The sequence below is a fragment of the Moorena sp. SIO3B2 genome (genome assembly GCF_010692525.1).
Lineage (GTDB): Bacteria > Cyanobacteriota > Cyanobacteriia > Cyanobacteriales > Coleofasciculaceae > Moorena > Moorena producens.
This window is the reverse complement of record NZ_JAAHHE010000010.1, coordinates 41,978-99,648: the sequence shown is the minus strand read 5'-3', so window position 1 is coordinate 99,648 and position 57,671 is coordinate 41,978. Positions and strand designations below refer to the sequence as shown.

Genomic DNA, 57,671 nt, shown 5'->3' with positions numbered 1-57,671 from the left:
TTTCATTGAAGAAGCGAAAGAACACCTGGAAACCATTGAACAGGGACTGTTAAATCTGGGCTCAGTGGTCAATGAACCAGAGACGGTTAATGAATTGTTTCGCGCTGCTCATTCTGTTAAAGGCGGGGCGGCCATGTTGGGGTTTACAAGTATTCAAAAGACTGCCCATCGTTTAGAAGATTCTTTCAAAGTACTTCAAGAGAATAAGATTCAGGTTGATCAACAGCTGGAGACTCTGTTTTTAAAGAGTTATGATACCCTCAAAGCTTTGATTGATCTGTTGGAAGGACCGTTTGGGTTTGAGCAAAGTGAAGCAGAAAAAACTCTAAAAGCAGCTCAGCCAGGCTTTGAACAATTACAGAATTATCTCAAAACTTTGGTCAGTGGTGAGAGTCAATTACCAGCGGCAATGGCTTCTAGCTCTGCTGCTGAAAAAGCAATTCGTTCTGATCAAGTTTCGACTAGCAAAGCTTCTTCTTCAGCAAAAGGAAAATTTCCCCCAGACTTTGGGCCGAAGGTGATTAGCCTGCTTAAAGATATGCTAGAGCTGTTTAAACAATCTTCCACACCAACCAATCGCCAACAACTTCAAAAGCTTTGTAAGCGTCTGGCTAAACTGGGGGCTGGGATTGGTAGTTGGCATAAATTAGTGGGAGTTTGCCATAAAGCGATCGCAAATCCTAAAAACTCCTATATCCAGTTAGCACCATTAGTAATCAAAGAACTCAAGGAAGCTAGTGACCAGTTGCAAGCAGCACAGGGTAATCTAGAGGAGTTACGAAAGGCAGCGGCTGCGATCGCTCCAAGTTCAGGACTCCAAAAACTAGCAGCTGTAGGAGCTACTGGGCGAAGCCGAACCACTAAGGGTAAGGAAATTACGATTGTGCTAGAACCAAAAGCCGCTGCCAAGGTACTCATCCAAGCCTTTGATAAACCCCAGCTGTCAAAACTGGTTAAGTTACTGATTCCAGCAACTCGTGCTTCTTCCTAGAGCCAACAAGCTGGGTTTTTTGGTTATCTTCCTAAGTGCCGTGATGCCAGCTGCATGGCATCATAAATATCCACATCCCCATCCCCATCAGCATCTAGAAAGCCACTGAGTACAGAATTAGAACCAAGGGGATTCTCAATATTGGTGCCAGTCTTGAGGAAATTCAATACCACGGGGACTAGGGTGGGTAGCATAGCTTGGATGATACCAGCATTAATGCCTGTCTTGCTAGTAATTTCTCCAACAAGCTCCTGGATCTGAGGCGCACTAAAGAGCATATTGACCACTTGAGAACTAGCACCAATGCCACCAAATTGATTAACTAGTGCTTGTACCTGCTCATCTCCTTCACTTGTGCGCTTTTGTTGGAGGGCTGAACGCACATACTTACCTACAATTGAGGTAGCAGATTGCACGGCTGAGGGATTGGTGTGATGGTTACCACTCAACTGCTGTACCGTGTCCAGAATATCCCCTAGCTGACTAGAACTAGCTTGTTGTGTAGGACTATTAATGGCACTGAGAATAGTATTGAATAAGCTCATTGTTTTTTTTACAGATTTAAACAGTCAGATTTATTCAGATTTAAACAGTTATTTCCAAAATCAATTATAAATTACTGATTTAGTTTCCCACTATAGCTGATAGCTGACTACTTAATGTGAAGTCTCCTCCACTACACCCTTCGAGTTAGCTAGGGCTTTCTGTCTCCTGCACTGTTGCCTCAATCCACACTTATTACAGGTCTTATACACAGAGGTGATTAGACAGCGGATCGGGCTGATGGAGATCGGGGAATTCTTGTCGGATATTCTAACATTAATAATTAAAACCTCTCGTATCTTCCATGCCCCTGCCACGCTTACTAACCCTAATTATTGGTCTCATTATTATTCTGGGGCTAATGCTTTGGTTGATTAATGGTCTGTACCAACTGTATATCCAAATTTCCTTTACTGCTCCCCTACTGGCTAATTTACTGCTCCTGTTGGTGATTACCTTGCTAGGGCTACTAATATGGGCCTTAATCTACACCATGGGGTTATTTGGTAAATCCCGGAAACGGCCAGGTAAGGGTCGTCTGGAACCTAAAGCCCCCGAGGTGAAAACCGAAGCAGCAGAAGAAACCCTTAAAGCAGTAAGGCAACAGGTCAAACAGATTCAGGATGAAGTGTCACGGCAAGCGATGCTGCGCCGCTCTGAAGAAATTGAAGCTATCCTCTCCCGTGGGGAACTGTTAGTGGTAGTGTTTGGTACTGGTTCAGCGGGCAAAACCTCTCTAGTGAATGCTTTGATTGGTCGGATGGTGGGTCAAGTGGGTGCGCCCATGGGAACGACGGAGGTTGGGGAAACCTACAAACTAAAGCTGAAGGGATTAGAACGCCCGATTCTGATTACTGATACACCAGGAATTTTAGAATCTGGTGTGGTTGGCACTCAGCGAGAGCAATGGGCACGACATTTGGCAACGGAAGCGGATTTGTTGTTGTTTGTGGTGGATAACGATTTACGACACTCAGAGTATGATCCATTCGAAAAATTGGCACAGATTGGGAAGCGATCGCTTCTTGTCTTCAATAAAATTGACCTGTACACGGAACAAGACTCAGAAAGGGTTCTAGCACGATTGCGCCAGCGAGTAAGGGGCTTTATTCCTGCTTCAGATGTAGTTGCGATCGCAGCCAATCCCCAGCCTGTTACCCTAGAAAATGGTCAACTTTGCCAACCTGAACCGGAAATTTTGCCCTTAATCCGTCGCTTAGCTGCTGTATTAAGAGCAGAGGGAGAAGAGTTGATTGCTGATAACATTCTGTTACAATCCCAGCGCTTAGGCCAAGAAGCTCGACACATCCTCGACAAGCAGCGCAGGCGAGAAGCAGAGAAAGTGGTGGAACGGTTCCAGTGGATTGGGGCCAGTGTAATTTCTCTGACTCCCTTACCTGTGGTGGATTTATTAGCAACTGCAGCAGTAAATGCCCAAATGGTAGTCGAAATTGGCAAAATCTACGGCTGTGAACTGAATATGGAACGGGGTAGGGAATTAGCCCTATCCTTGGGAAAAACTTTAGCTAGTTTGGGTATTGTCAAGGGAGCGATTCAAATCCTTAGCACTACACTAAGACTGAATCTTGCCACCTATGTTGTCGGCAAAGCCATTCAGGGGGTAACTGCTGCTTATCTGATCCGAATTGCTGGGAAAAGCTTTATTGAATACTTCCGCAATGACCAAGACTGGGGAGATGGAGGGATGAGTGAAGTAGTCCAAAAGCAGTTTCAGTTAAACCAGCGGGATGAGTTTATTAAAGCTTTTGTCAGTGAAGCGATCGCAAAAGTGGTCCAACCTCTGACCGGAAAATCAGAAGCCCAATCACCAATCGATGAAAGGGACGAAATCAAGGACAAAGGCAGGAAATCCTAAACTACAGCCAGAATGCCTATCAAATCGACTCAAATTCTTGTTTAATGAAATAGAGTAGATTCAATGTTTTCTCCAGCCCCCCATGCCCCTCACATCAATGGGGGATTTCTTTTTATCTATTGTTTTCTATATCGTTTTCTTAAGTAGACGCATCTACTACCTATAGTATATGCACTAGGTAGCAAGTTTCACCCTGCCCCGATGTACAGCGTGGAGCAATCTGTCGATGGAGTCTCTCTCTTCGGAGGTGAGTGAATCCTCCAATAGTGCTGCCATCAATCCATATCGATCAGCAAGAGTAATTTTTCCAGAGCTGCTAACTTTAGCAAATAGTTCTGGTATAGCACCGGGAATAAGACGAACTGGAGCCAACATTATACTATAGGGTAATGGCTGTTGTTTATATTTTTAACCTTTTTCCGGAGCTTGGGGATGTGGGGCTATACCCCCTGTAATATCAAATCTGCTTGGGCACCCACTTTCTACTTCCACTAAGCGTGGGTCTTTTCTTCTGCTGAATGCTTCTAAGGAGACCCTACTTCTGAGCTAAGAGTGCTTTAGCCTTTTGCCACAGAGCATCCAACTCATCCAAGGTGTAATCAGACAGTGGGCGCTCAGCCAATGCTTCGACTTGCGCTAACCTTTCAATAAACCTTCCCTGGGTTCCCTGCAAAGCAGCTGAAGGGTCAAGGTCATACCAACGCGCAATATTAATCAGAGTAAACAATACGTCTCCCAATTCTGCTTCCTGGTGGGCTTTATCGTCCTGTTCAAGTGCTTGTTGAAACTCAGCCAATTCTTCGTGAAACTTATCCCAAACTCCCTCAACATTATCCCACTCAAACCCACCACTAGCGGCCTTTTTCGATATCTTCATCCCAGCCATTAGAGGGGGAAGGGTTTTACTATAGCGACTCAGTTTACGACTCAATAATTGCTTATCCGCAATGGTTTCTCCTTTCTCTGCTGCCTTAATGTTTTCCCAGTTTTGACGAACCTCCTCGACATTATCAACCTCGACATCACCGAAAACATGGGGATGACGGCGGATTAGCTTTTGAGTAATCCCCTGAGCTACCTCGGTCAAGCTAAACTGACCTTGCTCACTACTAATTTGAGCTTGCAGAACTACCTGCAATAACAAATCACCCAACTCCTCTGCGATCGCATTTTGCTCCTCACTGCGAATTGCATCCACTACTTCATAAGCTTCTTCAATTACATAAGGAATTAGGGATTGAGGGGTCTGAGCCAAATCCCAAGGACAACCACCCTCAGGCGATCGCAATCTGGCTACTACATCAATCAACTCTTGCAAAGCGGCCAACATCGACACCTGATTAACTGGCTGAGCTTGTTGAGGGGAACTACACATAAAACCGAAAAGCGAAACGCAACTTAATTATTCTTAACGAAATCCAGCACCAATGCCAAATTTTATGTAAGCATTCAGCTATCAGCGTGTCGCGTATCAGCTATCAGCTATTAGCTATCAGCTTATGCCCACGCTACTTGAAGTGCTATCAGCTTTCAGGCGCTTTAACTGTACGGGGTCGGATTAGTAAAGCGAGCAGGGATTTTCAACCAGCCGTACCAGCACCCCCCACCTTGTTTACTACCGACCGTTGATTAGCTGAGGGCTGACAGCTGATAGCTGTTGGCGTAGCCTGCGCGTAGCGCATATGCTTACCTCTTGCTTTTGCGTGCTTTGGGTCTTTGTGGTTTTGTCTTACCCGCACCCCTGGCCTTGCTCCTCCCTTGCTTGCCAGACCATAACCCCGTGATCCCCCCTTTTTTAAACTGCTTATAAGCCGAACTTCCCCAATCACTGACAAAATGCGCGATCGCACCCAACTCCAATCCGACCACACAGGCCATCAACCAGGTACGATATTCCCACACCCTACCCCCCAGCCCTTGAATCAGCTCCAGCCAACGATCCGGTTCATCTTGGAATAGCTGAAACACCAGCAATCCCACACCCCCAAACAAGACAATCCAATTGGCTAGATAAAGCAGTCGCAAAATTGTCCCAATCACTGGTCCATGAGAAAAAATAGAACGGTGAGGCACCATCCTCTGATAAGGGATCCAAATCCAGCGCAACCAGCCCCAACGCTTAAAGGGTCGAGAGTATAGGTCTAAGTCAGGGCTAAACATCAAGCCACCGAACAGGAAGCCTCCAGCTACAATCAAGGTCAAATCACTACTCCGGGTTACTACCAGGCTCAAAACCGTGACTACTGGCAAACTCCACAAGGTTATGCGATCATGTATATAGCCAGAGGACATATTATTTTTTATAGTTGTTGTCGTCTTTGGAAAAATATGCTATAGTAAGTAAGTATTGCATACGGGCGGTTAGCTCAGCGGTAGAGCGCCTGCCTTACAAGCAGGACGTCACTGGTTCGAATCCAGTACTGCCCATGTCCGTCAAATTCCAAGGTTAGTAAACAGCTAGAAAAAATGTCGCAGAGTCTACCAAAAACTCTTATTATTTGTTAGACTTAAATTAGGGTAACACCGACAGGGATTATTATGTAACTTAAATTAAAGCCGAAAACCAAGGGTTTAATAGTTGCGCTGTAATCCCGGTGGAACCAACTTTGTTGACATTTTTATGGCGCTCGCGGGATATTCCGTCAGAGAAGCGCGGAGATACCCCCTGGATGCTATTGCATCTTGCATTGGCGGGCCTTGGTCTATCTTGGTAGACTTTGGTAGCTAAAAAGTATCGGTTTACGAATTTATTCCTCAATGGATATTTTTTTTCTTCTGTTGTCGGGAATCCCTATCTTGATGCAGTCGCTCATGAGGAGGGGCGGCATCAAGACAATGAAAAGCCATTTTTACACAAATGGCTTGTAGGGATCGTAAGCATTCAGCTATCAGCATTCAGCTATCACTTATTAGCTATTACCATTCAGTTAATGCCCTACGGCCACGCTGTCTTGATGCAAAGCGCGAGTGGGGGAAACCCGCTTTGGTGGCGCTGCATCGCTACTTCAGGTGCTTTTGAAGAAAACAGGTAACCATTTGTTTAATCTGAGTTACGTAACCCCCAAAGCTGAAAGCCCCGTGTTTTTAAACCGGGTCAGAAGTTACCGCAAGAATAGTGCAGCCTTTATAGTTGGTAGGCTATGCATTAAAGGTGACAGGTTTTGTTGTAAGGCTGCACTATTCTAAGGTTTCGTCTCCGGGATGAAAGCTAGTAGCGACTTTAGTCGCCGTGAAAAAGGTTTGACTATAACTTGACAGTTTTCCTCAAACGTACTAGCGTAATAATATAACAGAATAGGTCGAGTTCTGATGATCATAATAGAGTTTAAGGCATACGGGAAACCTATCCAATATCAAGCTATAGAAGAAGCAATTCGGACAGTCAAATTTATCCGTAATAGCTGCATCCGTCTATGGATGGACAATAAAGGGACGGGGAAATATGACCTTAGCAAATATTGCAAGATACTTGCTAAAGAATTCTCATTTGCCAATGAATTAAACTCTACTGCTCGGCAAGCTGCGGCTGAAAGGGCATGGTTAGAAGTTACCGTAAGAAGAGTGGAGCCTTTATAGGCGACAGGCTATGCAAAAAAGGGTTAAAACTCATGAAATAAGGCTCCACTCTTCTAAGGTTTCATCTCCGGTCATCAATTTCTCGCTTCTTTGAAAACTGCAAGAAAAAGGTACCAGGAAAGAAAGGTTTTCCTAGCTTTCAAAAACACTGTAGGTCGGTTGAGTATAAGCAATCAGGATGGAAGTTATCCCCTGACAAGAAATCAATCACTTTCAGTGACAAGAAGGGAATTGGAAAGCTAAAGCTCAAGGGTACCTGGGACTTGTGGCGCTTGGACAAGAAGCAAATTAAACGGGTTCGCATTGTAAAAAGGGCTGATGGGTATTATGTTCAATTTTGCATCTCTGCTGAGATAAATGAACAATTGGATCCAGTTGACGCTACTGTAGGATTAGATGTAGGGCTAAAAGATTTATACACCGATTCTAGAGGTAACACAGAACCCAATCCCCGATTTTATAGAACTGGGGAAAAGCGTCTGAAATTTTATCAGCGTCGAGTATCTCGAAAAAAGAAAGGCTCATCTAACCGTAAGAAGGCCGTTAATAGACTAGGCAGACAACATCTCAAAATAAGTAGGCAGCGTGAAGAACATGCCAAGAGACTGGTTAGAAGTTACCGCAAGAAGAGTGCAGCCTTTATAGTTGATAGGCTATGCATCAAAGGTGGCAGGTTTTGTTGTAAGGCTGCACTCTTCTAAGGTTTCGTCTCCGGCACGTTGCGTAATCCGGTCTAACGACCTGGTCGCCTATGAAGATTTGAGAGTGAAAAACCTGGTTAAAAACCATTGTCTAGCTAAATCTATTAACGATGCAGGTTGGTATCAATTCAGAAAATGGTTAGAGCACTTTGGCCAAAAATTTGGTAGAGTCACCGTTGCGGTAAATCCTGCCTATACAAGCCAGAATTGTTCAGATTGTGGCGAAGCGGTTAAAAAGTCACTGTCAACTAGGACTCATGTCTGTAAGTGTGGGTGCCAGTTAAACCGAGACCACAACGCTGCAATCAATATCCTGAAAAGAGCCTTGGGTACGGTGGGGCACACCGGAACCTGGATCATTGATCCAAACTCTTGTGGAGAATCGACCTCTACTCTTCCTGATTCCGGTCTGGTTGAGCAAGTTGGCTCTATGAAGCAAGAATCCCCGCGTCTAATGACCGGGGAGTGTCAAGTCAGCTAATCGAGACGACTGACCGCTGACCGCTGACCGCTGAATGCTTACTAGCGATCGCTATAAGTGTTGGTTAGTAAGCTTTGTAGGGATTATTTTCTAAAAATTTATCATAGCCACACTGGCAGAGCCATTTTCCTTCACCTGTTTGTAGTCTTGAAGTTGCTTTTCCAGCTCAACATGCAGGTGATCAATCTCCTCTTTTTCCAGGATTTCTAATATAGCTAGATTCAAGTTTTGCTGGGCAGCAATGTATAGGTTTGTATCAATCACAAATACCCTAACTATAATCACACGAGCATTCTCTTCAATGTGGGAAAATAAAACTAACATGTTCTGCTTATGCAAGCCATCGATAGACGGAATTTTATCTTCAATAGCCTGACAAATGCGGCTAGTTTGCTTAGCCGAAATTCCATCAACTTTTAGAGTTAAATTTATGCCCCACTCAAAGGTATCGCCAGTCTTCTGGGACCAATTTTCCACAACGCCAGCAATCATTTTAGAATTGGGAACTTTTTTGATAGAACCCCACTCAGTCAGACGAAGCTGTGTACTTCTTAGACCAATACTGACGATCTGAACAAAACCATTGACTCCGTCCACTGCTACCCAGTCACCGGGTTTATAGAGACCATCAGCGTAGATAATCACCGTACAAAACCAGTCATAGATAATATCTTTCATTAACAAACCTAAGGCGACACCTGCACCACCGACTAGACCGATCAGTGCACCGGCCGATGTCCCCAACAAAATCTCACTGGCTTTAATCACAGCAATCAGGATTGCTGCTGTCTGAAAAAGCCTTGGGAAGTAGGGGACGAACAAATCGTCCAGTTCAGTTTCAGTGTGTGCCGCCAATCCCGCTAGCAGCTCCCCCAGTAGTGGAGCAGCACGGTAAAGAATATAGGTGGCAATGAACAGAGCGCTCACAAAGAGCATCTCGGGGATTTTCTGATTCTGTTCAGGACTAAGATGGGTTGCCGCAACACTATGTACTAGCCATAATCCAGCCAGCCAAATTAGCCAGCCTAATGGTGCCCTAAGAATCTTAATAAACTCATCGTCTAGGGTAGTTTCTGTAGCGCTAGTCAGACGCTCGATTCTGTCAATGATTATGGCAGTGAACAAACCTCGACATATCTGGGTAAGGAGGAGGATGATCACCATAATAACTATCGTGGAAAGAGGGATGTTGCCGAACTGGAAGTCGGAATCAAATATCCTTTCTTTGATTAAGTTGATAAGGTTTTCCATAGTTTTGACTAAAAAAGAACAGCAGAGAGCTCCATCTACCTAGTTGGCACTGGTTTTTAAACTTAGATATTGCACTAGGACAAAACTACTTAATAATAGGTAAAATTGGCTCAAATCGCATGGTATTTAAAGACTAGTTATTAGTTACTATTTTTCTATAATAACTAGTCAGAGTTTTATCAATGTAGATAATAACTTGTGTTCCATGAATCCTAACTAAGAGGTTGTCTGAGAAGTCTCATTTGCTACATCAAAGCCCCCTAAATCCCCCGAGCAATCCCTCGCTCGGGGGACTTTTAGCCGCAAATTGATTCTTGTTCCCCCCAGAATTGGGGGGCTAGGGGGGCAAAATTCAGTATCAAAAAACTTTTCAGATATCCTCTAAGAAGTTATTAGCTTTTATTTAAAGGTAAGACACTTCAGTATAATCGAAAAAAAACAATACCAACTATAGTAATAACACTGATCATAAATGTATTATCAATTAACGTAGTAATTGCTTAAGTAAGAGGACGTAGAAACTACGATTCAAGGAATCAAGAATCCAGCTATAGCGTTTTCAAAGGAGTTGTCAAGTCATAGATTGTGGAAAAAGGCAATAGACAATAGGCAATAGCTCCAGATTTTTATAGTAAAATCAAATAAGATATTCTCAGTTTTCCAATCGTTTTAAAACGCTATATAATACTGATATAGCAATCCTAAAGTTTTTGTTAAAAATACGTTATCTTCAAATAGTTTTGATAAAAAAAATGGCCTGTTAACCATTCCAAAACTAACACCATCAACTAACCTATCAAATCTCCATAGTTTTCCCTTGAATTTAAATAATTAATATTTCAATCAACTCTTAGTAGTTCGTACTTAATTATTGTCTCGACTATCAGTTTATATCTAACTCAGCTAAAATTTATAAATTTTAAGGTAAAATAACTAAAACTTTAAGTAGATCAAGATTGGATAAAAAAAAATATGATGATATAAAATTCGATAGTTTATCCCTTTCCCCACAAGGGAAAAGGGAACAGGGAAAAGGGAACAGGGAAACATAGGCAGGCGTGGTAGGTGTTTAAAGTGTGGTAAATATGGTAAGTGTGGGGCGCGGGGAGCAACTGGCGTCCTTTCCACGGGGCTTTAGTAGAGCCCCTGGCTTAACAGCAGGACGTCACTGGCTCGAATCAAGTACTGCCCATGTCTGTTGAATGCCAAGGTTATTGGTAGCAGTGTTGCTACCATTCTTGAGTCATTGGCAGCATATTCCACAAGAAGCACCGATTCCTAACGTAGTGAGTCATCGGTAGCTTCTTAGTGATGGTGTTTACTTATGCTGTTTTGTGGCTCCGAATGTACGGTGGTGGCTAACTTGGGCACCAGAGTTCCATAAGTAACTGAATTACGAACCTTCCTGCCAACCTTCAATAGCTGCGAACAAAACATTCACCAAGGGATGATCTACCGCCTCTTTAAATGCCTCTGTTCCCCCCGTTTTTAAGACATTAATCACCCTTTGTTTTAGGGTGGGTTTACCTTCAATCTGATCCACCGCCTTAGCCACCACTGCCATTTTTTCAGCATTGGTTGAAGTGGGGTTAGTTTGGGACAGTTGCTCTAAAAGCTGTTGAATTTATGCTGCTGCCTCAGTTAAATTATGGTCTTTGGAATAGTCGTTTAACGTACCACCGTGCTGATCTCTATTAGCGAAGCCACCACCAAATTTGGCACCACGGAGGTCATTGTTAATTGGCTGTTCAGACATAGTGTTTCCCTCATTGTGATAATTTTCTGCATACAAACTCGGACGCTGTAGCGCTGTTTCTACCTGTCTAATTAAAAGATTAATTAAATTATCTTTTTCTTGAATCAAACGTAGCAAAGCATCTTGAGATAAAGATTTAAGTTCTTCTTTCCGTTGAAGGTTTTCCTTTGGCTTCCAGGTGCTACTCAGAGATTGCTGCATCAACTTTGACTGCTCGCTCCATGGAAGCGATTGGATAGTTTGCTTGATAGTTCTAAAGAATTCGACAATGGCTTCTTCTCTTTGATAGTTTGATATTCCAGGATACTCAAAAATTCTGGGGATTGAATAGGGAATAGTGTGATATCTGAGAAACTGTTCAAGAGTATAAAAAGCAATGAGATGTTGTTCGTAGGAAAGACTCTTCCTTTTTTCTAAAAAGCGATCGCATAACTCAATTACTGCCCTATACACGTTGTCTGGTAAATTTTCGACAAAGTACCTTGTAAATTCTTCGTCTGTCATCCCTTATCTGTAATCAGTTCAGCAACTTGTTTGTAAAATGTTCAATATTTTAATATTTTTTAAATTTTTCCATATAGTTCCATGCCTGTTTGAAAATCTAAATTTCCGGAAAACTTGAATGTTTCTACTTCTTTGCTCTTTAAGCCTTGTGGCGGCACAACTGCTTTATATATAAGGAGAGTTTTTTGAATAAAAAGAGCCAAGCAATCTCCTAAATCGAGATACGCTAGAGCCTGGAATTGTTGAGATGATTATTCTAATGAAGGTAGACAAATAATCGCAGTATAACAATACTGAATTTCATCAATTCTCGTATTAACTGTTTCTAAGCTATTAGACTGACTGCGCTCTAACTTATCTAAGTTACCTATATCGGCATCTCGTTCGTATAAAGCCTTAAATATAGTCCCAATTTGCTCAAAAAATTGTTCCCTGTCATAGGATTAAAATATTTTATTAGGTCTCTTATTATTAGGAATTGGTAGCATACCCATGTTTAACGAACAACTAACTAAAACTTTAACTATATAAAGCTTGTATAAAAAAAAATATGATGAGAGAAAATTCGATAGTTTATCCCTTGATCCACAATGGATATCATCTATAGCATTTACAAGGGAACAGGGAACCGGGAATAGGGAACAGTAGGAAAAAGCTCGGAAGATTTTTTGGTGTTATTAAAAAGCGATGCAGAGGTGCGACCCGTGGCGAATTTAATTCGTCTACGGAAAACGCACCTAAGCGGTCTTGACCACACTGCATCGCTACTCCCTACTCCCTACTCCCTACTCCCTAAAATCTAGGACGAGGGTACCTAACCCTTAGCCTTTTGGCCTTTAGGCCACGCTACGCGAACGGCCAGGCTACGCGAACATCCTTCTAGGCATAAACTTTTTGATAGTAAGCTTGATACTCTTGGGATAGCAATGGTTGCCACCAATCCCGGTTGCTTAGATACCACTCAATAGTTTTACGTAGTCCACCTGCTAAGGTTTCTGTTGGTACCCAACCCAGTTCAGTTTTAATTTTAGTCGCATCAATAGCATACCGACGGTCATGGCCTGGGCGGTCTTTGACAAAGGTAATTAACTGTTGTGCTGGAGCGACCGGTAGATCAGGGGCTAATTCATTCATCAGCTCGCAAATCTGGTGAACTAGGTCAAGGTTTTTGACTTCGTTATTGCCACCAATGTTATAGGTTTCTCCTGGTTGACCTTTGTGAATCACTACATCTAAAGCACGACAATGATCACCTACATACAGCCAATCTCGAATATTTTGTCCATCCCCGTAGACCGGTAGAGATTTGCCCAACAGGATGTTGATGCACATCAGGGGAATTAATTTTTCAGGAAAATGATAGGGTCCGTAGTTATTGGAGCAATTGGTGATAATAGTCGGAACCCCATAGGTATGGTAATAAGCGCGGGCAAGATGGTCACTGCCAGCTTTGGAAGCAGAATAGGGACTGTTGGGGGCATAGGGTGTGGTTTCACAGAAGGCTGGGTCATCAGCACTTAGACTGCCATAAACTTCATCCGTGGAAACATGGAGGAAGCGATAATCCCTTGGTTGTCCTTGATTTTGCCATTGTTGCCGGAAGGATTCTAGTAGGGTGAAGGAACCGACCACATTAGTGCGGATAAAAGCATCGGGTCCTAAAATGGAGCGGTCAACATGGGATTCAGCAGCAAAGTGGGCGACAGTGTCGATGCTTTCTTCCTGAAGCAGGCGGTCTACTAGAATGCGATCGCATATGTCTCCCTGGACAAACCGCAAATTTGCTTTGTCTTCCAGACCGGCCAGATTCTGGCGGTTTCCAGCATAGGTAAGAGCATCTAGTACCACCACGCGATCGCCTGGGTACTGTTCACACCAGTGATGAACAAAATTCGAGCCAATAAATCCTGCACCACCTGTTACTAGTAATTGGCGAGGTTGTCTAGTAGTCAGGGATTTTTGTTCAAAAGAATTCATGATTAGTTTGAGTGGGTTAGTGCTTCAATGGGTTAGTAGAAAAGTAAGCATTGAGCTATCAGCTATCAGTTATCAGCATTCAGCATTCAGCTATCAGTTATCAGCATTCAGCCATCAGCTATCAGCTATCAGCCATTGGCCAATGGCTTTTACCCAGACCTTCAATTCTCATTAATATCGAATTATTAAATTCGATCGTTCAAGGTTTATTTTCAGCTGACCGCTGATCGCTGACGGCTGACCGCTGAATTATTACCTTAAGTTAGTTCAACTTGAGAGTCATCACCAATCATGAATCGTAAAGCTTTTGGATGTTGGGGTGCAGCTTTAACTTGAGCTCGTTCTCCAATTAAACTATCAACAATTCGTTGATGAATCCCCGTTAATTTAGCACCTTTTAGAATCACGCTATGCTCAATGTCAGCATCTAAGAGAGTAGCTTGGTCAGCAATGCTAGTATATGGACCAATGAAGCAGTTTTCCAGATGGCAGTTTTCCCCAATGGTAACTGGACCACGAATGGTACAATTAGTAATATAAGACCCCTTACCAATCTGTACCCGTCCGCTAATTCGACTTTCGGAGTCAATTTCACCATCAACAGCAGATTCTAGACAAGTATCTAGAATAATCTGGTTAGCAGCTAACAAGTCATCTTTTTTCCCAGTATCCAGCCACCAACCTTTGATTTGAAAAGCTTCTACATTTTTTTGCTGATCAATCAAGTATTGAATCGCATCGGTAATTTCCAGTTCCCCTCTAGCAGAAGGCTGGATGTTAGCAATTGCTTGATGGATAACAGGGGAAAATAGGTAAACACCTACCAGTGCGAGATTAGAAGGAGGAACTTTCGGTTTTTCTACTAGCTGCAACACTCGCCCGAATTCATCGACTTTGGCAACACCAAAGGCAGTAGGATTATCTACCTCCCGTAGCAGGGTCAGGGCATCCAGATTTTTGTTCTGGAAATTCTCGACAAATAAGTTCAGTTCACTTTGAACCAAGTTGTCTCCCAAGTACATTACAAAGGGAGAATCTCCGAGAAAGGGTTGGGCGACTTTAACGGCGTGGGCAAGTCCTAAGGGTTGGTCTTGGAGGATATAGGTAATGTTAGCTCCGAAGCGATCGCCATTTCCTGTTTTAGCCTTAACTTCTTCCCCAGTTTCAGGACTGATAATAATACCGATATCAGTAATACCAGCAGCGATAATGGCTTCAAGCCCATACCACAAAATTGGTTTATTAGCAACAGGTACTAACTGTTTGGCACCAGTATAAGTTAGGGGACGTAAACGAGTGCCTTTTCCCCCAGAAAGAATCAGTGCTTTCATAAGCTATATAAAATCCTCACTATAAAGTCTGAAATATGAAATATGAATTATTAAGGTTGTTCGCCCTTGGCATTCGGTGAAGGGTAGGTTGAAGGTTGTTCGCCCTTGGCGTTCCCGTAGGGTAGGTTGAAGGTTGTTTGGTTGTTTGGTTGTTTGGTTGGCAGGTTGTTTGGTTGAACTTGAACTATAGCGGTTCTCATACTAATCAGGTACACAGGATTGTTTTCCGATGCCCGATGCCCGATGCCCGATGCCCGATTCCCTACTCCCTACTCCCTACTCCCTATGCTTATAGCAATTACCCAAGCTTTTGATAAAGTTCTGCTAGCATTTGCCTCAAAGATTGACGCCAATGGGGCGGATAGCTTCCCAAGGTTTGGGATATTTTCTGGTTTGAGAGAACTGAGTAAGCTGGACGCTGAGCGGGAGTGGGGTATTCTGGGGTAGTAATTGGGACAACTCGCTGCAATTTTAAGGGGAAGCCCAGCAGTTTGGCTTCTTCAAAGATGGCAACGGCAAAGTCATACCAACTGGTGACACCAGTGTTGGTGAAGTGATAGATTCCTCCTAGCATTGGATTAGAATCCATTGCTTGCAAAAGTTGAGTAATGGTTACTGCTATATCTTTAGCCCAGGTAGGAGTACCCACTTGATCCGCTACCACCCGAAGCTCTTCTCGCTCAGCCCCTAGTCGTAACATGGTTTTGACAAAGTTGCCATGACCACGAGTACCATAAACCCAAGCAGTCCTAAGGATGAGAATGCGATCGCATTTTTGCTGCACCCCTTCTTCCCCTTGCAGTTTCGACTTACCATAAGAACCGATGGGATTAGGAGTGTCTTGCTCCGTGTAAGGAGTATTTTTTTTGCCATCGAACACATAGTCGGTGGAAATATGGAGCAGGATGGCTCCTAAATTCTGAGCTTCCTCTGCCATGATGGTTGGAGCAACAGCATTAATCGATTTAGCCAGTGCCAGTTCTGTCTCTGCTTTATCCACAGCCGTGTAAGCCGCTGCATTGACAATCACGTCAGGCTTAATCTGATGAATTACCTGACGAATACTCTCTGGCTCAGCTAAGTCCATATCGCTGCGCCCCACACCGATGACTTGGCCTAGGGGACTCAGAGTATCTTCCAACTCTTGACCCACTTGTCCAGTAATCCCAGTGAGTAAGATTTTTTTCATGCAAAAACCTCGGCTGTTTTGAAAGACTTACCCGCTTGATCTTTAGCCGACAGACTGGGAGAGTCGGTCAGAGGCCAATGAATGGCTAGGTCAGGGTCATTCCACACAATAGTCCGCTCGTGATCAGGAGCGTAGAAGTCAGTAGTCTTATATAAAACTTCAGCGAATTCAGAGACTACCAGGAATCCGTGGGCAAATCCAGCTGGAATCCAGATTTGTTGTTTATTTTCTGCACTCAGCAAACAACTAACCCACTGTCCAAAGGTCGGGGAGCTTTTTCTAATATCCACTGCCACATCAAATATAGTTCCGAGTAAAACCCGCACCAGTTTACCTTGGGGCTGCTGAATCTGGTAGTGTAATCCTCGAAGCACCCCTTGGGCTGAACGGGAATAGTTATCCTGGACAAACTCAGCGGTGATCCCAGCTTTATCTGCTAGAACTCGTTTATTGTAGCTTTCAAAGAAAAAACCACGGTCATCACCAAAGACACGGGGTTCAAGAATTAAGACTTCGGGTATTTTGGTTTCAATAACGTTCATACAGTTCTCTGGTTGATTAGCTAAGCCTCTTAAAGTGACCAACTCCTCATCAAGTTTGTGTTATCTACACTGAAAGAATTTCAATACTTTGTAAACTTTTTGTGAAATATCTCAGCTTGACACTTTCCTCCCTAGTAGTCTGTTAATTGAAAACAAGATTGATAGGGGAGTAATTATAATAGTAGTCTGCACTCAAGTAGACTACACCTAGTTGTGTAGAAAGGGAGGGATGGCAAGATGGGGAAGATCGATCGAGGCTTAATCTGACGAACTTTTGTATTCTACTGAATTTAAAATTGCTATCAGGATTTCGTAAAGGCGAATGGTGTAAACTATCGAAAAAATTAAATTTACTAAACTAAATTAACGAAAAGTCATTCAGATTACCGATTACCCATTACTTCAAGAACAAAATTACGAAAGAGCACTACTACCTCTGGGATGATTTGATGTCCCATGTCAAATTCTTGATACTTGACCTGTATCCCTAAACCAGTTAGAGTATATCTAGCATTGTGAGCAGCCATTAACGGTACAACCTCGTCTTGTCTACCATGAACTATCAAAATTGCTGGTAACGATGAGCCTGTAGGAGGTTGGGTTCGGCTATGTAAATAGCCACTCATGGATACTAAGCCTGCTATTGGCAAGGTCAACCCTACATCTAATGTCATGGCTCCGCCTTGGGAAAATCCACTCAGAATGGTGCGGGATAGGGGCACGCCAGTGCTCACTTCGTTCGCGTAGCGTGGCCTTTTGGCCAGGGATTTGAGCCAATCAATTAGCTGCTGTCTGCTTTCGGTTAAGCCTTGATACTCCGGGCCATTCAAATCATACCACATTTTACCCTCAGGTACAGCAGGATGGTCAAAGGGAGCTTCAGCAAATAGAAACTGATAGTCTGGTAAGTTTAGCGCCTTAGCCAAAGATACCAAATCTTGGGAGTTGGCTCCAAAGCCATGTAAGCAGACAATTAATCCAGCTGGTGGTTGATTGTTGGTAGGGGGAATGTTAATATAGTTCAGCTGCAAAGATTTATCTCCATCAGAGTAGGTGATCTCTTGAGAATTGTACGCTTTTTGGCAAGCAGTTGATAACAGCGTTATTCCCAGAGCTACTAAACTTTGGAATAGAAATTTTCGTCGCTTAAATGAATTGATTTTCACAAGTAATAGGCTTTGGAAGGTTGGGAGGTTGAACGCGCACGCGTGGCCTATTGGCCAAGGTTGGGAGGTTGGAGGTTGGGAGGTTGAAGGTTGGGAGGTTGAAGGTTGGGAGGTTGAAGGTTGGGAGGTTGAAGGTTGGGAGGTTGAAGGTTGGGAGGTTGAAGGTTGGGAGGTTGGGAGGTTGAAGGTTGAACGCGATGGACTTCGTCCCGCTTTCAGCGAACCCGTGGCCTATTGGCCAAGGTTGAAGGTTGGAGGGTTGAACGCGATGGCGTGGCCTATTGGCCAAGGTTGAAGGTTGAAGGCTTGGAGGTGGTTTTTGTCCAGGCGTCCGTTGTAGGGTAGGTTGGAGTTTGATGATTGACGGTGAGGGAATCTCAAATTAACATTACTGATTACTGATTACTGATTACTGATTACTGATTACTGATTACTGATTACTGATTACTGATTAATGATTACCGATTACCCTCAATCGTTCCACCATTGACCAACGCCTTGCCTGTTGCTGTTGCTAGAGAAAACTGCACAGGTTAAATAGCCTGACATCTATATACTAGTAGAGTGCTGTCTCAATCGGTTATGGATGCATCTAGATACTCGACAATTCGGGTATTTGACCCAACCAATAACGAAAAAGGCTACAAAGTCTGCCATCAACAGGAAGCACAGGAGTTTTTTCAACAAACACTCCTGGGATTGGATCAAAAGGAAAGGTTATTAGCTCAGTGGGAGCGAGGTATCCAGGATTTACTGCTATCCTGGTTTCGTGCTGAGCTATCTACTGTTGATACTACATGTGATACTAAATACCGGGTGTTAGCTGGACTGTGTCTTCGGTGCTATGTTTCAATGCCTATCCTAAAGGCTTGTAAAAAACTAGCGAGTCAGTTTTGCCTTGACTATCGGTTAACTTACCGTGAGCTGCTATCCTATGTACTCAATGATGATGGCAAAACTCCGATTATTCTCGATAGTGATGGCAAAGCTCAACTGGTTGTTAATAAGCAAGGTGAGATTGAACCTGGACTTGGTCAGTTTTTTACGATTGATGTCTTGGCAAGCTATCGTCTGAACTCACCAGCTCGCTTCAGTTTGGACAATTGGGCATATCTGAAAACCAAACAACATCCTGATATCAAACGTTGCTTAGCTGAACAGGGATTGCCCTTGTCCAGTAACTGGTCACTGTTGGGACGAGTTAAACTCAGACACCTTGAACAGCTCTATCCACGCGATCGCAAACTAGTAGAAACCTTCCATACTGTCTATTCTCAAGACAGACAACAGCAGCGGCGCCATAGAGTTAACCATAAACTTAACCCTAGAGTTAACCAATGCCTTGAGCCTAGGGATGACCAACTCCAAGACATGCTCCACCTGTTGCCAGAACGTGGTGTTATCATCAATTCCACCAAAGAGCTTCACAAAGAACTAACCAGGATAGCCAAGGGTCTGCAAGAAGAGGAGATTTGGAGCCGCAGAGGAAGTCCGATCTGGGAACCTCTAGAAGCACGGGATCCAGAAACTGGCGAGTATGTCCCCAAAGAATTACCTGATCTAAACTCTATTAATACCATAGATCATTTAGGACAATCTGAATTGCAGGATTTTCTTGAACAGGGACTGATTGAGGTTTTAGATCACGCGATAGCGCAAGCCTTGGCTGAGCACATTGCCTCTTTAGAGCAAAGTCGCCGTTACGCTTGTTTTGCTTCAAAGGTTATCCCAGGTTTCCGATTCCTTTACTGTGAGGGTAAGTCTCTTAAAGAGATAGCAACCCTTGTGAAGATGACCAATCATTCCCAAGCCAGCCGAGTCTTGGCACCAGGGAAACTGCTGAATCGCGTTCATTATCTGAGTGTAGAAAATTTTTTCCAGCTTATCTCAACAACTACTAAGGGATTAGCTCTGGAAGAAAATGCCACAAAGCTCGATTATTTGAGTAACCTGATGCAGGAAGTAGAGGCTTTCTTGAACACACAAGTTTTTCAAGAAGCGGTAGCAGAACTGAGTACTTCTAAAACCCGTTCAATGGCTAGTTTATATGCTCAGCGATTGTGCCGATATCTAGATGAACACAATCAAAAAAAATAAGGATGAAACTAATGAATAAGGATAGGACGGATTCCAGGGAGATAGCCCTTGCAAACCGAGAAGTATTTTGGCTAGAACCTGAAGACTTTGAGCAAGCGATAAAGATTAGTGAAAAAGTTAATAGTGAGGCCAAAAATTGTCCAAATTATCTAAATAGTTTAGCCTTATTTGGTTTTGAAAGATGGTTAGAAGAACGGGTTAAGCTGCCAATTAATAAGGATAAATGTTCGGTGTTTCAACCAGAGTATGCTAATCTGATTGAAACGGTATGTAATTTGAAAGTTGGTAATTTTAATCTGTGTATAATTGTCACGGAAACCCTCATATATCCAGGGGTTAATATACCAATAGCTGCTGTTGAATTACCAGAACTTGCCGCTCATTTTTATATCATAATTGAGGTGAAAGAAACCCAAGAACAGGGTATTATTAGAGGTATTTTACGTCACGACGAGTTGGTTAACTATCGCGAAACAGCTAACTTACCACAAGGTAACCGTAACTATAACTTACCTCTGTCTTTATTTGATCAGCAACCAAATCATTTACTGCACTACTTGCGTTGGTTAGATTCCCAAGAGATCACAATTCCAGTTGCTGATACTAAGCGTTCTGTTCAGGAAATCCTACCATTCTTTGCTGAAACAGCCATTAATACAGCAGAATGGCTGCGAGGAGAAATGGATGAGTTAGCAAGCTGTTTATCTTGGCAACTGCTTCCTGACTATACCTTTTCTAAGCCATCAATGCGTCGGATTAGTCCAGTATCGGATGAACCAGACAGATATCGAGCGATCGCTAAAGAGTTGAGAAGACAAAAAGGATTAATTGTTCCGTCTCATGCTCGTGGCTCTTACCAAACTGTTAATTTAAATGGCATTCTGTTCAAACTATGTGCTGTTACCTGGTTCATTTACCAGAAAGCACCAGAAGATACTCGAGAATGGGCATTGCTATTGCTAATCGAAGACTGTCTTGGTAATACACTTCCCCCTGGTATGAAGTTACGAATCAGCGAATTCACTGGTGTTGTCTCTGAAGCGATATTGGTAAATGAACGTTATCTCCATGTTGCAGTAGCAGGTAGGTGGAACCAAAAATTTGTAGCTACCATTTCTCTAAGTAATGGAGCCTCATTAACCCTACTTCCCTTCGCTTTTGATCCTGATAAATGTTTATGATATTTTAAGAGGGAGTAGGGAGTAGGGAGTAGGGAGTAGGGGGAATAAAAAAGTAACAAATTACCATTTTTAAATTGGAGCGAAGCGATGTTTCAAGCCCCCGACTTCATTTGTAGTATTTTTTTTAATTTTTAATTGATAATTTTGAATTGGAGCGAAGCGATTGACAACTAATCATCAAAGTAGTTTTAGACTAAATGTTTGGCAAGCTGATTCATCCTGTCTGTTTTATTTACGGGGTAATCACGGACAGGAAGTATCCGCAAAGTTGGACTATCCAGCTAAAGTAATAGACTGTTATGAAGAGTGGCGATACCTTTACCTCCAGTTTTACCCGAAATTGCGAGCCAGAGAATTATCCAGTGGTGCCATCACACCATTAGTGGATGACTTAGGACATGAATTAGAAGAAGCAAAAGAGATATTTCTGGATGTCTTTCAACGGTGGTTAGGTCAATTACAGACTATTCGAGAAACAATTCAACATCAAATTTTCACTATTGCTAGAAAGGAATCACAGTCAAAGAAGACAGCAGAAGCCTATCGAGAAGTAGCTATTTTTATAGCCTGCGATTCTGTGGAATTGGCACGGCTTCCTTGGGAAGCATGGCAGTTGCTTCCAGAGGATATCCCCAGTGGGAGAATTCGGATTACCAGGATTCCGATGACTACTCAGGGAGAAACAATAGCGCTAGATAATATGCGCCATGGGAAACCTCGGATTTTAGCGATTTTGGGGGATAATACAGATCTGAATTTGGAGAAAGATAAGCAGGCTCTTAAGTTGCTCAAAGGAGTTGCTCAAGTAGAGTTCTTTGACTGGCAACACCAAGAAGATGGGGTGAATCTTAAAGCAGCACTGGCGGCAGAAATAACCGATGAAAGGGGGTGGGATGCTCTATTTTTTATGGGTCATAGTGATGAAACAAAAGTTACTGATGGAAAATTAGCGATCGCGCCAGAGCAGTTGGTATCTATCAGTGAAATAAAGGAATACCTAACTACTGCTAAAAATCAGGGACTTCAGTTGTGCGTCTTTAACTCCTGTAATGGTCTAAAAATAGCGAATCGGTTGGCTGATTTAGGATTGCAAGTGGTGATCATGCGGGAGGAAGTTCATGATAATGTTGCTCATGTATTTCTCAAAGAATTTTGCAGCAGCTTAGCTCAGTATCAGGATGTCCAGGAAGCAATGCTGGCAGCTTGTCGCAATTTACAGGTAAGTGAAAAATTTGTCTATCCATCAGCTTACCTGATTCCTTCGTTTTTTAGTCCCTATGGTGCTAAGCCATTTCGGATTGAGCCTTGGGGTTACCAGAAACTACTTCAGCAGTGGCTACCTAAACCAAAAGAAGCGATCGCATTAGCTAGTGTGCTTTTACTGAGCGCTATGGTTCCTGTCCAAGACATGTTGCTAGATGGGCGAACCTTTGTTCAAGCTGTCTATCGTGATAGCACAAACCAGTTTCCTCGGGAGGGGTTATCCTCCGCGAAGCCACGCTCTGTACTGTTAATTGCTATTGATCAAGACTCAATCAATCAGGCGCAACTGGAGATTAAAGGCTTTAAAACCCAGCCGATGGAACGGGAATACCTTGGCAAATTAGTCAGACAACTCTCGAACTCAGGCGCTAAGGTAATTGGAATTGATTATCTGCTCCATACCCAAGAACCGAGAGAGGAAAAACTGGCTAGTGCGATTCAATCCGCTGTTAGTCAACAGGATACCTGGTTTGTCTTTGGGGTCAATCAGGATAAAAATCGCAAGGTGTTTCCGAAAATTGCTAGCCCTAAATGGAGTCTACAAGGGGATATTACCTTTTTCCGTTGGGATATGGAACTCCCGCAGGATGCCACCTGCAACAAGTCATGTCCTTTTGCCTATCTACTGGCTCTATCACACCAGTTGCACCAACAGCCAAACCACGGGATAGGATTAAATCCTAATTTTGAAAGTACCACCAACTTTCAGCAGCAAGTTAGTCAGTATCTTCAGCAAGTCAGTAGCCAGGATAATGCGATTGGCCGTAGGCCACGCTACGCGAACGCATCTGTTAAACCAAAGAATCTACCTTTAGCGATTGGCCGTAGGCCACGCTACGCGAACGCATCTGTTAAACCAAAGAATCTACCCTTAGGGATGCGCTATATTATTGATTTTTCTATTCCTCCAGAACAGGCTTATGAGCACAAGCCTGCTTGGGAATTCCTCAAAAGTGACTTTCCTAACATTCAGCAGCAAGTAGTTATCATTGCCTCTGGGGGATATGATGAAGCCGAGGATAATTTTTCCCTACCTCTAGCTATTGAATATTGGTGTGATCCACTGAATCGAACCAGAAAGCCACCAGATACTTGTCCCAAGGTATTTACCGGAGGTGAAGCCCATGCTTACATGGTTCACCATTTTTTATCGCAGCATACAATAAAATTAATTCCCGACAGCTGGATGATTCTATTAGCAGCATTGTCAGGAAAAGGAACAATGCTGCTACTGCTCCAGCAAAAGCCTCAAGAACGACAGCAATCAATATTGATATTATTTGGTGCTACAGCGGTCTATGGAATAATCGGACTACAGGCTTATATCTCAGCTTCTCTTTTAATGCCTATAGCTTTACCATCAATTATACTCTGGTTTTATATTATTTAGTTAATTATTAATTGGTAATTATTAATTTAATTTCCGGCAAGCCTTTAACATTTAAATCCTATGTATCGATTAATTAGAGTCTTTTATCTACTGCTAATTACTGGAACGATGAGTATTAGTTGTCCGACCTCATCAGTATCAATTGCAGCTTCGTTTACCAGTCAAGGGAATCAAGTACCGAAAGCAGTGAGTCAAACCAAACAGGAAACACAATCTGTATGGGCTAAGATCCGAGATATTTTTCGTAGGAAGAAGGATGAAGCAGGTACCCATGGAGAGTTTTGTTCAATTTCCCCTAATATTGCTGCCTATCGCACCTGGAGTGACCAACCTCTATTTGCTTGGGAAGGAAGTGTTAATATCATTCAAGTTCGTTCCTCTCGCAATGGACAAGCGTTATGGTCTTATCAGGTAAACGATAATCAGACTAGTGTTATGTACAATGCTGATGGTAAAGGTCAGCCACTTCAACGAGGTAAAGAATATTATTACTGGGTAGAGTACAACACAACGGATAATAATGGACAACTAATTACAGATACCGAAACTATTCCCTTTCAAGTTATGGGTGGTGAAGCGTATCAGATTATCCAAGCTGAATTGCCAGCTGAGCAGTTTCGAGATCAGCATGCGAGTTACTTTGCTGATCGCGATCTTTTCCTAGATGTGGTACGAGTGATTTCGGTGTTTGGGGACTTAGATAGTTGGAAAACTAATACTGAGGAATTATATCAAGAGTTTTGTGAGTAGTCAAGGACTAATTTATCTTAAAAATTACTGTAAAATAAATTAATATTACTCCTGACTCAAAGCTCCTCAATCGGAGGATAGTTTGTTATGTCAAAATCAGGTATTATCAGTCTTCACAATTCATAATTTTTAGTTTTCATAGTCTAACGAGACTAGGGCGTGTCTTCAAACTCCGAGATCCCCCGTTGGTCCCCCTTAAAAAAGGGGGACTTTGAGTATGGCTCCCCCCTTAATAAGGGGGGCTGGGGGGGATCTAATATCTTGCGGAAAACTTTGAAAACACGCCCTAGTCTTAACTACAGGAATTAGACGTAAGCATTCAGCCGTCAGCCGTTGGCCTTTGGCCACGCTACTTGAGGTGCCGTCAGCCGTCAGCCGTTGGCCTATGGCTGATAGCTGAATGCTGAATGCTGATAGCTGAATGCTGAATGATGAATGCTGAATGCTGATAGCTGAATGCTGAATGCTGAATGCTGATAGCTGAATGCTGATAGCTGAATGCTGAATGCTTACAATTAGACAGCAAATCGACTTGTAGTGTTCTACTAGCTATAGTTTTTTTTGAATAGTTTTGCCTAAGTCCTAAACTAGTTTCATATTTCCTTAAAGCTCTCTTAACAAAACCATTAATTATATTGATAATAACTTGATGCACGTTGTCCGGAACACCTGATAAGATCGTTCTAATCAACGTCAAGATTGTTTTTACAGAAACCTGGAACGGCATAGGAAGCTATAGTTATCAACATTCATTGAGGGGTTTGAGGGAGCTCCTGAATTATATTAGCGCTGTTAGTTCTAACCTCTCGTTGCTAGATAATTGATCAACTACCAATCTAATCAGCCATTAAAGTTAATTCTTGTTTGAACAGTCAGTAGTAACCAAATGTAGTCGAGATAATCTAAAAATGAAAAAAAAACTGGCCAAAATTGTTAATACTGCAGTCACCAGTGTTGCTCTTTGTATTGCGATCGCATGTTACGTTTATAAAGCAGAGGCTGCTCCTGTGTTTCGGAATATTTCCTGGGAAGGAATTAATGGGTTGAGAGTTGAATTTATGTTCAGGTTCGACCAGCAGTTTGTAGTGGGATTTTAAGATAAACCCTCCTAAATAGCCTCAAAAGTAGATCCAGAGCTAGGTAATAGTCCATCAGCAGTATCTCCTTCTCTTGATGCAGTCGCTGCTCCACGTGGGTTTCAGTCATTTTGGTAGCGCCGACGTATTTCCGAGATCTTGCACCATTGTCATTAATCGTAGGCTGGGCAGTGCCTACCAACGCCCTTTGCAAGGTTCATGATCTGTGGTGCACTGCCCACCCTACATGAACCTTGGGTTTCAGTCATTTTGGTAGCGCCGATGTATTTTCCTAGCTCTGCTTCGCTTTTAGGGGATTTCGAGTCTAGAGCCTTTGAAAGTACCACTAGGAGCAATCGTCACCGTTAATAAACTATAGCGCTGTGCCCAGGGAATAGGAAATAGTTACAAAAACAGACCCCGGCGCGGGGAGATGTCCATCTCCCCATCTGCATCTTAGCGTGCTACTTTTATGAATTGGTATTATGTATTGATATTATTTCGGTGGTGGCTTCCAGGGTAAAATAAAATCTACTAATGAGTCAAACAAAATGGTCTAACTTCTACAAATTAGAAGACTGGTGGTCTGTATGGATTGGTCTGCTGTTATTGGGGACGGTGTTTAGTGGCATCATAACCGTTGTGCCAAAGATGCCTAAATGGAAAGGGATAGATTTCTTATCGGCACTCCCCTGGGAATTGTTTCCTAAACTGGCATTGCTCGCCATTGGTTTATGTGCTCTGTTTACCCTTGGCAACCTGGTAATGAAGGGCAAAGAAGGCAGAAACATGATACCAGGCTTTTTGGTTATCTTTCTCTTGTCAGTTTTATCCTATATACTTGGGAATTCACAGACCGCTAAAGCAATTAACCTCGGCTATGCTTTCTGGGCATTGTTGATTGGACTAATCATCAGTAATACGATTGGTACACCAAGGTGGATGATGCCAGCGGTGCGTACTGAATATTACATCAAGACTGGCTTAGTGATTCTCGGTGCAGAAATTCTCTTTAACCGAATTGTCGAATTCGGACCCTATGGTTTAGCGTCCGCTTGGCTGGTTACGCCTATTGTGATCATATTTATGTATCTGTTTGGTACTCGGGTTCTGAAAATGCAGCAGAAATCACTGGTGATGGTAGTCGCCACATCCACATCAGTGTGTGGTGTATCAGCCGCTATTGCAGCAGCAGCAGCCTGTAAGGCTAAGAAAAACGAGTTGACTTTAGCTGTAGGGATGACTCTCATTTTTACTGTTGCCATGATGGTGATCATGCCCTTGTTTGTCAAGGCTGTAGGTATGAATGAATTAGTCAGTGGTGCATGGCTGGGGGGAACCATTGATTCTACTGGCGCAGTTGTCGCTGCTGGTGAAACAGTAGGGGAAATTGCTGGTCAAGCAGCTGCTTTAGTTAAGATGATTCAAAATATGCTGATCGGAGTGATAGCTTTTGCGATCGCTTTATTTTGGGTGTTTTTTATAGAGCGCGAGCCAAATGCTCCTAAACCACAACTGAGGGAATTATGGGTACGTTTGCCCAAGTTTATCTTAGGTTTTATAGCTGCTTCTCTGTTAGTATCCTTTGTTTGTATTCCCTTGATGGGGATGGATACAGTTAAAAACATTCTTAGTCAAACCAAGATCTATCGTGGCTGGCTATTTTGTATCGCATTTTTGTCCATTGGTCTAGACTCGAACTTTCGGGATTTAGGAACACAACTTCAGGGTGGTAAACCCATGATTCTTTATTTGGTAGGGCAGAGTTTTAACATTGTCCTGACTTTGGCTATAGCTTGGCTAATGTTAAGCGGAATTATTTTTCCTATACCGGAGTTAGCACAGTGATAAACACTATCCGAAAATCCCTAATCTTTTTGATTAGTATTTGCTCACTTCCGCTACTACTGTGGTTATTGAATAGCTTGATAGTAGGTGGTTATTTGGGGTCGAGCGTACAGGATATATACGAAAACGAGAGTGATGCTTCAGGAATTTTCTGGACAGATGTAGAGATACTATCTCATGATTAGCCTATTCAACTATAGCAGTTATCTATTGAGTTGGTAACTGCTATGGATAGCAGAATATATCATATAATTTCTGATAAATCTAACGTAAATTCAGGCAAAACATCTTCTCCTGATAATGTTTTCGGAGATTGGATAATTTCTACATCTTGATTGGGACGATAAATTTCCACAACCTTATTTTGCGGATCAATTAACCATCCTAATCTAGCGCCATTTTCCATATATTCTCGGAGTTTAGCTTGCACCATTTTCAGGGAATCACTGGGAGAACGCAATTCGATCACAAAATCAGGACATAAAGGAACAAATTTATCCTGTTCTTCTGATGTTAACCCTTCCCAACGCTCTCGTTTAACCCAAGACGCATCAGGAGAACGATTTGCTCCATTAGGCAGTTGAAATCCTGTATTAGAGTCAAATGCAACACCAAGTTTCATTTGACTGCTCCACAATTCTAGTTGAGTCGATAGTTTAATATTTCGTCTACCTGTATTTCCTCCCGTAGGTGACATTATGATTAAATCTCCTTCAGAGGTGCGCTCAAATCTTAAATCCCTGTTATCTTGACAAAGCTGAAAAAATTGTTCGTCACTTAAATTAATAGTTAATTCGAGGGTATCAGGTAAATATACCATGTTAATTACCTCCAAAATTATAGAATATTTTTATGAAATAACAAGTACAATTTAAGCTATTTTTACTTTTATTTTTGACTTTTTAAGCCTCAATTTTCAAAACCTCCACCATCGCGTGATAAGCAGCTTTAGGACGATAGGAGTTATCGAAAGGTAGAGGAGAATCTGGTTTACCAAAGAAATCCGGAATCCAGGAATGATGATCTGCAAATTCCCAAGTTAAAAAGGCTGTACAATTGGGAGCCTCTAGACAAACTTGGAGGATATCTCGATATACCTTTGTCTGAGCAGCCACCCGTTCTTCTTGTGTGCCGCTACCATCATGGATTTTTACGTCCATCTCGGTAACCTGAACCTGCAATCCCAACTCACCCAGACGCTTCATGTTTGCTGCTATGTCTTCTGGCTTGGGAGGATTTTGAATACTAACGTGCATCTGAAAGCCAATGCCGTGAATTGGGACATCCCGTTGCCGCAATTCTTTGACCATGGCATAAATTGCATCTGACTTTGCCCCAAGTCCTTCTCCACCGTAGTCATTATAAAACAACGGAACTGTGGGGTCAGCTTCATGAGCCCAGCGAAATGCTAACTCAACGTATTCTGGTCCAATGCCGAGCAACCAAATTGTATCTCGTTTCCTTTGTCCTGCTGAGTCTTGGTCTGCTACCGCTTCATTGACCACATCCCAAGCTGCTAATTGTCCCCGATAGTGACCAACAACAGTATGAATATGTTGTCGCAGGATATGGATTAACTCTTCCGGTGTCCATTGTCCGTGGGTTAGCCACCAAGGCACACTATGATGCCAAACTAGATTATGACCGCGCACCTGCATCTGATTGGCTTTCGCAATAGCTACAAAGTTATCAGCAGCTTCAAAATTATAGTGATGGCGTTGGGGCTGTAGCGCCTCAAACTTCATGATATAAGTTGGTGTCACCATGTTATATTCACGCATCAACACCTCCCGATAACTAGGATCTTCCCGCAACGGTTCCATGGACACTCCCGTTCCAATCGCCAATTTGCGCTTTTGTGCCAACGAACGTAAATTAGTGTTATTTGTATTCATCATTGAGCTATCAATTTTCGATATCGCATGCCTGGTGACTGAGACACTAATCCCATTAGTTCCAACTGTAACAAGGCACTGGATACTGAGCCTGCTTCTAAAGCTGCTTGCTGGACAATGATATCGAATGAGGTTGGTTCAAATGCGATCGCATCCAACACTTTTGCCAATGCTGGCTCTAAGGTCGGTACAGGTAAAGCGGGTAAAGGTTGTTCTATAGCGGAGTGGGGGTCAAGTTCTGGAATAGCTCCTAGCATTTCCAACAAGTGACCTTCACTTAAAATTACATGGGCACCCCGATTTAACAGTCCCAAACAACCGATAGAATTGGGATTATCTAAGGAACCTGGTAGTGCATAGACATCCCGACAGAACTCATTGGCGAGCCTAGCAGTAATTAGCGCTCCGGACTTATTAGGCGCTTCCATCACTAAAACTGCACGGCTTAAACCAGCAATAATCCGATTGCGTTGGGGAAAGTTGGAACGTGCGGGTTTGGTACTGGCTGGATACTCGCTGATTACCAATCCCTGTTCTTGAATTTGTTTATAAAGATAACTATTGCTCAAGGGATATACCACATCAAGACCAGTTCCCAACACTGCTATGGTTCTACCACCCGCTTCCAGACACCCACGATGGGCTTGTGTATCAATTCCCACTGCCATACCGGACACCACTGTAAAACCATGCTTAGCAAGGGTAGCACTGATTTTACGAGTCCAACGTTTACCGTATTCGCTGGGATTGCGGGTACCCACAATCCCAACTATCGGCTTGCTACCGTAATTTTCTGCTAGATCAACTACTCCGCTATAGTATAGCCTTGGGGGAGGACTAGGAATTTCTAGTAACAAGCGGGGATACTCTCCATCCGCTGGTGTCCAGAAACAAGGATTTTTGACCAAGTGTTGCTCAAGTAGCTGTTCCGGTAAGTATTGCCCACGCATTTTCACTACTCTTTCGATCAGCCGCACCCCGAACCCCTCAACTGCTCCTAACTCTGAAGCTGACGCTTTCCAAGCCTCTGCCAGAGTTCCAAACTGTTGGTGTAGCCGTTGGAGCAATACTGATCCGATACCGGGAACTTCTGACCATGCTAGCCAGTACGCACGTTCTTCTTGCTTGGTCAATCGCTTCGCTCCAATTATAAATTATCAATTCAAAATCAAAAAATACCTCATCAATCCAATTATAAATTATCAAAAAAAATTCAAAAATACTCCATAAATTCAATTATAAATTATCAAAAAAATATAATTTTCTTAATTCTTAATTCTTAATTCTTAATTCTTAATTCTTAAACTGGATGCTGTCCATAAAACGGCAGTACTTCTGACCAGTTGGGGCGCTTTCCCTGTTGCCAATCGAGATAAGCAAGTTCCAAGACACCCCTAGCATAACTCCCTAAATTGGCCGGAGCCTCTAGCAATCGTAATGGTGTTTCTAAGGTATCCAAAACTTGTTTCCATTGATCTGAAGTCATGACAGCATCTGGTAAAATCTTCCTCAGCCCCAAACCAGCTATTGATGGCTGATAGATGGCGGTATACAGCTGACCCCGTTGGGCAGGCATTTGAATAGCAATCTGAGTGCTTAGTGATAAGTTTTGAGTGCTAATTGCTGATTGCTGATTGCTGATTGCTGATCCCGAGTTGTCTTGATACATAGCTCCCTCTTCCCCCTCTTTCCCCTCTTCCCCTAACCAGGCGATCGCTGCCAGTGTAGAAATGCCAAACAGGGGAATATCTAACTGTTGTGCTAGGGTACGAGCAGTAACTATACCGATACGGGTACTCGTAAAGCTACCTGGTCCAATAGCTACCGCAATGAATTCTAAGTTTTCCCAACTTTGGGAATTCAGAAATTCAGTCAAGTGCTGATGCAATTGGGCAGACAACTCTCGCCCTAAGTCCCAAGTTTGGCAGCGGGTATCCTTGGCAAAGTTACTGATCACCAGCCCCAGTTGAGGACTAGTGGTGTGAAGGGCAAGAGCATATTTGTTTGGTTCGAGAATCGGCATTTTGGTATGATTTTCGATTGGAGAAGCTTGATCAAGTATCCTCAAAGCCAAAAGGTTATCACTATCCATGGATCCTACCCTGACTCAAATTGGGACTCAGATGTCCAAACTGACTGGTGTCCGAGCGATTATGAAAGATATTATCGAAACCCTACGAGCTGGTCAGGGACAAGATTGGATTAATCTCAGTGCAGGGAATCCAGTGATTTTGCCAGAAGTCGAGCAACTTTGGCGCGATTGTACGGCACAACTGTTGGCTAGCTCAGACTACGGTGAGGTGATTTGCCGCTATGGGTCATCTCAAGGATACCAGCCTCTGATCGATGCGATCGCAAAGGATTTCAATCAACGCTACGGTCTTTCCCTAAGCGATCGCCATATCCTGATTACTCCCGGTTCTCAATCCATTTACTTCTACGCCGCTAACGTTTTTGGTGGCTACACCAGCAGCGGCCAACTCAAACAAGTTGTCTTGCCCCTTTCTCCAGAATACACTGGCTATGGAGGAGTAAGCTTGACTCCAGAAGCAGTATATGCATACAAACCTACTCTGGAAATTAATCACGAGCAACACCGCTTTAAGTATCGCCCTGATTTCAGCCAATTAAAGATTAGCCAAGAGACTGGCTGTGTAATTGTTTCCCGTCCCTGTAATCCCACTGGCAATGTTATCACCGATGAAGAAGTAATCAAAATTGCCGAAATAGCTACACCATTCAATGTGCCAGTGTTGATTGACGCAGCTTATGCTCCACCGTTTCCAGCACTGAACTTTACCGAAATGACACCAGTCTTTCGAGACAATATCATCCACTGTCTGAGTTTATCAAAAGCTGGACTACCAGGGGAACGGGTTGGTGTAGCCATTGGAAATCCCAAGCTAATTAGCATTTTGGAATCCTTCCAGACCAATCTTTGTATTCATTCGTCCCGCTATGGACAAGCTATTGCCGCAAAAGCGATCGCATCTGGAGCACTCCCCGAGATTGCCACTAATGTGATTCGCCCCCACTACCAGAAAAAGTTTGTGACCCTTGAACTTACATTAGACAAATCTATGCCCAAAGACTTGCCTTGGTTCTTGCATCGGGGTGAAGGAGCTATCTTTGCTTGGTTGTGGTTACAGGATTTGCCAATTACCGACTGGGAACTGTACCAAAATTTGAAGCAGGTGGGTGTGATTGTTGTGCCTGGGAGTACATTTTTCCCCGGCTTACGAGAAGACTGGTCTCACCAGCAACAGTGCATTCGCATCAGCCTTACCGCTACTGAAGAAGAAATTGAAATTGCCATGCAGCGTTTAGCAACATTGGTCGAGGAAGTCTATCGGATTGGGTCAGGTTAGTGTTTCCGTTGGAGATAGTGTTTCCGTTGGAGATGTTGTGATCATCTAACAGCGTTCCATAGTACTTGTTCGGTGAGTACTTATTAAGTAATATTCAAACTATATTAACAGATGGAACAGCAGCAGCTAGCACAAGTGTTGGAAACTGGCGATCTAGGGGAGTTGCTAGGCATTATTAACCAGCCTAACTTGCTCACCACCCTTGACTCTACACAGATGTGTAGGATTATCAAAGGACTTGGGCAAGTAGTGGAACAACAAACTGCTCAGTTAACTCAGGTCAATCAGCAATTACAACCGGAAATCACCAACCGTAAGCAGGTTCAGGAGAAATGGCTTCTGGGTGATCAGCAATTGGAATACCAATTTCAAAAACAGACAACAGAATTGTCCGAAGCTAATCATCAGCTGCGACAAGCAAAAGAGCAACTAGAGGCAGTTTTGGATGCTGTACCGGGAGCGGTGTCTTGGATTAGTGCTGATGGTCGATATCTTGGGGTGAACCGACATCTGGCTCAGAGCCTGCAATTACCTCCAGAGACTTTTGTCGGTAAAGAGTTGGGCTTTCTGGAGAGCAGCCCTCAGTTTGTTGGCTTTATGGGTGAGTTTCTCGCCTGTCGGGACTCAGGAGCTTCCCAGGTGGTCGAGCTGAAAGTGAAAAATTCTTCGAGATATTATCTAATTGCCGCTCAGAAGTACCAGCAAGGTGCTGCAGCCGTGTGTGTAGGGATTGATATCACCGAGCATAAACAGGCAGAATTAGCTCTACAACAGCTCAACCAAGAACTAGAACTCAGAGTCGAACAACGGACTTCTGACCTACGGTTCGTCAATGAACAACTTCGCAAAAGTGAGGAACAATTTCGCCTGATTTTTGAACTCTCTCCCATGGGTATGGCAATTACCAGCACTGATGACTCCGTGCTAAAGGTTAATCAAGCCTGTTGTGACACGGTTGGTTACACAGCCGAGGAACTGGGGCAGAAAAAGGCTACAGATATTATCCATCCCGATGATTTGACAATTAACCTTACCCCGAATCAAGACTTGTGGCCAGGAAGAACATCCCACTTTCAGATGGAAAATCGCTTACTCTCCAAAGATGGTAGAGTGATCCATGTTTTGACCAAGAAAGCAGTTTTAGTCAGGGATTCTCAAGGTAAGCCCCGAAAATTTTTTTATCAAATTGTAGATATCACCGAACGCAAGCAAGCAGAAAATCAGGTGAGAGCCTCTCTAACCGAAAAAGAGGTTTTGCTCAAAGAAATTCATCACCGGGTCAAAAATAACCTGCAAATTATTTCTAGCCTACTCCGACTACAGTCAAGGAAAGTTGAAGATCCACAAGCATTAAGTTTGTTCAAAGATTCCCAGCATCGGGTTCAATCTATGGCTCTGATTCACCAGCAGCTGTATCAATCGCCAAATTTAGCCCAGATTAATTTCGGAAAATACATTCAAACCTTAACCAATAACTTGTTCCGTTCCTACGGCATTAACCCACAGACAATCGCCCTCAATATCGAAGTTACCACAGCTCCCTTGACCATTGATGTAGCTATTCCCTGTGGGCTAATCATCAATGAATTGGTGTCTAATTCACTCAAATATGCCTTTCCTGAAAATCAAGAGGGTAAGATGGAAATCAGTCTAAGTTCAGATCAACAGGGTCAGCTAATCCTGAAGGTAAGTGATAATGGTATTGGTTTACCGGACAATTTAGACTTTCAATCCACTAAATCCCTTGGTTTGAGTATTGTTCGTAACTTGACTGCACAACTGGGGGGTAACATCATCCTTGACTGTAGCCAAGGCACTAGATTAGAAATAAAGTTTCCCCATTCACTGGATCTCTAGGGCAAGTCGAGCATGACCAAGAAAAAAATCCTAGTTGTTGAAGATGAAACCCTTGTGGCTATGGATATCAAGAATAGCCTCAAACTCCTAGGGTACATGGTTCCTGCTGTGGCTGTATCTGGAGAAGAAGCAGTTATAAAAGCTGAGGAAATTCAACCGGATTTAATCCTGATGGATATTCGTCTGAAAGGGGAAATAGATGGAGTGACTGCTGCCAGACTGATTAGGACAAAATGGAATATCCCAGTGGTCTATTTGACGGCCTATAGTGATGATATCACCCTAGAAAGAGCTAAGATAACCCAACCGTTTGGTTACCTCCTGAAACCATTTGAGGAAGAAGAACTGCGAGTTACCATTGAAATTGCCCTTTCTCGCTTCCAAGCAGAAACAAAAATCCGTCAAGCACTAGTAATAGAACAGGAGCTTAGAGAACAAAAATCTAGCTTTGTCTCTATTGTTTCCCACGAATGTCGTACACCTCTGAGTAAAGTTCTCCTAGCTACTGAATTGTTAGAACGTTATAGCAAAGATTTGGTCAAGGATAAACATCGCAAGTATTTTGAGCAAATTAAAGGCTCTATCCAAGATATGAGACAACTCTTGGATGAAATCCTCTTTATTGAAAAAGCAGAAGGAAACAAGCTAAATTTTCACCCAACTCCAATTAACCTAGTAGAATTATGCTCTGATTTGATAGAGCAGATGCAGTTGGCTACCGAGGGGAGCCATAGGATTATTTTGACTTCTCAAGGTAATATTCCTGATGCCTATATGGATACCCAACTCCTCAGATATATTTTCAATAACTTGCTATCCAATGGGATTAAGTATTCTCCTGAAGGGGGAACGGTAGAGTTTCAGTTAACCGTGGAAGGTAACTGGGCAATTTTTAAAATTAAAGACTCGGGAATTGGTATTCCCGAACAAGAGCTTTCCCAGCTGTTTGAACCTTTCCAGCGAGCTAGCAATGTTGGGGATATTCCTGGTACAGGTCTAGGATTATCGATTGTTAAAAAGAGTGTAGAGCAGCACCGTGGTCAAATTTTGGTAGATAGCCAGGTTGGTGTCGGTACTGTGTTTACCGTTAGACTACCCCTGTCCAGTCAGGATTGGGAGTAAGCTGGTCTTCCTTTGAATGCCATGGTTATGACAGCAGGGAAGCTTCGGGTGCAGGGGAGCTTCTGGAGCAGGGGCAGACTTGATATAACTTTATAATGCAATTTGTGCATTTAATTTATGCATTTTTTTAATTAAAATCATTATTAAGTAACAAAATATACAAAATTTTAGCAATACTTTAAATTAATTTATCAACATCAAGAGTAGTGACATCAGAGGCTCTGGACAAAACTTATCGCAATAGAGCAATAGGCAACGAGGGAACAGCTATGACCAGCGCAGCTAAGCCAGCCGCCAAAAAACTGAACAAATTTGAAAAATTCAAGGCAAAGAAAGATGGTCTTGCCATTAAGGAACAAATAGAAGAGTTTGCCAGAATTGGCTGGGAAGCAATAGATCCAGATGACCTACAGCATCGGCTGAAGTGGATGGGTGTCTTTTATAGACCTGTTACTCCAGGCAAGTTCATGCTAAGGATGCGGACACCCAACGGGATTGTCAACAGCACTCAGATGCAGGTACTAGCTGAGATAGTCCAGCGTTATGGTGAAGATGGTAGTGCTGATATTACAACTCGCCAAAACATCCAGTTGCGAGGTATCCGCATTGAAGACATGCCTGATATTTTCCGCAGGTTCGAGCAAGTTGGCTTAACTAGCGTCCAATCCGGTATGGACAATGTCCGCAATATTACTGGTTCTCCCATGGCGGGGATAGATCGCGATGAATTAATTGACACTCGGGATCTTGTCCAAAAGGTACAGGACATGATCACTAATAACAGCCAAGGAAATTACGAGTTTACTAACTTGCCCCGTAAATTCAATATTGCCATTGAAGGCGGTCGGGATAACTCAGTCCATGCTGAAATTAATGATATTGCTTTCGTGCCTGCCTACAAAGATGGACAACTAGGCTTGAATGTACTCGTAGGTGGCTTTTTCTCGGCCAAGCGTTGTGAAGCTGCTGTTCCCCTCAATGCTTGGGTACTGCCTAATGATGATGTGGTTGACTTGTGTCGTGCTATATTGGAAGTTTATCGCGACGAAGGCTCGCGGGCGAATCGGCAAAAATCCCGGATGATGTGGTTGATTGATGAGTGGGGGATTGATAAGTTCCGGGAGGAAGTCAGTAAGCAGTTTGGTAGAGAACTCCCGACGGCTGCTCCTCACGATGAAATAGATTGGGAAAAACGAGACCATATCGGTGTTTTTGCTCAAAAGCAACCAGGTCTGAATTATGTGGGTTTACACGTGCCCGTTGGTAGGCTTTATGCTCAGCAGATGTTTGATATGGCACGGATGGCTGAGGCTTATGGCAGTGGCGAAATCCGCCTCACAGTTGAGCAGAATGTGATTATTCCGAATATTCCGGATGCTAATCTCGACGCTTTCTTAGCTGAACCCCTCTTGCAGAAATTTACCCTTGAGCCCAAACCCCTAGAACGGCTTCTAGTATCTTGCACAGGAGCACAGTTCTGCAATTTTGCTCTGATTGAAACCAAAAATCGTGCCTTGGGAATAGTTCGGGAACTCGAAGAAAAGTTAGACATACCAAACCCCGTGCGGATTCATTGGACAGGTTGTCCCAACTCTTGTGGTCAACCCCAAGTAGCTGATATTGGTTTGATGGGAACCAAGGTGCGTAAAGACGGTAAGTCTGTTGAAGGAGTCAATATTTACATGGGTGGCAAAGTCGGGAAAGATGCTAAACTGGGCGAGTGTGTGCTCAAAAGTGTGGCTTGTGATGACTTACCAGAGGTCTTGGGTAATATACTGATCGAGAATTTTGGAGCAAAATCCCACTAGGTTAGTTCTGAGTCGGAGTTGCTAATAGTGAATAGAAAACCTTAGCAAAGGTTATCAAGCATGTATAAAGCGCTCAAGACTAAACTAAAACTCAATAACTATCAAAAAACCTTGATGGCACAACATGCTGGGTACTCTCGATGGGTATACAACTGGGGCTTGGCAATATGGCAGGAAGCCTCTCAACAAGGATTGAAACCCTCAGTGAGTACAATCAGAAAATTGTTTACCCACCACGTTAAACCTAACTACCCTTGGATGAGTCAACTATCATCCAAAGTGTACCAGTACGCCTTAATTAACTTAGGCTCAGCTTACAAATGCTTTTTCCAAGGACTAGGGAAATATCCCAGATTCAAAAAAAAGGGTAGACACGATAGCTTCACCATAGATAATTCGGGAAAACCGATAAAATTTTCAGGATGCAAGCACAAACTACCCAAGTTGGGATGGGTAAGAACTTATGAACCATTGCCAGATTTAGAAACAAAAAAAATCACTATATCTCGTCAAGCTGACGGCTGGTATCTGAGCTTTCATTATCAGTATCAACCACAACCAACACATAAACAAATCGATGTGGTTGGGGTAGATGTGGGAATAAAAGAATTAGCCACCCTTAGTACAGGGAAGGTTTTCACTGGTTCATTACCCTACCGCCAAGCTAAAAAGCGACTAGCTAGATTACACCGTGATTTGTCGAGAAAGACAAAAGGTTCCAAGAACTGGCACAAGTCAGTAAACCGATTAGCATTACAGCATCAAAGAGTTGCCAACATTCGCAAAGACACATTGGAAAAACTCACAACTTACTTAGCCAAAAACCACGGCACGGTGGTAATTGAGGATTTAAATGTATCGGGAATGATGGCTAATCATAAGCTGGCTAGTTCGATCGCTGACCAAGGATTCTATGAATTCAAAAGACAACTTGAGTATAAGTGTCAGTGGTATGGTGCCAAATTGGTAAAGGTGGATAGGTTCTATCCATCATCTCAGCTTTGTTCAAGTTGCGGGCATCGTCAGAAGATGCCGTTGGCAATCAGGACGTATAACTGTAGTGAATGTGGTCTAATCCTGGACAGGGATTTGAACGCAGCGATAAATCTGAAAAACGCCGTGGGCTCTACGGTGTCTGCCTGTGGACGGGGTGCTGCCGACAGTCCCGAAAGAAGCAGGAAATAAACAGCATTAACTAGCATTAGCTAGGTTTGTATCAGTTTTATGGAGCAGCAGCGCCGCAAGTTTCTCAAATACATCGGGTATGCCACAGTAGGATGTGGTTTTAGTGCCTGTAGCTCAAATAATCTATTCGATTTCCCAAAACGCGATCGCTCCTCTGAGCCAACTCAAGGACCTCCAGCTAACTTTGGTAAGTTAGAGAAAACTAACCTCACCATTGGCTTTGTTCCTGTAACTGACTGTGCTCCTTTAATCATTGCCAAAGAAAAGGGTTTTTTTCAGCGTTATGGTCTGAATGTGGGTCTTAAAAAATATCCTGACTGGTCAGCGGTTCACAAAGACTTACTATCATGGGGTATAGATGCCTGCGTTGCCTTGTTTGGATTGCCAATACTAACCAATTTTGGTTCACCCAAGGCACCAGTGATATCTCTAATGATGCTCAATCGCAATGGTGCTGGGATCACCTTTTCCAAAAAAGCTTGGCAAGGTGCTATTCGTGCTTCAACGGAGTACTATAATTTCCAAGATTTTGCCTACTCCTACAGGAAATACATTAAAAAATTAGCCGAGCCCCTCAAGCTAGGGATAGACTTGACCAACTCCATGGCAAACTATACCCTTCTCTACTGGCTATCAGCTATAGAGATTAATCCCGATAAACAGATTAAGTTAATCGAGTTTCCACCATCTCAAATGGTATACAAACTCCAAGCTGGGATAGTAGATGGCTACTGTTTAGATGAGCCCTGGAACCAAAGAGCAGTTGTAGACCAGTCTGGATTTACGGTTTATGTCAATCGGGATATTTGGAAAGGTCATCCAGGAAAAATACTCGCAACCATGGGACCTTGGGCAGAAAAACATCCCACAACCGCCCGAGCCTTGGTAGCGGCTGTTTTGGAAGCTTGTCAGTATTGTGACCAACTAGAAAATCGCCAGTCAATTGCTCAGATTATATCTAGGAGCAAATACATCGACACTAAGGTAAATTATATAGAAGGTTCTTTACTGGGCAACTATAATTATGGTGGCTTTGACCAGAAAGACCGATTTGAAGCAATCCCTGATTTTAATTTATTTCACTTCCAAGATACAGACTATCTGAAAAAGCCCAATCATGCTAATTATCCTTGGCGCTCCCATGGTGTTTGGTTGCTAACCCAAATGATTCGCTGGCGTCATATTAACCGACGTCAATATCCTAAGGATGCGGATAAAATTATCGACCGGATTTATCCAGTGAAAATTTATGAAGAGGTTGCCAAGGCGTTGAAAATCGATCTACCTAGTGAGCGTATGAGGGTTGAACCTGCTGATGTGTTTGTGGATCAAAGAGCATTTGATCCTAGTCAGCCAGTTAATTACCTCAATGGTTTCGATATCCGAGCTGATCGTTCTCAGGTGTTTGCTGCTGTCAATTAAGTCGTCAGCTTATGGGCTACAGATGGTGCTACTTGAGGTGCTATCAGCTATCAGTCACTTAAGACCCAAGCATCGCCCAAGTAAAAAAGCCCAAGTAAAAAATCCCAAGTAAAAAAGCCGACCTAGAGACTTTATCTATTGAAAGTCTCTAAACTTCTTATGCGCCCAAGGCTTGCATCACATTAGCTGGTTTAGAATGCCATGCAGCTAAAACCACCAATCAACCTTCAGCTGCTTCACTAATTGGCTTTGCTTAACTTAGGAATAATCTCAAGTTATAGTTCGGTCAGTGGTCAGTAGTCAATTACCCATTACCTATTACCCATTACCCATTACCCATTACCCATTACCCATTACCCATTACCCATTACCCATTACCCATTACCCTCAATTGATTCCACAATTGGCCAACACGCCAATTTTATGGCTTTGATGTAACTATTGAATATTAAATATGCATTTAATTCAACATAATATACAATTTGTAACAAATCATACGAAACTTCTGTTTCAGGGGTGTCACTATTAGTACCTGAACAATAGTATTAAGTTAACCTCAGAAAATTAGTATCTATGGGCGATTACTGTAGCAATGAATTCCGAAAGAATTACCCTAAAACAATAAGCTATAGTATTCAAACTAATAGGTAACTTTAATCAGTCAGCAAGTTGATGGCAACCGATCAGCTGGATTGTTTTGAAAGGGATTCTTTGGAGTAGTTTTTGGAGGAGACTAAATTAACCCAAACGCTCAGCTGTAATGGCTAATGCTGTTGGTGCGTGAATCTTCTGTTTTCGTAGTTTGTTTGAGTAGAGGAAAGGTATATAGATGCTCGCAGAAATGTGGTCCTTTCGTGGTAGGTATAAAATCCTCCACATGACCTGGTTTGCTTTCTTCCTGTCATTTGTAGTGTGGTTCAACTTAGCGCCCCTAGCAACACAGGTGAAATCAGACTTCGGTCTCGAAGTAGGTCAAATCCGAACCATCGCAATTTGTAACGTTGCCCTGACAGTGCCTGCCCGTATCATCATCGGGATGCTGTTAGATAAATACGGACCAAGAATCACCTACTCCCTTTTGCTGATTTATGCAGCAATACCTTGTATTGCTTTTGCCTCGGCACAGAACTTTAGTCAACTGGTGATTAGCCGCTTGGCACTGAGTATCGTAGGTGCAGGTTTTGTGATTGGCATCCGGATGACGGCAGAATGGTTCCCTCCCAAAGAAATTGGTTTAGCCGAAGGTATTTACGGGGGCTGGGGTAACTTTGGTTCTGCAGCAGCAGCCTTTACCCTACCTACCATTGCCGCATTTTTAGCCTTTGGCAGTCCAGGTCTGAACTGGCGCTTTTCCATTGCTGGGACCGGGATTATCGCTGCTCTGTATGGTGTCCTCTATTATTTTAACGTCCAAGATACTCCCCCAGGCAAAGTTTATCAGAAGCCCAAAAGCGCCAGAGGAATGGAAGTCACCACCAAAAAAGACTTTTGGTTTCTGATGGTGATGAATGCTCCTCTATCCATCATTCTTGGTGTCCTGGCTTGGCGCTTGAATAAAGTAGGCTTTTTCGAGCAAAATGTTCTCTACATCGTTTGGGCTGGTCTACTTGGGTTGTATTTGTTCCAAGCTTACAACTGCTGGGCAGTTAACAAAGATTTGTTAGCAGGTCGTAAGCGCTATCCTCCTGAAGACCGCTTCAATTTTTCTCAAGTTGCCATTCTAGAGTTGACCTACGTTGTTAACTTCGGCTCTGAATTAGCTGTAGTTTCTATGCTCCCTGCTTTCTTTGAAGGCACCTTCGGACTGAGCAAACAAGCAGCCGGGATGATTGCTGCTAGCTACGCCTTCATGAACTTGATGTCCCGTCCTGGTGGGGGTTTAATCTCTGATAAACTGGGTAGCCGCAAGATGACCATGGCAGTTCTAACATTCTGTATGGGTATTGGCTATCTGATCTTCAGTACGGTGAAAGGAGGCTGGTGGCTTCCTGGTGCGGTACTGCTGACCATGGCTTGTTCCTTCTTTGTGCAAGCTGGAGAAGGCTCTACCTTTGCCATCGTACCTCTGGTGAAGCGACGGATCACCGGTCAGGTGGCTGGTAACGTAGGTGCTTACGGAAACGTGGGTGCTGTCGCTTACCTGACTATCTTCAGTTTATTGCCAGCAGGAGATGTGGGTAACCGCATATTCTTCCAGATGTTGGGTGTTACAGCTTTGATTGTTGCCTTCCTGTGCTTCCTAGTCTTAAAAGAACCTAAGGGTTCCTTTGCTGACCTCCATGAAGGGGAAGAACAATACGCTACTGCTGCTAGCCCTGCTGCCGCTATGGAAACTGGAGACTTGATGAACTAGTTACTTGTTGGGTATGGTTGACATCACTCTAGAGATGCAACAAAAACACGAATTTTCTACCCTTACCTTGTCAAATACTATTCATTTTCTTACACTGAAATGAGTCAGTAACTTGTTTAACAAGGGAACACTACCGCCCAACGAAGAACTAAAAGCTCCTGAAGCTGGTCGTAAGTTAAGCGACGTAAAATAATGGACTGAGTGAAGTTACAGTGCGGCGAACGGAGTAGGCCAAGAGCCTCCATCAATAAATAAAATTAGCGCTTTGTCTTTGGCAAAGCTTTGTCGGCAACAACCATTAGTTTTAACTAATGCTATACCATCGTCCTACCGAATTAGGTTTGTACAGGTTAAATGTTGCACTAGATGGCTCAAAAATATCTAGATAAAAGTGGGGCAATCTTAATCAAGATTGCCCCAACGCTCACCTCCGAAATAATCGCTTCTTAAACAAGGAAAAAATAGTCAACCTTTAGGTATTAGCTCTTCAAGACTTAACCTGATTTTGAATTAACAAAAATTTTCACAAAATCCTATCGAAAGATATAATTGCTATTGAAAAATCCTTAAGACGGTAAATAATGTAGCGAACTAGCTAACTAATTTATGATTAATTTTTATGATTAATTTTAACTCAACATTTGTTAGTAATAACTGATATTTGATATAAGAAATATTAATAATATTAATCATAAATTAAGTGAAAAAACTATTTAATATAGTTACAAACTATAAAAATAGTGAAAAAAAAAAATTGGGGGAAAACATCATGACTGACTCAGCTAAGACACTCTGTCCCTACTGTGGGGTGGGCTGTGGTCTGGAAGTATTGCCTCCAGCTGGTTCTGGTCGTGCTACCTATCGAGATAGCCAAGGCAATCCGATTTGGAAAGTCAGAGGCGATCGCTCTCATCCCTCAAACCAGGGTATGGTTTGTGTCAAAGGTGCCACGGTTAGCGAGTCTTTGGATAAAGACCGCCTCAAGTATCCCATGATGCGGGATTCCCTAGACCAACCATTTCAGCGAGTCAGTTGGGATGAAGCCCTAGACCGAGTAGTGAATCGGATTCAGACGGTTCGTTTCACCCAAGGACCAGAAGCAATTTGTATGTACGGTTCCGGTCAGTTCCAAACCGAAGACTACTATATTGCCCAGAAATTGCTCAAAGGTTGTCTCGGTACCAATAACTTTGATGCTAATTCCCGCCTGTGCATGTCCTCAGCTGTAGCTGGATACATCCAAAGTTTTGGTTCCGATGGTCCTCCCTGCTGCTATGACGATCTAGAATTAACTGACTGTGCCTTTTTGATTGGGACTAATACAGCAGACTGTCACCCCATTGTATTTAACCGTCTACGTAAGCATCACAAAAAGCATCGTCATGTTAAAATGATAGTGGTAGATCCTCGCCGCACGTCTACCGCTAAGCTGGCTGATTTACATCTAGCGATTAAACCGGGTACTGACATTGATTTACTCAATGGTATGGCTCACTTACTATTGCGCTGGGGTAAACTGGACACGGAATTTATTGAGGAGTGTACCAGCGACTTCTCCGCATACGCTCAGATAATTATCAACTATCCACCGGAAATCGTTGCTGAAAGATGTGGTATACCGGTGCATGAACTTGAGGAAGCCGCTCGCTACTGGGCAAAATCAAAGCGTGTCCTGTCTTTGTGGTCAATGGGGGTTAACCAATCCTCAGAAGGTACCGCTAAAGTCCGCACCATCATCAATCTGCACCTGATGACAGGCAACATTGGTAAACCAGGAACAGGACCATTTTCTCTAACTGGTCAACCTAATGCGATGGGAGGACGAGAAGCTGGGGGACTGGCTCACATCTTACCGGGTTATCGGGTAGTAAAGAATCCCCAACACCGTAGTGAGGTGGAACAGTTATGGAAACTCAAGCCAGGGACAATTTCTCCTAATCCTGGTCTTGATGCTTGGAGCATGATCAAAGGTTTAGAAACTGGAGAAGTCGGTTTCTTGTGGATTGCTGCCACTAACCCAGCTGTCAGTATGCCGGATATTGAACGAACTAAGGCAGCCCTAAGAAAATCCGCCTTTACTGTCTATCAAGATGCCTACTACCCCACTGAAACCGCTGCCTATGCTCATGTCTTGCTCCCAGCAGCCCAGTGGAGTGAAAAGACTGGCGCTATGACTAACTCTGAGCGAGTTGTCACCCTTTGCCCCCAATTCCGTAATCCACCAGGGGAAGCCAGACCGGATTGGGAAATCTTTGCGGAAGTAGGGCGTCGCCTAGGCTTTACTAAAGAATTTGACTTTACTGACTCTGCTGCTGTTTATCGGGAATTTGTCCAACTGACCCGTGGACGACTTTGTGACATGACCGGACTTAGTCACGAACGCTTACGGAAAGACGGTCCGATTCAATGGCCTTGCCCTGAGGAGTTCCAAAACCAAGAGTCTTCTGAGTCAATCAGCAATACTGGCAAACGGCTTTATACTGACTTCCGATTCAATACGCCAGATAGCAAGGCAAAATTTGCCGCTTTCCATTCTAAAGGACTGGCAGAACCCCCGTCGGACGAGTATCCGTTGGTGCTGACCAGTGGCAGACTTTATGGTCACTGGCACACCCAAACCCGCACCGGACGGATTGAGAAAATCACCAAAATGTACCCCAATCCGTTACTAGAAATTCATCCCCGTGATGCCCAGAAGCTGGGGATTCAAGATGGGGGTTGGGTAGAAGTGCGATCGCGTCGCGGAACTTGCCGCTTCCCAGCTCAAGTCACTAAAGCGATTACTCCTGGTACAGTGTTTGCTCCCATGCACTGGGGAGCTTTGTGGGCAAATCAGGCAGAAGCTAATGCTCTGACCCATCCCGAATCTTGTCCCATTTCCCTGGAACCAGAATTAAAAGCCTGTGCTGTTAACTTGGTGCCCATCAGTGAAACTGACAGTATGCGATCGCAAAATCCCAACCAAGAGCCATTAGGAACACCGATTTTACAGAAGCTCAAAGTTTTTAGTTAATTGTTTAAAGTTTCCATTCTCAATTGCGCTCTCCAAGAGTTTCCCAAAGACCTGCCTCACCAAGGGTGATTGGAGTCTGGGTTTGTGTCTGGGCAAAATTTGAAATAGACATAAACGGCACTAACCCCATCACCAAGGAGCACAAAACTATCAGCATAGTCATCCTGACTGGATGCTGCCACTGTGTAGTTACAACATGAGACTGGGTTGTGCTGCTAAGCTCTTGCATGCTCATGACTAAAACCTCAAAATAGATGTGTACGAATATATGGATAGTTCACTGCTTCCTGTCAGGATGCAGTGCATTGTTCGTCTTCATGCCAAGTTGCAGGGACAGTCGGCAACTTGGTATTTGTTTATACACCGAAATCCTTTACATTTTGAATCATACAAACATTTTGGTAAAAAGTAGCTATATTTACCAAATAAAAACACAAAAAGTAACACTAGTTACAGATTTTCATTAATTTTTGTGAAAAAGAGTAAATTATGAAGTTTATAGGCATAGATCTTGGCTGGACTTCTGGAGCGACTGGAAGTTCCTGCTAAAAGGGAAAAGACTGATCAACTCTCAGGGCACGCCCTATGGCAAAATAGTAATCGTCGAGAAAAATCAACAACAATAAAGTAATCCCAGTGAGTCCTACTGCCCAAGCGCCCAAGACTACTACTCGCCGCCTAGTGTTTCCTTTCACCGCCATTGTCGGTCAGGAAGAAATGAAACTGGCATTGCTCCTAAATGTGATCGATCCCAAAATTGGGGGAGTAATGATCATGGGCGATCGCGGCACAGGCAAATCTACTACCATTCGTGCCTTAGCTGATTTATTACCAGAAATCGATGTAGTTGCTGAAGACCCCTTTAACAGTGACCCATTGGATCCTGACTGGATGGGCAATGGTAATGGAGCATCTGCATCCAGGACTTCGGTCAAGAAAAAAGTTCCCATGATAGATTTACCCTTAGGGGCAACTGAAGACCGGGTTTGTGGTACAATCGATATAGAAAAAGCATTATCTGAAGGTGTCAAAGCTTTTGAACCAGGACTTCTGGCTAAAGCTAATCGAGGCATCCTCTATGTAGATGAGGTTAATCTGCTCGATGACCACCTAGTTGATGTACTCCTAGACTCCGCTGCTAGTGGTTGGAATACTGTAGAACGGGAAGGTATATCTATTCGCCACCCTGCTCGCTTTGTTTTAGTAGGTTCTGGTAACCCGGAAGAAGGAGAATTACGACCCCAGTTACTAGACCGCTTTGGGATGCACGCGGAAATCCGTACGGTCAAAGAACCAGTGCTGCGAGTCAAAATTGTGGAAGAACGGGGATATTTTGACCAAAATCCTCACAAATATATTGAACAGCACCAATCTGAGCAAGAAGTATTACAGAAACAGATAGTAATGGCTCAAGAGCGACTTGCTGAAGTAGAAATGGACTACGACTTTCGGGTGAATATTTCAGAAGTTTGCTCAGAACTCGATGTGGATGGGCTCAGGGGTGATATTGTGACTAATCGGGCGGCTAAGGCCCTGGCTGCATTTGAAGGACGAACTGAAGTTACCGTGGATGATATCCGCCGGGTGATTACCTTATGTTTACGACACCGCTTGCGTAAAGACCCCCTCGAATCAATTGATTCAGGATATAAGGTTCTCAAATCCTTTAACCGTGTTTTTGGGGTTGAAGCAGCTGAAGAAGATTGAGTTACTGTAGCGCAATGATTAATCAGTAAGATTCATCAGTAATAGTTAATGGGTAATGGGTGATATTGCCCCAATGCGATCGCAAAAACTCAGCAGGTAGGTATTGGATGCCAGGGTTGAAGACTTGCCCGTAAGTCTACCCTCGGTATGGTTGTAACAGCATATGAGATCATGTCCGGTTTATAAGCTTTTATAAACCGGATTTGGTTTTATTTTCACATTTGTCATAACTTTACTAAATATCCGTCAAAATTATTTTTTCCATAAAGCTTTTTAATTAGAGATTGATCAAGGAATTTGATTGTACTAATTTAAAGCTAGCAATAAATAGTTCATTCAACTTAGTAATTATGAATGGAATCAAAGGTTTAAAAAACCAGGCCATTTTCTTAGCTAGTTTACTGACTGTTGGTTCAACAGTGAGCATAGCATCAACGGCAAACGCTGTGACTCTTAAGGTAACTGTTGAGAATTTGACACCAGAAAATGGTGGTGTTGTCACTCCTGTTTGGTTTGGTTTTCATGATGGTAGTTTTGATAGTTTTAATATTGGCGAATCTGCTTCTTCTGGAATAGAAGCCTTAGCAGAAGATGCGATCACAGGTCTGGAAGCTACTGTTCCTGGTCTAGTTGAATCCTTTATAGAACTAGGCCTGGATCCCAACGATGTCCCACCCCAAAGTTCACTTATTGCTGGTCTGTTTGCTGACAGTGCTGCTGCTCAAAACGGTGGTGTTCAAGGTATAGTTGTAGATTTAGATAGCCCTCTAGGTCTTTTTTCTGGGGATGTTGTCTCGACAAAAATCAAACTGGATGAAGATTTAGCTAGCAACTCCTTCTTCAGCTACGGTGCAATGTACTTCCCTAGTAACGACGCTTTTATTGCTAACGATAACCCAATCGCCATCTTTGATGGTGATGGTAAATTTATTGGTGCAGACTTCATTGTTCTAGGTGACCAGGTTTGGGATGCTGGTACAGAAGTTAACGATGAGAATCCTTTGAATGTACCATTTGATTTGGCTGTAGTTGGGGATGGTATTGATGAAAACGGTCTTGTTCTGCCTCATCCTGGTTTTCTACCAGCAGGTAGCGGTGGTGTTTTAGATTTTGGAGATGGATTATTTGCCAATGCTGATTTCACCACACCAGGTTTTCAGGTAGCCCGGATTACCATTGAAAAAGTACCAGAACCAGCCACAATTACAGGACTGTTATTACTAGGTGGTTTATCAATATTACGCCGTCGAGTTGGTCGCAGCAGATAACTCTTTTGTTTGAAGGGGTGACAAACTAGCCTGGCAGGGTAAACGCATCTAATTTTGAAATGCTTACTGGATATGAGATTGATCAGATAAGTATTTATGCTTATTGATTTTGAAATTTCTGTCTTGATGCAGTGCGGTCTTGGGGGAAAACCCCAAGACCGCACTGCATCGGTTCTGAGTAAGGCTTCTAGAATTTAGATGCCTTTGCCCTGACGAGCCTGGTTGACTGACAAAACTATTTAACTCCTTGCATAAATAACCAAGTTAAGGGTGATAGGTAATATAGAGCAATCCTAATTAGCCATCCTAATTCCTAGGTGAACACTACTCTGTCCTGAGTTTTCAGTTTTGAGTTCTCAGTTGGGCAGTTTTGGGTCAGACCGATCACTTTTCACTATTTCTATAGGATTACTATTAAGCACCTAAACAAAATTAATTTCCTACTACTAATCCCTGTAACCCTTACAGTGTAAGGCTTTGAATTTTTGAAAATGGGTAATTAATTTTGTGCACCTGCTTATGTTTGGCTTTAAAAAAGATTGACTATTCTGACAGATGGATTTTTAATCCATCTGCTGTCAATTCTGCTCTTTCTAATCGTAAGTATTAAGCGTTTAGCGTTTAGCTTTCAGCTACTCCTAATCATGATAATCCGAAAAACGGAGATTTGTCAAGAAAAACTTATCTATTGGCCACTTTCAGCCAAATTCTTAAGTTTTGCTTGATTCCAAAGCTGACTGGATAAGTGCCTTCGTGTAACGTGGGCGTAGCGCGATTGACCGTAGGTCACGCTACGCCCACGCTAAATACTTACGTTTGCTACTTACCTTTGCTTTTACCCGTGAGGTAACTATGAAACGAATAGCGACTAGCTTTAGCTGGTTCCTAGCGACACTACACTTCACCGGAACTATCAGTGCTCTTTCGGTGCAGGCACAAGCCACTAAGCCAATGTCTAACAACACTGTATCCAATGCTCTTACTCAAACTATTGCTCAATCACCAGCTGTTAATCCCCCCAACTTTGGACAAGCCCTGGACAATAACCAAGTAGTAGAAGCAGTACCTTTAATTGAACAAACTTGGGAAAAACAATATCAGAATCACCTAGGCATCAATTTTCCTGACCAATCCATCACTGTGGAGGAAATTGCTGATACTCTTGGCAAAATCACCAATCAAACTGGTCAAAAGCCTGGTCTTATCTATATGGTTCCGCGACCCCAGCAACTAGAGCTGGTATTAATTACACCAGAAGGTAAGCCCATTCACAAGCGTGTCTCCGCAGCCAATAAGGAAGCTCTGTTGAGCCTAGTGCAAGAGTTTATCCAAACTATTACTCATCCTATTCGTAGACACACTAAAGATTATCTACCAGTAGCTCAGCAACTCTATCAGTGGATGATTGAGCCATTGGAACCATACCTTAAAACTCAAGGTATCGATAATCTAATTTTTTGCCTAGGTGGAGGGTTACGCCACCTGCCCTTTGCTGCCTTACATGATGGCCAAGAGTTTCTGGTCGAAAAGTATAGCTTAGCCCTGATTCCGGCCTTCAAATTAACAGATACCGTTTATAGTGATCTGAAAAATTCCGATGTTTTGGCTATGGGGGCATCAGAATTTAATGAACACAATTCCTTACCTGCTGTGCCGGTAGAGTTATCTGTTATCACCCAATATCCCTGGCAAGGAAAATCTTTCCTCAATAAAGATTTTACCCTAACTAATCTACAGTGGCAACTGGGATATCATAAGAATTTTCAAATCCTGCACCTGGCAACTCATTCAGACTTCCAGGCGGGAAAACCAAACAAGTCTTATATTCAGTTTTGGAATAGTAAACTGACTTTAGATACATTCGCTGAATTACGTTGGCACTCACCAGCGGTAGAATTATTGGTGCTGAGTGCTTGTCAAACTGCCATCGGGGATAAAGAAGCTGAGCTAGGCTTTGCGGGATTAGCAGTTCGCGCCAATGTCAAGTCAGCAGTCGCTAGTTTATGGTATGTCAGCGATGGTGGAACCTTAGTGCTGATGAGTGAATTTTATCGGTCTCTTAAAACTGTACCAATTAAGGCTGAAGCCTTGCGACAAGCTCAGATTGGGATGTTGAAACAAAAGGTAAGTTTGGCTAGTGTTACTGATCGACCAAATGTATCCTTGCCTCCAGAATTAGCATCTCTCAACTACGAAGATTTATCCCATCCCTATTATTGGGCGGCTTTTACAGTAGTTGGTAATCCTTGGTAAAACCCTGCTCTTCTTTAAGCCATCAGCCATCAGCTATCAGCTATCAGCTATCAGCTGAGCACTGACAACTAACCACTGACTGCTGACTGCTGACCGCTGATGGCTAACGCTACTACAACCAATTCCCTACCATGATATAAGGAGCCCAGTAATAAGGGTGTTCATAGTTTGGGTCTTGTAAAATTGATTTTTGGGCGCGATTGAGGGCTTCAGCTTTTGAGATTGATTTGTCAGTAAGTTCCTGGTAAAATCGATTCATTAACACAGCTGTGGCTTCATCATCCACTAGCCAAATAGTAGCAAGAGTACTACGTGCTCCTGCTTCTATCGCTACACCAGCTATACCCAGAGCCGCTCTCTTGTCCCCAGTTGCTGTTTGGCATGCACTCAGCACCAGTAATTCGATCGGAGTGGATTGGCGTAGGTCTGTTGTTTGCAGTAAGTCCTTCAACTCATTAACATTTATCTTACTATCCCAGGTCAGAATGAACGTCTTCTCAGCTTCAGAGCTAAATTCACCATGGGAGGCGATGTGTACTACTGGGAAAGGAGCTGCTTCAACAGAATTTTCAAAGTTGGTTTCAGTAAAGTCCTGATTGAGTAAGATTTCACTAGGAACTTGAGCCTTAATTTTCTCTAGCTCTACTTCTACAAATGGCAAAGGATTATATCCCTGACGGGATTCAGATAACCCAGCCGTTAGGACTTTGATATCTTCCCTGACTAAGCGCTGGGGATTCATTAAATCTAGTCCAGGGGTTAGCGCTATACTATACTTCTCGACTAAATACTGCTTACCGTCGTGAAGTGCTGCCATCGGAATATTGCGCAAGGCTCCATCAAGAACAAATACTAGGGTGTCTACTTGAGAGTTAGCTAAATCCTCTTCAATCGGTCGGATTATCCAATTGTATACCTGCTGCGACATTGGGAAAAATTTCCGTCGATGAAGCTGGGGTAGGAAGTGACGCAGGTCTTCCAGAGTAGATTCAATTTGGTCTTGGGGAAGCTCTGTTCTATAGTGGCGCAGTGGTTGTTGGGGTAAGCGGATAATAATATCCACGCTTTCTGGTAGTATGATAGGATAAATTAATGCTGCTTTAGTATCAACTTGGTCGATGACTTGATCAATCACTACAGGAGTAGCATTTAAGCAGGCTGAGCGAAAATAGTTATCTAGTTCGGCTAACTGTAGTGACTCAATGATCTCACGAGCTTTTTCCAAGTTGTCGGGATTGGCTTCATTCCTGTCTGATTGCAGCAGTAATTGCACGAATTCTCGATAAACTGGCTCTACACTCTCTCGAAATGTAAACCTGACCTGTTGGTTAACAGCTACTAGGTCACTGCGTAGAGACTTGAGGGTGTTAACAGCTTCTGTGTAAGCTGCGATCGCATTTTCCTCTTCTCCAAGCCCTGTCGAAATACGTCCCAGTTGCCATTGCCAGCGATAGCTAATATCCGGAGCATTGACTTCCTGAGCTAGCTTTAAGGCTTGTTGAGTCAGGTCTTCAGACTCTGGCAACTGCTGATTCTGCTCATACAGTTGACCTAGACTACCAAGAGCATAAGCTTCCGCTCGCTTATCTCCCAATGCTTTAGCCTGTTGTACCGCAGTAGCTAGGATTTTAGCAATTTCATAAGAAGGCTGAATGGCCTTCTTAACCGAAGGCTGAAGTCTCTTGGCTAGCGATGCAGCGAGGTAGCGCGGTCTTGGGGGTTCCCCCCATGAGCGACTACCGGTGCGGTCTTGGGGGTTTCCCCCATGAGCGACTGCATCAAGAAAAGTTTGAACATATCCTTCATCCTTGATACTTCTAACTTCATCCTTGATTAGGCTTTGAGCAAAATTAATCCTCAGATAGATACTGCGGCGGCTCAGAGGTATCGATTCCAGTTGGGGCAGGATTTGAGGGATTAGTGCTTGTGCTTCCTTTATCCTTTTAGTATCAATCAATAAGCTAAGTTGATTTAATTGGGCTTCAAGCTTAGTGATTGGATCTAATGACTGATCGAATGCTTGTTGATAGTAATCAATAGCCTCGTCTAATTCTTGCTGAGCCCGTGCTGTATTGCCTAAGCTAAATAATATAGCGCTAATCTCCTGAGAGTATGGTAAGCTTCGGGCAATCTCTAAGCTTTTTTCTAAGGTTTCCCGGGATTGGCTCAGCTCTCCTACTAATTGACGCATATTCCCAAGGGATCGCAATCCTATCGCTTTGTTCAAAGAGTCAGGTTGAGCAACTAAGGATTCCTCGACCTGATTGAGTAGATTCAACGCCCGCTTATACATTCCTAAGTCTTGTAGGGCTTGCGCTATATTAATCCGACTGCGAATCTGACCAGCTTCATCCCCTAATTCACCATAAGTTAGCGCAGCTTGCTCCCAACTTTCCATTGCTGCTTTTGATTCTGATGAACCAAGCTCAATACTTCCTTTTATCATTAGGGATTGCGCCAGCACTTGTAAGTATGCTGTAGACTTATCCCGGTTTTTTATATAGCGCAATATTTTTTCACTATTAGCGATCGCATTCTTGGCTTGAGTCCATAACCCCAGTTGCTGATAAGCCAACGAGAGATTACTCAACACCATTGCTTCTGAGAGTTGATCTCCCTGAGCCTGATTAGTCTTAAGAGCTTGTTCTAAAACATCTACTGCTTCGGCGAATCTACCTGAATCGTAAAGACCTTTCCCCTGTTTAAGTAACCTGGAAACTGTCAGGTTAGCCTGTTCAAGGTTCTTAGGTTGTTCGCGTAGCGTGGCCGAAAGGCCAAAGTTAGCAGGTTGAAAGTTAGCAGGTTTTTCCCGTAGCGTGGCCGAAAGGTCAAGATTAGCAGCTTTAAGGTGATCAGGTTTAAGGTTAGTAGCTTTAAGAGCAATATCCCCTTCAACCTTCAACCTTTCAACTTTCAACGTTTGTGGGACTGTCGCTAAAACCGGAGGGACTAAATTGCACAGTAACGCTGTTAATATAGCAATTAGAGGTAACCTTATCCACCGCCTTATCCTCAACCCTAAGGATTTTCGATTTACTCTCGCTAGACTACCATAATATATCCTTTTTTTGACCATGATTCATTTTCTCCCTTGCTGCACCTCATCACTATGAAAAACGCTATCTTAATTAGAATGTAGAATTTAGAATTTAGAATTTTAATTTTTATGTTCAAAATGGTCTAAAAATCACCGAAAAGTAGAATCCATCTTCCTGTAACGTTCTATCCCTAGTTTCAACATCCACTAACTGCAAGCCCCAGCCGATATTAGCCTCCAGTAAATCTCCTTGCTGCCATCGCAAACCTAGACCAAGGGATGCGATCGTGTTATCATCAATATCATCGTCTCTATTCCAGCCAGTACCAAAATCAAGAAAAGGAGTCAACTGCACTAGAGTTCCGCTATCAGGATTCTGAATAATTGGCAGACGCAGCTCCGCAGAAATAAACGCACCATTGTCTGATAGAATCAGATCCTGGCGATAGCCCCGTACACTCTGTAAACCCCCAATCCCTATCTGTTCTAATGGTACCAAGCCTCGGTCTGCTAGTTGCACATCCCCTCGGATTAATAATATAGTATTTGGTGCCAGTAGCCTTACCCATTGCCCTTGACCACGCCAAGCGAAGAAATTGCTATCGGGTCCACCCCTGTTAATCGTAGTATCTCCTGAACTAATCCCGATACTTAACTGGGAACGAGCTGCTAACACTTGTTGCTCACTGCGCTTAGTCCACTCTTGGAATAACCGGATGGCATTAATCCGCGTACGCCCTTCATCATCAGNAATAACGGACTCCCGATAAGAGAAGGGGAATGTGTGGAAATCCAAGAGGGCTGGACACAGCGAGCCAATCCCAATCAGAACCCGGACGGAGAAACCTTCAATTTAGTGATTGCTTCCGGGGATAGTCCCCCAAGCCCAACGGAAAATAATGGTGGTGTAGCTAACTTCGTCCGTTACCTAGAAAACTGGCGGCAACCGGGAGGAAGCTGCAGGGAAACAGACGGTATTCCCGCTCGGATCAGTGGCTCTCTGATCCAGTTCAAGCGTTCTGCCTATGATACAGCCCCATTCTGGCATGGTTCCCAGAATGCCCCGAATGAAATAGTTCCCAGTCGATTTGGATACCAGATAGATGATGATGATCGAGGGAATGGGTCTTTCATGCCCTATGCCGCTGCTAGTGGCCGACTTCCCTATTACATGGCACCCAAACGTCGATATGGTTTCGATGTGGCTCTGTTGACTCAGTTACCAGACCTTTTCTCTGGCCTGTTTACCACTCCCTCAGCGGGAGACCCTGATGAGTTTTTCCGGGAAGTTTCCCGAGATGACAGCTGGGTGGAAACTTTACTGTGTGCTAAAGACGATAAAGGAAATCTAGCGGTTAACGGGCGCTATTGCCGGAAATAAAAGGTTTTCAGGTTGGAGGTTAATTGGTTGAACTATGAATAATCAAGCACGATTGTGATTAATCTCAGGGTGGTGGGCAGTGCCTACCACCCTGATTTGCCAGAAAATGAATTGGTCTGATGCACTGCCCACCCTACATCTACATCTGGCTCCGGTTCCCCCCTTGTTAAGGGGGGTTAGGGGGGATCTGACACTCCCAATTAACCGAGCAGTGCCTACCCAACCTTGGGTGGTGCGTTACGGGGCGGACTATCCCAAGACTGGCTACGAGGCGAAAAATAATGGCAAGCCCGCCCCTAACACACCCTACGCAACTGCCATCGGTGGTGGGCAGTGCCAATCCAAGTCTATGGCACGCAAATCAATCTAACTCCAGCACTGCCCACCCTACATATTTCGACTCCCTTAATAATTAATAGTTAAATCATGATCAATCCCCAGAAGCAACAACCCCTTTGTCAATCATCAGATGCTGGTTTCACAATCATGGAATCCTTGATGGCAATGCTGATCATTACTATTCTGATGCTTGGCATCTCACCCATGATTGTTTTAGGGGTGGCCAATCGAGTCCAATCGCGACGAGTAGAACTAGCAGTGCAAGCAGCTAGAGGCTACATCGATGGTGTGCGGAGTGGAGCCATCGACCATCCCGAAGACAAGGTAACTATGACAGATGACGACATACGAACAAAAAGAGATAAATTTGCGAAGACTGATGCTCCTCCTCCAACATCAAAGTTAAACGGTTGTAACAAAAATTCCTATTGCGAGAATGACCCTAATACCAGTATTTACTGTATAGATCTCGATGAAGGTGGCTGTAGTAGTGACAGTCCAAGAGACTTAATCATCCAGGCATTTCGGAGTATCACTTCATCAGGAGACCCAAGTAATAATATTGATAAAAGCTACTTTCTGGGGGTGCGGGTTTACCGAGCCGATGCCTTTAAGGATAAAGGTGACTTGACCATTGGTGAGAAGGGGGCTAAGGCAAAAGCCAGGGGACCAGGATTAAGCGATCGCAAAGCCCCCCTAGTAGAAATGACTACAGAAATTACCACAGGTACACCCGATTTTAGCCTTTTTTGCCAGCGCCTAGGGGGTTGTAAATAATCTTGTAACGAATACGGTAATTACTATCAAATACTACTAACAAAAACCCTAACCATGATTAGCTCACTCAGAAAGTTACTCGCCCATCAACTCAAAAACAATAAGCCTAAGATCAACCATGGCGGCTTCACCTTAATTGAACTCCTGGTGGCCATGATTGTTGCGGTACTGATCATCGCGCCACTATTAAGATTTATGATTACTATTGTCGATACAGACCGTAAAGAGCAAGCCAAAGCTACCTCAGAACAAGAAATCCAAGCCGCTATGGACTACATAGCCAGAGACTTGGAGCAAGCGGTCTATATCTATGATGCTTCTGGAGTGGAAAGAGATAATAACGACGAACCGGATAAATCTGGAATCCGAAAGGAAATCCCACCAGTTGCTAATGAAGTAGGGGGTTGTAACAAAGGTAACTGTCAACCTGTGCTGGTATTCTGGAAGCGGAAGTATTTTTATAGAGAAGACAAAGTCAATGGCAAAACCATTGGCGACTTTACCAATAAAAATGATACCTTTGTCTATGCTTTGGTTGCCTATTACTTAATCACTGAAGAAAATGATAAGTGGTCAAATATTGCTAGAATTGGTCGGTTTGAAGTTTATGATAAAATCATCGATGTCACTTCAAATAAAGTAAATAAAGTTGGTATACCTGCTAGCCCAGGCTTTAAATCCTTTGATCTTAGCAAGAAAGGAAACAGCCTCAAGGAAAAATTGAATCAGTGGACAAAAGAGGATGCTCCTTACACTACTCAAGCTCAAATCTTGGTAGATTACATTGACAACAAAGCAACGGCAATAACACCAGATTGTCCAAATAATTATTCGTTGGTTCCAAGTGAACCAAAAGGTGGCTTCTATGCTTGTGTGGATGCAGAAAAAAGAATTGCCCAATTATTTTTGATAGGGAATGCTTTAGCTCGGCTCAAAAATAATCCAAATGACTATGAATACAAACCAAACCGGTCTAGCTATTTCCCGACCGTAACCATGCAAATTGAAGGACGGGGTTTCTTAGGACTATGAATACAAAGAAGACCGGTCTCGCTATTTTCCTAGTGTAACCATGCAAATTGAAGGACGGGGTTTCTTGAATATTAACTAATATAGCAGTTTGGAATTGGGTGAGGTACGTTTTTTTAGGGAGTAGGGAGTAAGGATCCCCCCTCACCCCCCTTAATAAGGGGGGAATGGAGGAATAAGATTGAATGTACTTGATAAATATCAGAAACGCTATAGGATTTTATGTAGTTACCGTTTTCTATTAATTATATGTTTACATCTCAACTAAAAATGTTATATCATAAAACCCTAAGCCGGAAACCAAATCAGGATGCTGGCTTCACGTTGATCGAATTAATAGTAGTTATATTACTAGTAGGAATTTTATC

Annotated in this window: 48 protein-coding genes, 1 tRNA gene and 3 pseudogenes (1 of these 52 cut by a window edge); 33 read left to right on the top strand and 19 right to left on the bottom strand. The window is 43.2% G+C overall.

The features are described 5' to 3' along the window. Positions 1–991 carry the 3' portion of an Hpt domain-containing protein gene (locus F6K38_RS04395; protein WP_008178385.1) on the top strand. 35 nt of this gene lie to the left of the window's left edge, so the window shows 991 of its 1,026 coding nt (coding positions 36–1,026); its start codon lies beyond the left edge, outside the window; the stop codon is at positions 989–991. 23 nt (positions 992–1,014) lie between these two features. Here F6K38_RS04395 and F6K38_RS04390 read toward each other — a convergent pair whose 3' ends face one another. After that, a complete protein-coding gene (locus F6K38_RS04390; RefSeq protein ID WP_008178383.1) occupies positions 1,015–1,536 on the bottom strand; it encodes a DUF937 domain-containing protein in 522 nt (173 codons plus the stop codon). A 302-nt stretch (positions 1,537–1,838) separates the two neighbouring features. Between F6K38_RS04390 and F6K38_RS04385 the strand changes: the two genes are divergently transcribed. Further along, complete coding sequence (locus F6K38_RS04385) at positions 1,839–3,410, top strand: YcjF family protein (protein WP_008178381.1); 1,572 nt, start codon at positions 1,839–1,841, stop codon at positions 3,408–3,410. Positions 3,411–3,584: 174 nt separating this feature from the next. Here the strand turns inward: F6K38_RS04385 and F6K38_RS04380 are convergent, their stop codons facing one another. The 3 genes from F6K38_RS04380 to F6K38_RS04370 all read right to left on the bottom strand — a co-directional run bounded on the left by F6K38_RS04380 (position 3,585) and on the right by F6K38_RS04370 (position 5,702). Continuing rightward, positions 3,585–3,785 carry a hypothetical protein gene (locus F6K38_RS04380; RefSeq protein WP_008178378.1) on the bottom strand — a complete coding sequence of 67 codons (201 nt, stop codon included), beginning with the start codon at positions 3,783–3,785 and terminating at the stop codon, positions 3,585–3,587. A gap of 160 nt (positions 3,786–3,945) precedes the next feature. Further along, positions 3,946–4,785, bottom strand: a complete 840-nt coding sequence (mazG, locus tag F6K38_RS04375; protein ID WP_287254374.1) for a nucleoside triphosphate pyrophosphohydrolase — start codon at positions 4,783–4,785, stop codon at positions 3,946–3,948. 311 nt (positions 4,786–5,096) lie between these two features. Next, on the bottom strand, positions 5,097–5,702 hold the full coding sequence (locus tag F6K38_RS04370) for a metal-binding protein (protein ID WP_008178375.1): 606 nt from the start codon (positions 5,700–5,702) through the stop codon (positions 5,097–5,099). Positions 5,703–5,765: 63 nt separating this feature from the next. Here F6K38_RS04370 and F6K38_RS04365 point away from each other — a divergent pair. From F6K38_RS04365 to F6K38_RS44040, 6 genes and pseudogenes are all read left to right on the top strand, one after another. Then, positions 5,766–5,837, top strand: a tRNA-Val gene (locus F6K38_RS04365). Positions 5,838–6,127: 290 nt separating this feature from the next. Further along, the gene (locus tag F6K38_RS04360; RefSeq protein WP_071103782.1) at positions 6,128–6,442 is read left to right on the top strand and encodes a hypothetical protein; all 315 of its coding nucleotides are present in this window, start codon (positions 6,128–6,130) and stop codon (positions 6,440–6,442) included. A 61-nt stretch (positions 6,443–6,503) separates the two neighbouring features. Continuing rightward, positions 6,504–6,596: pseudogene (locus tag F6K38_RS04355) on the top strand (RNA-guided endonuclease InsQ/TnpB family protein); the annotation flags it as partial. 123 nt (positions 6,597–6,719) lie between these two features. Beyond that, positions 6,720–6,950 (top strand): annotated as a pseudogene (locus F6K38_RS04350) (RNA-guided endonuclease TnpB family protein); the annotation flags it as partial. Positions 6,951–7,057: 107 nt separating this feature from the next. After that, a pseudogene (locus F6K38_RS44045) lies at positions 7,058–7,687 on the top strand (RNA-guided endonuclease InsQ/TnpB family protein); the annotation flags it as partial. Continuing rightward, positions 7,653–8,168, top strand: a complete 516-nt coding sequence (locus F6K38_RS44040; protein WP_287256695.1) for an RNA-guided endonuclease InsQ/TnpB family protein — start codon at positions 7,653–7,655, stop codon at positions 8,166–8,168. The pseudogene F6K38_RS44045 and the gene F6K38_RS44040, both read left to right, overlap by 35 nt. Positions 8,169–8,258: 90 nt before the next feature. Here F6K38_RS44040 and F6K38_RS04335 read toward each other — a convergent pair whose 3' ends face one another. The 5 genes from F6K38_RS04335 to F6K38_RS04315 form a co-directional block, all read right to left on the bottom strand. Next, complete coding sequence (locus F6K38_RS04335; RefSeq protein WP_287256696.1) at positions 8,259–9,419, bottom strand: mechanosensitive ion channel family protein; 1,161 nt, start codon at positions 9,417–9,419, stop codon at positions 8,259–8,261. Between the two features lie 1,393 nt (positions 9,420–10,812). Further along, complete coding sequence (locus F6K38_RS04330) at positions 10,813–10,983, bottom strand: hypothetical protein (RefSeq protein ID WP_158026344.1); 171 nt, start codon at positions 10,981–10,983, stop codon at positions 10,813–10,815. 60 nt (positions 10,984–11,043) lie between these two features. Next, complete coding sequence (locus F6K38_RS04325; protein ID WP_287356152.1) at positions 11,044–11,679, bottom strand: hypothetical protein; 636 nt, start codon at positions 11,677–11,679, stop codon at positions 11,044–11,046. Between the two features lie 879 nt (positions 11,680–12,558). Further along, positions 12,559–13,656: a dTDP-glucose 4,6-dehydratase gene (gene rfbB / locus F6K38_RS04320; protein ID WP_008178360.1), complete on the bottom strand. Its 1,098-nt coding sequence runs from the start codon at positions 13,654–13,656 to the stop codon at positions 12,559–12,561. 257 nt (positions 13,657–13,913) lie between these two features. Next, entirely contained in the window at positions 13,914–14,987 is a 1,074-nt protein-coding gene (locus tag F6K38_RS04315) for a glucose-1-phosphate thymidylyltransferase (RefSeq protein ID WP_008178356.1), read from the bottom strand. Between the two features lie 137 nt (positions 14,988–15,124). Here F6K38_RS04315 and F6K38_RS04310 point away from each other — a divergent pair, with 137 nt between their 5' ends. Continuing rightward, positions 15,125–15,301 carry a hypothetical protein gene (locus F6K38_RS04310; RefSeq protein ID WP_154659650.1) on the top strand — a complete coding sequence of 59 codons (177 nt, stop codon included), beginning with the start codon at positions 15,125–15,127 and terminating at the stop codon, positions 15,299–15,301. Here the strand turns inward: F6K38_RS04310 and rfbD are convergent. From rfbD to F6K38_RS04295, 3 genes are all read right to left on the bottom strand, one after another. Next, the gene (gene rfbD, locus F6K38_RS04305; RefSeq protein WP_008178352.1) at positions 15,286–16,176 is read right to left on the bottom strand and encodes a dTDP-4-dehydrorhamnose reductase; all 891 of its coding nucleotides are present in this window, start codon (positions 16,174–16,176) and stop codon (positions 15,286–15,288) included. The two genes, F6K38_RS04310 and rfbD, sit on opposite strands and share 16 nt — an antisense overlap. Continuing rightward, positions 16,173–16,718, bottom strand: a complete 546-nt coding sequence (gene rfbC, locus F6K38_RS04300) for a dTDP-4-dehydrorhamnose 3,5-epimerase (RefSeq protein ID WP_008178350.1) — start codon at positions 16,716–16,718, stop codon at positions 16,173–16,175. The genes rfbD and rfbC overlap by 4 nt, the downstream gene beginning before the upstream one ends. Positions 16,719–17,101: 383 nt before the next feature. Beyond that, a complete protein-coding gene (locus tag F6K38_RS04295) occupies positions 17,102–17,749 on the bottom strand; it encodes an alpha/beta hydrolase (protein WP_287251142.1) in 648 nt (215 codons plus the stop codon). Between the two features lie 163 nt (positions 17,750–17,912). Here F6K38_RS04295 and F6K38_RS04290 point away from each other — a divergent pair, with 163 nt between their 5' ends. The 7 genes from F6K38_RS04290 (at position 17,913) to F6K38_RS04260 (ending at position 27,489) form a co-directional block, all read left to right on the top strand. Then, positions 17,913–18,179 (top strand): hypothetical protein, encoded by a 267-nt coding sequence (locus tag F6K38_RS04290; RefSeq protein ID WP_287251131.1) that lies wholly within the window; start codon positions 17,913–17,915, stop codon positions 18,177–18,179. Between the two features lie 287 nt (positions 18,180–18,466). Beyond that, the gene (locus F6K38_RS04285; protein WP_287356150.1) at positions 18,467–19,981 is read left to right on the top strand and encodes a hypothetical protein; all 1,515 of its coding nucleotides are present in this window, start codon (positions 18,467–18,469) and stop codon (positions 19,979–19,981) included. Positions 19,982–19,992: 11 nt separating this feature from the next. Then, entirely contained in the window at positions 19,993–21,162 is a 1,170-nt protein-coding gene (locus F6K38_RS04280) for a DUF1822 family protein (RefSeq protein ID WP_287251134.1), read from the top strand. Positions 21,163–21,325: 163 nt separating this feature from the next. Further along, complete coding sequence (locus F6K38_RS04275) at positions 21,326–23,815, top strand: CHASE2 domain-containing protein (RefSeq protein ID WP_287356149.1); 2,490 nt, start codon at positions 21,326–21,328, stop codon at positions 23,813–23,815. A gap of 60 nt (positions 23,816–23,875) precedes the next feature. Then, on the top strand, positions 23,876–24,565 hold the full coding sequence (locus tag F6K38_RS04270) for a hypothetical protein (RefSeq protein WP_287267786.1): 690 nt from the start codon (positions 23,876–23,878) through the stop codon (positions 24,563–24,565). 908 nt (positions 24,566–25,473) lie between these two features. Next, positions 25,474–25,662 (top strand): hypothetical protein, encoded by a 189-nt coding sequence (locus F6K38_RS04265; RefSeq protein WP_131826974.1) that lies wholly within the window; start codon positions 25,474–25,476, stop codon positions 25,660–25,662. A gap of 516 nt (positions 25,663–26,178) precedes the next feature. Beyond that, positions 26,179–27,489, top strand: coding sequence for a YeiH family protein (locus tag F6K38_RS04260; RefSeq protein ID WP_008189037.1), 1,311 nt, complete (start codon positions 26,179–26,181; stop codon positions 27,487–27,489). Between the two features lie 244 nt (positions 27,490–27,733). Here F6K38_RS04260 and F6K38_RS04255 read toward each other — a convergent pair whose 3' ends face one another. The 4 genes from F6K38_RS04255 to tsaB form a co-directional block, all read right to left on the bottom strand. Beyond that, positions 27,734–28,309, bottom strand: a complete 576-nt coding sequence (locus F6K38_RS04255) for a Uma2 family endonuclease (RefSeq protein ID WP_287356146.1) — start codon at positions 28,307–28,309, stop codon at positions 27,734–27,736. A gap of 82 nt (positions 28,310–28,391) precedes the next feature. Next, on the bottom strand, positions 28,392–29,387 hold the full coding sequence (locus F6K38_RS04250; RefSeq protein WP_287249389.1) for an endo-1,4-beta-xylanase: 996 nt from the start codon (positions 29,385–29,387) through the stop codon (positions 28,392–28,394). After that, on the bottom strand, positions 29,384–30,517 hold the full coding sequence (gene dprA, locus F6K38_RS04245; protein ID WP_287356144.1) for a DNA-processing protein DprA: 1,134 nt from the start codon (positions 30,515–30,517) through the stop codon (positions 29,384–29,386). Before dprA ends, F6K38_RS04250 begins: the two co-directional genes overlap by 4 nt. A gap of 167 nt (positions 30,518–30,684) precedes the next feature. Next, positions 30,685–31,476 (bottom strand): tRNA (adenosine(37)-N6)-threonylcarbamoyltransferase complex dimerization subunit type 1 TsaB, encoded by a 792-nt coding sequence (gene tsaB / locus F6K38_RS04240; RefSeq protein WP_008189047.1) that lies wholly within the window; start codon positions 31,474–31,476, stop codon positions 30,685–30,687. Here tsaB and F6K38_RS04235 point away from each other — a divergent pair. From F6K38_RS04235 to F6K38_RS04195, 9 genes are all read left to right on the top strand, one after another. Beyond that, positions 31,475–32,752: a valine--pyruvate transaminase gene (locus F6K38_RS04235; protein WP_287296681.1), complete on the top strand. Its 1,278-nt coding sequence runs from the start codon at positions 31,475–31,477 to the stop codon at positions 32,750–32,752. The two genes, tsaB and F6K38_RS04235, sit on opposite strands and share 2 nt — an antisense overlap. A gap of 111 nt (positions 32,753–32,863) precedes the next feature. Next, positions 32,864–34,609, top strand: a complete 1,746-nt coding sequence (locus F6K38_RS04230) for a histidine kinase dimerization/phosphoacceptor domain -containing protein (protein WP_008189051.1) — start codon at positions 32,864–32,866, stop codon at positions 34,607–34,609. Between the two features lie 12 nt (positions 34,610–34,621). Continuing rightward, positions 34,622–35,731, top strand: coding sequence for a hybrid sensor histidine kinase/response regulator (locus F6K38_RS04225; RefSeq protein ID WP_008189053.1), 1,110 nt, complete (start codon positions 34,622–34,624; stop codon positions 35,729–35,731). A gap of 269 nt (positions 35,732–36,000) precedes the next feature. Beyond that, positions 36,001–37,539, top strand: coding sequence for a ferredoxin--nitrite reductase (locus tag F6K38_RS04220; RefSeq protein ID WP_287356142.1), 1,539 nt, complete (start codon positions 36,001–36,003; stop codon positions 37,537–37,539). A 60-nt stretch (positions 37,540–37,599) separates the two neighbouring features. Continuing rightward, positions 37,600–38,724, top strand: coding sequence for an RNA-guided endonuclease InsQ/TnpB family protein (locus F6K38_RS04215; RefSeq protein ID WP_271969936.1), 1,125 nt, complete (start codon positions 37,600–37,602; stop codon positions 38,722–38,724). A gap of 39 nt (positions 38,725–38,763) precedes the next feature. Beyond that, positions 38,764–40,146 (top strand): ABC transporter substrate-binding protein, encoded by a 1,383-nt coding sequence (locus tag F6K38_RS04210; RefSeq protein ID WP_287356140.1) that lies wholly within the window; start codon positions 38,764–38,766, stop codon positions 40,144–40,146. A gap of 289 nt (positions 40,147–40,435) precedes the next feature. Next, the gene (locus F6K38_RS04205; RefSeq protein WP_287267806.1) at positions 40,436–40,579 is read left to right on the top strand and encodes a hypothetical protein; all 144 of its coding nucleotides are present in this window, start codon (positions 40,436–40,438) and stop codon (positions 40,577–40,579) included. A 396-nt stretch (positions 40,580–40,975) separates the two neighbouring features. After that, on the top strand, positions 40,976–42,499 hold the full coding sequence (locus F6K38_RS04200) for an MFS transporter (protein ID WP_287249376.1): 1,524 nt from the start codon (positions 40,976–40,978) through the stop codon (positions 42,497–42,499). A gap of 769 nt (positions 42,500–43,268) precedes the next feature. Then, positions 43,269–45,512 (top strand): molybdopterin oxidoreductase family protein, encoded by a 2,244-nt coding sequence (locus F6K38_RS04195; protein WP_287249374.1) that lies wholly within the window; start codon positions 43,269–43,271, stop codon positions 45,510–45,512. A gap of 19 nt (positions 45,513–45,531) precedes the next feature. Here F6K38_RS04195 and F6K38_RS04190 read toward each other — a convergent pair whose 3' ends face one another. Then, positions 45,532–45,747 carry a hypothetical protein gene (locus F6K38_RS04190; protein ID WP_131826975.1) on the bottom strand — a complete coding sequence of 72 codons (216 nt, stop codon included), beginning with the start codon at positions 45,745–45,747 and terminating at the stop codon, positions 45,532–45,534. 401 nt (positions 45,748–46,148) lie between these two features. On the opposite strand from F6K38_RS04190, the gene bchI reads away from it, so the two are divergent. From bchI to F6K38_RS04175, 3 genes are all read left to right on the top strand, one after another. After that, on the top strand, positions 46,149–47,219 hold the full coding sequence (gene bchI / locus F6K38_RS04185) for a magnesium chelatase ATPase subunit I (protein ID WP_287249371.1): 1,071 nt from the start codon (positions 46,149–46,151) through the stop codon (positions 47,217–47,219). Positions 47,220–47,569: 350 nt separating this feature from the next. Continuing rightward, a complete protein-coding gene (locus F6K38_RS04180) occupies positions 47,570–48,487 on the top strand; it encodes a spondin domain-containing protein (protein ID WP_287249370.1) in 918 nt (305 codons plus the stop codon). Positions 48,488–49,339: 852 nt separating this feature from the next. Next, positions 49,340–50,740, top strand: a complete 1,401-nt coding sequence (locus F6K38_RS04175; protein ID WP_287356138.1) for a CHAT domain-containing protein — start codon at positions 49,340–49,342, stop codon at positions 50,738–50,740. A gap of 112 nt (positions 50,741–50,852) precedes the next feature. On the opposite strand, the gene F6K38_RS04170 is transcribed toward F6K38_RS04175, so the two are convergent. Together F6K38_RS04170 and F6K38_RS04165 are read right to left on the bottom strand one after the other, a co-directional pair. After that, entirely contained in the window at positions 50,853–53,657 is a 2,805-nt protein-coding gene (locus tag F6K38_RS04170) for a CHAT domain-containing protein (RefSeq protein ID WP_287356137.1), read from the bottom strand. A gap of 253 nt (positions 53,658–53,910) precedes the next feature. After that, on the bottom strand, positions 53,911–54,573 hold the full coding sequence (locus tag F6K38_RS04165) for a ShlB/FhaC/HecB family hemolysin secretion/activation protein (protein WP_287356135.1): 663 nt from the start codon (positions 54,571–54,573) through the stop codon (positions 53,911–53,913). Between F6K38_RS04165 and F6K38_RS04160 the strand changes: the two genes are divergently transcribed. From F6K38_RS04160 to F6K38_RS43215, 5 genes are all read left to right on the top strand, one after another. Further along, a complete protein-coding gene (locus F6K38_RS04160; protein WP_287356133.1) occupies positions 54,562–55,158 on the top strand; it encodes a hypothetical protein in 597 nt (198 codons plus the stop codon). The genes F6K38_RS04165 and F6K38_RS04160 overlap by 12 nt on opposite strands. Before the next feature lie 79 nt (positions 55,159–55,237). Next, the gene (locus F6K38_RS04155) at positions 55,238–55,528 is read left to right on the top strand and encodes a hypothetical protein (protein ID WP_131827236.1); all 291 of its coding nucleotides are present in this window, start codon (positions 55,238–55,240) and stop codon (positions 55,526–55,528) included. A 56-nt stretch (positions 55,529–55,584) separates the two neighbouring features. Next, positions 55,585–56,274, top strand: coding sequence for a hormogonium polysaccharide secretion pseudopilin HpsB (gene hpsB / locus F6K38_RS04150; protein WP_287356131.1), 690 nt, complete (start codon positions 55,585–55,587; stop codon positions 56,272–56,274). Between the two features lie 54 nt (positions 56,275–56,328). Further along, on the top strand, positions 56,329–57,306 hold the full coding sequence (hpsC, locus tag F6K38_RS04145; RefSeq protein WP_287356130.1) for a hormogonium polysaccharide secretion pseudopilin HpsC: 978 nt from the start codon (positions 56,329–56,331) through the stop codon (positions 57,304–57,306). A gap of 246 nt (positions 57,307–57,552) precedes the next feature. After that, positions 57,553–57,671, top strand: a 119-nt coding sequence (locus F6K38_RS43215; protein WP_353737168.1) for a prepilin-type N-terminal cleavage/methylation domain-containing protein, incomplete at its 3' end; no start/stop codon positions are given.

What these genes read in the sequence shown, in the direction of transcription:
- F6K38_RS04220 (WP_287356142.1), top strand. Translation starts at nt 36,001, where the DNA reads ATGACCAGCGCAGCTAAGCCAGCCGCCAAAAAACTGAACAAATTTGAA.
- F6K38_RS04235 (WP_287296681.1), top strand. Translation starts at nt 31,475, where the DNA reads ATGGATCCTACCCTGACTCAAATTGGGACTCAGATGTCCAAACTGACT.
- F6K38_RS04280 (WP_287251134.1), top strand. Translation starts at nt 19,993, where the DNA reads ATGAATAAGGATAGGACGGATTCCAGGGAGATAGCCCTTGCAAACCGA.
- F6K38_RS04385 (WP_008178381.1), top strand. Translation starts at nt 1,839, where the DNA reads ATGCCCCTGCCACGCTTACTAACCCTAATTATTGGTCTCATTATTATT.
- F6K38_RS04250 (WP_287249389.1), bottom strand. Translation starts at nt 29,387, where the DNA reads ATGATGAATACAAATAACACTAATTTACGTTCGTTGGCACAAAAGCGC.
- F6K38_RS04330 (WP_158026344.1), bottom strand. Translation starts at nt 10,983, where the DNA reads ATGGCAGTGGTGGCTAAGGCGGTGGATCAGATTGAAGGTAAACCCACC.
- mazG (WP_287254374.1), bottom strand. Translation starts at nt 4,785, where the DNA reads ATGTGTAGTTCCCCTCAACAAGCTCAGCCAGTTAATCAGGTGTCGATG.
- hpsB (WP_287356131.1), top strand. Translation starts at nt 55,585, where the DNA reads ATGATCAATCCCCAGAAGCAACAACCCCTTTGTCAATCATCAGATGCT.
- rfbD (WP_008178352.1), bottom strand. Translation starts at nt 16,176, where the DNA reads ATGAAAAAAATCTTACTCACTGGGATTACTGGACAAGTGGGTCAAGAG.
- F6K38_RS04390 (WP_008178383.1), bottom strand. Translation starts at nt 1,536, where the DNA reads ATGAGCTTATTCAATACTATTCTCAGTGCCATTAATAGTCCTACACAA.
- F6K38_RS04175 (WP_287356138.1), top strand. Translation starts at nt 49,340, where the DNA reads ATGAAACGAATAGCGACTAGCTTTAGCTGGTTCCTAGCGACACTACAC.
- F6K38_RS04335 (WP_287256696.1), bottom strand. Translation starts at nt 9,419, where the DNA reads ATGGAAAACCTTATCAACTTAATCAAAGAAAGGATATTTGATTCCGAC.
- rfbB (WP_008178360.1), bottom strand. Translation starts at nt 13,656, where the DNA reads ATGAATTCTTTTGAACAAAAATCCCTGACTACTAGACAACCTCGCCAA.
- rfbC (WP_008178350.1), bottom strand. Translation starts at nt 16,718, where the DNA reads ATGAACGTTATTGAAACCAAAATACCCGAAGTCTTAATTCTTGAACCC.
- F6K38_RS04215 (WP_271969936.1), top strand. Translation starts at nt 37,600, where the DNA reads ATGTATAAAGCGCTCAAGACTAAACTAAAACTCAATAACTATCAAAAA.
- F6K38_RS04370 (WP_008178375.1), bottom strand. Translation starts at nt 5,702, where the DNA reads ATGTCCTCTGGCTATATACATGATCGCATAACCTTGTGGAGTTTGCCA.
- F6K38_RS04260 (WP_008189037.1), top strand. Translation starts at nt 26,179, where the DNA reads ATGAGTCAAACAAAATGGTCTAACTTCTACAAATTAGAAGACTGGTGG.
- F6K38_RS04225 (WP_008189053.1), top strand. Translation starts at nt 34,622, where the DNA reads ATGACCAAGAAAAAAATCCTAGTTGTTGAAGATGAAACCCTTGTGGCT.
- F6K38_RS04270 (WP_287267786.1), top strand. Translation starts at nt 23,876, where the DNA reads ATGTATCGATTAATTAGAGTCTTTTATCTACTGCTAATTACTGGAACG.
- F6K38_RS04200 (WP_287249376.1), top strand. Translation starts at nt 40,976, where the DNA reads ATGCTCGCAGAAATGTGGTCCTTTCGTGGTAGGTATAAAATCCTCCAC.
- F6K38_RS04255 (WP_287356146.1), bottom strand. Translation starts at nt 28,309, where the DNA reads ATGGTATATTTACCTGATACCCTCGAATTAACTATTAATTTAAGTGAC.
- F6K38_RS04380 (WP_008178378.1), bottom strand. Translation starts at nt 3,785, where the DNA reads ATGTTGGCTCCAGTTCGTCTTATTCCCGGTGCTATACCAGAACTATTT.
- F6K38_RS04195 (WP_287249374.1), top strand. Translation starts at nt 43,269, where the DNA reads ATGACTGACTCAGCTAAGACACTCTGTCCCTACTGTGGGGTGGGCTGT.
- F6K38_RS04325 (WP_287356152.1), bottom strand. Translation starts at nt 11,679, where the DNA reads ATGACAGACGAAGAATTTACAAGGTACTTTGTCGAAAATTTACCAGAC.
- tsaB (WP_008189047.1), bottom strand. Translation starts at nt 31,476, where the DNA reads ATGGATAGTGATAACCTTTTGGCTTTGAGGATACTTGATCAAGCTTCT.
- F6K38_RS04315 (WP_008178356.1), bottom strand. Translation starts at nt 14,987, where the DNA reads ATGAAAGCACTGATTCTTTCTGGGGGAAAAGGCACTCGTTTACGTCCC.
- F6K38_RS04230 (WP_008189051.1), top strand. Translation starts at nt 32,864, where the DNA reads ATGGAACAGCAGCAGCTAGCACAAGTGTTGGAAACTGGCGATCTAGGG.
- hpsC (WP_287356130.1), top strand. Translation starts at nt 56,329, where the DNA reads ATGATTAGCTCACTCAGAAAGTTACTCGCCCATCAACTCAAAAACAAT.
- F6K38_RS04180 (WP_287249370.1), top strand. Translation starts at nt 47,570, where the DNA reads ATGAATGGAATCAAAGGTTTAAAAAACCAGGCCATTTTCTTAGCTAGT.
- F6K38_RS04190 (WP_131826975.1), bottom strand. Translation starts at nt 45,747, where the DNA reads ATGAGCATGCAAGAGCTTAGCAGCACAACCCAGTCTCATGTTGTAACT.
- F6K38_RS04210 (WP_287356140.1), top strand. Translation starts at nt 38,764, where the DNA reads ATGGAGCAGCAGCGCCGCAAGTTTCTCAAATACATCGGGTATGCCACA.
- F6K38_RS04285 (WP_287356150.1), top strand. Translation starts at nt 18,467, where the DNA reads ATGGATGCATCTAGATACTCGACAATTCGGGTATTTGACCCAACCAAT.
- F6K38_RS04265 (WP_131826974.1), top strand. Translation starts at nt 25,474, where the DNA reads ATGAAAAAAAAACTGGCCAAAATTGTTAATACTGCAGTCACCAGTGTT.